The 57,671-nt window shown below is 43.3% G+C and carries 45 protein-coding genes (1 of these 45 only partly in view); 14 read left to right on the top strand and 31 right to left on the bottom strand.

All coding sequences use genetic code 11. The features are described 5' to 3' along the window. On the bottom strand, window positions 1–365 hold the start of the coding sequence (locus FHW89_RS20425; RefSeq protein ID WP_172336890.1) for a glycoside hydrolase family 88 protein. 859 nt of this gene lie to the left of the window's left edge; 365 of the gene's 1,224 nt are visible here — the first part of the coding sequence; its start codon is at window positions 363–365; the stop codon falls past the left edge of the window. A 154-nt stretch (window positions 366–519) separates the two neighbouring features. On the opposite strand from FHW89_RS20425, the gene FHW89_RS20420 reads away from it, so the two are divergent. Both FHW89_RS20420 and FHW89_RS20415 read left to right on the top strand, forming a co-directional pair. Beyond that, window positions 520–1,053 (top strand): GNAT family N-acetyltransferase, encoded by a 534-nt coding sequence (locus FHW89_RS20420; protein ID WP_172336889.1) that lies wholly within the window; start codon window positions 520–522, stop codon window positions 1,051–1,053. Between the two features lie 134 nt (window positions 1,054–1,187). Next, the gene (locus FHW89_RS20415; protein WP_172336888.1) at window positions 1,188–2,081 is read left to right on the top strand and encodes a DUF2806 domain-containing protein; all 894 of its coding nucleotides are present in this window, start codon (window positions 1,188–1,190) and stop codon (window positions 2,079–2,081) included. A 103-nt stretch (window positions 2,082–2,184) separates the two neighbouring features. On the opposite strand, the gene FHW89_RS20410 is transcribed toward FHW89_RS20415, so the two are convergent. The 25 genes from FHW89_RS20410 to FHW89_RS20290 all read right to left on the bottom strand — a co-directional run bounded on the left by FHW89_RS20410 (window position 2,185) and on the right by FHW89_RS20290 (window position 34,552). Further along, window positions 2,185–3,495 (bottom strand): hypothetical protein, encoded by a 1,311-nt coding sequence (locus FHW89_RS20410; protein ID WP_172336887.1) that lies wholly within the window; start codon window positions 3,493–3,495, stop codon window positions 2,185–2,187. Between the two features lie 724 nt (window positions 3,496–4,219). Beyond that, on the bottom strand, window positions 4,220–5,890 hold the full coding sequence (locus FHW89_RS20405) for a hypothetical protein (protein ID WP_172336886.1): 1,671 nt from the start codon (window positions 5,888–5,890) through the stop codon (window positions 4,220–4,222). 471 nt (window positions 5,891–6,361) lie between these two features. Beyond that, on the bottom strand, window positions 6,362–7,663 hold the full coding sequence (locus tag FHW89_RS20400) for a PAS domain-containing sensor histidine kinase (protein ID WP_172336885.1): 1,302 nt from the start codon (window positions 7,661–7,663) through the stop codon (window positions 6,362–6,364). Beyond that, on the bottom strand, window positions 7,647–9,020 hold the full coding sequence (locus FHW89_RS20395) for a sigma-54 dependent transcriptional regulator (RefSeq protein WP_172336884.1): 1,374 nt from the start codon (window positions 9,018–9,020) through the stop codon (window positions 7,647–7,649). Before FHW89_RS20395 ends, FHW89_RS20400 begins: the two co-directional genes overlap by 17 nt. A gap of 21 nt (window positions 9,021–9,041) precedes the next feature. Then, window positions 9,042–10,235, bottom strand: coding sequence for an ABC transporter permease (locus FHW89_RS20390; RefSeq protein ID WP_172336883.1), 1,194 nt, complete (start codon window positions 10,233–10,235; stop codon window positions 9,042–9,044). A gap of 23 nt (window positions 10,236–10,258) precedes the next feature. After that, window positions 10,259–11,503, bottom strand: coding sequence for an ABC transporter permease (locus FHW89_RS20385; protein ID WP_172336882.1), 1,245 nt, complete (start codon window positions 11,501–11,503; stop codon window positions 10,259–10,261). Between the two features lie 23 nt (window positions 11,504–11,526). Next, complete coding sequence (locus FHW89_RS20380; RefSeq protein ID WP_172336881.1) at window positions 11,527–12,192, bottom strand: ABC transporter ATP-binding protein; 666 nt, start codon at window positions 12,190–12,192, stop codon at window positions 11,527–11,529. Window positions 12,193–12,321: 129 nt separating this feature from the next. Next, window positions 12,322–13,779, bottom strand: coding sequence for a TolC family protein (locus FHW89_RS20375; protein ID WP_172336880.1), 1,458 nt, complete (start codon window positions 13,777–13,779; stop codon window positions 12,322–12,324). Window positions 13,780–13,882: 103 nt separating this feature from the next. After that, window positions 13,883–15,127: an efflux RND transporter periplasmic adaptor subunit gene (locus FHW89_RS20370; protein WP_172336879.1), complete on the bottom strand. Its 1,245-nt coding sequence runs from the start codon at window positions 15,125–15,127 to the stop codon at window positions 13,883–13,885. Window positions 15,128–15,562: 435 nt separating this feature from the next. Beyond that, window positions 15,563–16,357: an NIPSNAP family protein gene (locus tag FHW89_RS20365; protein ID WP_172336878.1), complete on the bottom strand. Its 795-nt coding sequence runs from the start codon at window positions 16,355–16,357 to the stop codon at window positions 15,563–15,565. A 312-nt stretch (window positions 16,358–16,669) separates the two neighbouring features. Next, window positions 16,670–17,440, bottom strand: coding sequence for a DUF1080 domain-containing protein (locus FHW89_RS20360; RefSeq protein ID WP_172336877.1), 771 nt, complete (start codon window positions 17,438–17,440; stop codon window positions 16,670–16,672). A gap of 116 nt (window positions 17,441–17,556) precedes the next feature. Next, a complete protein-coding gene (locus FHW89_RS20355; protein ID WP_172336876.1) occupies window positions 17,557–18,432 on the bottom strand; it encodes a sugar phosphate isomerase/epimerase in 876 nt (291 codons plus the stop codon). Between the two features lie 51 nt (window positions 18,433–18,483). After that, entirely contained in the window at window positions 18,484–19,377 is an 894-nt protein-coding gene (locus FHW89_RS20350) for a hydroxypyruvate isomerase family protein (protein ID WP_172336875.1), read from the bottom strand. 3 nt (window positions 19,378–19,380) lie between these two features. After that, window positions 19,381–20,625, bottom strand: a complete 1,245-nt coding sequence (locus FHW89_RS20345) for a nucleoside permease (RefSeq protein WP_172336874.1) — start codon at window positions 20,623–20,625, stop codon at window positions 19,381–19,383. A 28-nt stretch (window positions 20,626–20,653) separates the two neighbouring features. After that, window positions 20,654–21,094, bottom strand: a complete 441-nt coding sequence (locus FHW89_RS20340) for a c-type cytochrome (protein WP_172336873.1) — start codon at window positions 21,092–21,094, stop codon at window positions 20,654–20,656. A 143-nt stretch (window positions 21,095–21,237) separates the two neighbouring features. After that, window positions 21,238–22,545 (bottom strand): sugar MFS transporter, encoded by a 1,308-nt coding sequence (locus FHW89_RS20335; RefSeq protein WP_172336872.1) that lies wholly within the window; start codon window positions 22,543–22,545, stop codon window positions 21,238–21,240. A gap of 188 nt (window positions 22,546–22,733) precedes the next feature. Next, on the bottom strand, window positions 22,734–23,786 hold the full coding sequence (locus FHW89_RS20330) for a sugar phosphate isomerase/epimerase (RefSeq protein WP_172336871.1): 1,053 nt from the start codon (window positions 23,784–23,786) through the stop codon (window positions 22,734–22,736). 7 nt (window positions 23,787–23,793) lie between these two features. Continuing rightward, window positions 23,794–24,945 carry a Gfo/Idh/MocA family protein gene (locus tag FHW89_RS20325; protein WP_253952278.1) on the bottom strand — a complete coding sequence of 384 codons (1,152 nt, stop codon included), beginning with the start codon at window positions 24,943–24,945 and terminating at the stop codon, window positions 23,794–23,796. Between the two features lie 139 nt (window positions 24,946–25,084). Further along, complete coding sequence (locus FHW89_RS20320) at window positions 25,085–25,651, bottom strand: gluconate 2-dehydrogenase subunit 3 family protein (protein ID WP_172336870.1); 567 nt, start codon at window positions 25,649–25,651, stop codon at window positions 25,085–25,087. Window positions 25,652–25,788: 137 nt separating this feature from the next. Next, window positions 25,789–27,219, bottom strand: a complete 1,431-nt coding sequence (locus FHW89_RS20315) for a Gfo/Idh/MocA family protein (protein WP_172336869.1) — start codon at window positions 27,217–27,219, stop codon at window positions 25,789–25,791. Between the two features lie 29 nt (window positions 27,220–27,248). Next, complete coding sequence (locus FHW89_RS20310; RefSeq protein WP_172336868.1) at window positions 27,249–28,928, bottom strand: GMC oxidoreductase; 1,680 nt, start codon at window positions 28,926–28,928, stop codon at window positions 27,249–27,251. Window positions 28,929–29,522: 594 nt separating this feature from the next. Then, entirely contained in the window at window positions 29,523–30,437 is a 915-nt protein-coding gene (locus FHW89_RS20305) for a sugar phosphate isomerase/epimerase (RefSeq protein ID WP_172336867.1), read from the bottom strand. A 198-nt stretch (window positions 30,438–30,635) separates the two neighbouring features. Further along, window positions 30,636–32,144 (bottom strand): PD40 domain-containing protein, encoded by a 1,509-nt coding sequence (locus FHW89_RS20300; protein WP_172336866.1) that lies wholly within the window; start codon window positions 32,142–32,144, stop codon window positions 30,636–30,638. Between the two features lie 196 nt (window positions 32,145–32,340). After that, window positions 32,341–33,417 (bottom strand): fatty acid desaturase, encoded by a 1,077-nt coding sequence (locus FHW89_RS20295; protein WP_172336865.1) that lies wholly within the window; start codon window positions 33,415–33,417, stop codon window positions 32,341–32,343. A 565-nt stretch (window positions 33,418–33,982) separates the two neighbouring features. Next, complete coding sequence (locus FHW89_RS20290) at window positions 33,983–34,552, bottom strand: acyl-CoA thioesterase (RefSeq protein ID WP_172336864.1); 570 nt, start codon at window positions 34,550–34,552, stop codon at window positions 33,983–33,985. A gap of 135 nt (window positions 34,553–34,687) precedes the next feature. Between FHW89_RS20290 and FHW89_RS20285 the strand changes: the two genes are divergently transcribed. Together FHW89_RS20285 and FHW89_RS20280 are read left to right on the top strand one after the other, a co-directional pair. Continuing rightward, window positions 34,688–37,477, top strand: a complete 2,790-nt coding sequence (locus FHW89_RS20285) for a TonB-dependent receptor (RefSeq protein ID WP_172336863.1) — start codon at window positions 34,688–34,690, stop codon at window positions 37,475–37,477. A gap of 64 nt (window positions 37,478–37,541) precedes the next feature. Then, on the top strand, window positions 37,542–38,228 hold the full coding sequence (locus FHW89_RS20280) for a hypothetical protein (protein WP_172336862.1): 687 nt from the start codon (window positions 37,542–37,544) through the stop codon (window positions 38,226–38,228). 610 nt (window positions 38,229–38,838) lie between these two features. Here the strand turns inward: FHW89_RS20280 and FHW89_RS20275 are convergent. Further along, window positions 38,839–39,336, bottom strand: a complete 498-nt coding sequence (locus FHW89_RS20275) for a peptidylprolyl isomerase (protein ID WP_172336861.1) — start codon at window positions 39,334–39,336, stop codon at window positions 38,839–38,841. A 25-nt stretch (window positions 39,337–39,361) separates the two neighbouring features. Further along, window positions 39,362–41,374: a thioredoxin domain-containing protein gene (locus tag FHW89_RS20270; protein ID WP_172336860.1), complete on the bottom strand. Its 2,013-nt coding sequence runs from the start codon at window positions 41,372–41,374 to the stop codon at window positions 39,362–39,364. A 257-nt stretch (window positions 41,375–41,631) separates the two neighbouring features. Here FHW89_RS20270 and FHW89_RS20265 point away from each other — a divergent pair, with 257 nt between their 5' ends. Further along, window positions 41,632–43,257 carry an ATP-binding protein gene (locus FHW89_RS20265; RefSeq protein WP_172336859.1) on the top strand — a complete coding sequence of 542 codons (1,626 nt, stop codon included), beginning with the start codon at window positions 41,632–41,634 and terminating at the stop codon, window positions 43,255–43,257. Between the two features lie 300 nt (window positions 43,258–43,557). After that, window positions 43,558–45,522, top strand: coding sequence for a M1 family metallopeptidase (locus tag FHW89_RS20260; protein ID WP_216650636.1), 1,965 nt, complete (start codon window positions 43,558–43,560; stop codon window positions 45,520–45,522). 71 nt (window positions 45,523–45,593) lie between these two features. On the opposite strand, the gene FHW89_RS20255 is transcribed toward FHW89_RS20260, so the two are convergent. Continuing rightward, complete coding sequence (locus tag FHW89_RS20255) at window positions 45,594–46,703, bottom strand: DUF4097 family beta strand repeat-containing protein (RefSeq protein WP_172336858.1); 1,110 nt, start codon at window positions 46,701–46,703, stop codon at window positions 45,594–45,596. Window positions 46,704–46,833: 130 nt separating this feature from the next. Between FHW89_RS20255 and FHW89_RS20250 the strand changes: the two genes are divergently transcribed. Both FHW89_RS20250 and fabV read left to right on the top strand, forming a co-directional pair. Beyond that, complete coding sequence (locus FHW89_RS20250) at window positions 46,834–48,633, top strand: right-handed parallel beta-helix repeat-containing protein (RefSeq protein WP_172336857.1); 1,800 nt, start codon at window positions 46,834–46,836, stop codon at window positions 48,631–48,633. A gap of 570 nt (window positions 48,634–49,203) precedes the next feature. Continuing rightward, complete coding sequence (gene fabV, locus FHW89_RS20245; protein ID WP_172336856.1) at window positions 49,204–50,397, top strand: enoyl-ACP reductase FabV; 1,194 nt, start codon at window positions 49,204–49,206, stop codon at window positions 50,395–50,397. Window positions 50,398–50,536: 139 nt separating this feature from the next. Here the strand turns inward: fabV and FHW89_RS20240 are convergent, their stop codons facing one another. Next, entirely contained in the window at window positions 50,537–51,298 is a 762-nt protein-coding gene (locus FHW89_RS20240; protein ID WP_172336855.1) for an AAA family ATPase, read from the bottom strand. Window positions 51,299–51,526: 228 nt separating this feature from the next. Here FHW89_RS20240 and FHW89_RS20235 point away from each other — a divergent pair, with 228 nt between their 5' ends. The 3 genes from FHW89_RS20235 (at window position 51,527) to FHW89_RS20225 (ending at window position 54,865) form a co-directional block, all read left to right on the top strand. After that, complete coding sequence (locus FHW89_RS20235; protein WP_172336854.1) at window positions 51,527–53,824, top strand: ATP-dependent helicase; 2,298 nt, start codon at window positions 51,527–51,529, stop codon at window positions 53,822–53,824. A gap of 147 nt (window positions 53,825–53,971) precedes the next feature. Then, entirely contained in the window at window positions 53,972–54,340 is a 369-nt protein-coding gene (locus FHW89_RS20230) for a helix-turn-helix domain-containing protein (RefSeq protein WP_172336853.1), read from the top strand. A 222-nt stretch (window positions 54,341–54,562) separates the two neighbouring features. Next, entirely contained in the window at window positions 54,563–54,865 is a 303-nt protein-coding gene (locus FHW89_RS20225) for a hypothetical protein (RefSeq protein WP_172336852.1), read from the top strand. 22 nt (window positions 54,866–54,887) lie between these two features. Here FHW89_RS20225 and FHW89_RS20220 read toward each other — a convergent pair whose 3' ends face one another. Then, on the bottom strand, window positions 54,888–56,327 hold the full coding sequence (locus FHW89_RS20220; protein WP_172336851.1) for a tetratricopeptide repeat protein: 1,440 nt from the start codon (window positions 56,325–56,327) through the stop codon (window positions 54,888–54,890). Window positions 56,328–56,847: 520 nt separating this feature from the next. On the opposite strand from FHW89_RS20220, the gene FHW89_RS20215 reads away from it, so the two are divergent. The 3 genes from FHW89_RS20215 to FHW89_RS20205 all read left to right on the top strand — a co-directional run. Beyond that, window positions 56,848–56,991, top strand: a complete 144-nt coding sequence (locus tag FHW89_RS20215; protein WP_172336850.1) for a hypothetical protein — start codon at window positions 56,848–56,850, stop codon at window positions 56,989–56,991. 74 nt (window positions 56,992–57,065) lie between these two features. After that, window positions 57,066–57,209, top strand: coding sequence for a hypothetical protein (locus tag FHW89_RS20210; protein WP_172336849.1), 144 nt, complete (start codon window positions 57,066–57,068; stop codon window positions 57,207–57,209). Between the two features lie 135 nt (window positions 57,210–57,344). Further along, on the top strand, window positions 57,345–57,671 hold a 327-nt coding region (locus FHW89_RS20205), incomplete at its 3' end, for a hypothetical protein (RefSeq protein WP_172336848.1).

Below are 57,671 nucleotides of genomic sequence, written 5' to 3'. Positions count from 1 at the left end.
TGGGTATGCGTATTGAACTGCTCTTTAGCCAGTACACCTAATATGCGGTTAGCTTCGGTTAGTAACCACTGATCATGATCCTGCTCATACAGATACAATAAACTACCGGGGTAAAAACCACTGCACCACCAGCCCGAATTGCTGTTCTCTTGCTTTTTGGTATCGGGGTGATATGTTTTTGGGAAATCCTGCGGACCTATCTGTTTCGCCAGAAATTTATATTGCTCATCCGCATCCTTAAAGTTTTTTTTGATGGTGGATGACAATTGTTTCTGCGGCTTAAAATTATCTTGCGCGTGCAGATTTGCGCCGAACGTCGAAAATAAAAATACAAAAGCAATAACAGGTAGAATTCTGAATTTCATAAAAGGTATTTATAAAAATTGGCTGGCAGTAAAAATGCAAATTTTGATCGGATTTGCAAGCAATATATTCCACTTAGGGTAAACCGTTGCTACGCTCCCCATTTTTTGTATAGTAATCATTATCTTGACCCACCATTTGTTAACCCCAATTATCATGGGCATTATTTACAGAGACCTACACTCAGCCGAACTTCACCGTATAGCTGAAATTGACCGCGCCGAGGAAATACTGGAACGTTACTATATGCAGAACGGTGAGTTACAGCTTAGGCCCGACCAGCAAATAGTTACTCATTTTGACAAAGATGAACTCGAGGAGATCATCCGTCGGCAGCACAAACTGATAGACACCGGCGGAAGGGTTATCGGCGCTTTTAACCAAAATACGCTTGTTGGCGTTGCCTCTGTGGAAGGAGTAAAACGAGGTGCCCGGAATAACTATCTTAAAATGGATATCTTATACGTAAGCAAAAACATTCGTGGACAAAAAGCAGGGCAAAATCTGCTGGAGCAATGCAAAATCATTGCAAAAAACCTGGGAGCAGAAAAGCTATACATATCCGCCACTCCAACCAAAAACACCGTTGATTTTTATTTAAAGAACGACGCAGTTATCACCAAAGAGATCAACCCGGAATTATTTGCCCTTGAACCGGAGGATATTCATTTGGAATTGGGGGTGGGCTAAAGCCTTAGTCATAACAAATTGCGGACATAGTATCCATCATATTTAATGAGACATACGTAAAGAAATTCAAATTTGATTAATGTCTAATATGATAATTATATTTACACTTAATTCTAAATAAACCTTATCAAATCATGGCTGACATACAAGTATTCGGAGCCCCAATCACAAAACTTATAGAAGTCGTTAGCGCAGCAATTGGGGTAAAATATAAGCCCAAAGCGATGCGCAATGAAGCTGACGCAAAAGCTTATGAAATTGAAAAAATAGCGGAAGCTGAAGCAAAAGCTTCTATAATTAGATCCGATGCCGAATATGAAGTGACAGAGAGAGCCAAACAACGATTGTACCATCAAGAAATAAATCGTCAAATAAACATTGACAATATAGTAGAGGAGGCCTCTAATCTCCTTAATGAAACGGTATCAGAACAACCAATTGATCCTAATTGGCGAACCAGGTTCTTTACTAAAGCTCAGGATATTACTTCAGACGAAATGCAATTACTTTGGGCTAAAATATTAGCAAATGAAATTAATCAACCTGGAAATTTCTCATTAAGGACCATAGATATTTTCAGCAATTTATCCCAATATGAAGCTGAAACGTTTTTGAAACTTGCGTCGATTTCTACAACAAGTGGTCAAATATTTAAGATCAATGGAGATATCACTAATTTCGATATTAGTTATGAAGATTTACTATTATTAAGTGCTGCTGGGCTAGTGTATCATAACCACGAATTATCTAGTACCGCACCACCGGTACATGTATTAAAACATTATACTAATAATAATGAATTAACAAAAGAAGAATATGGTCATAACTTCAGCTATCGAGAATCATTTATATGGATTTGCAAGGACAATCAAAAACTAAATCTCAATTGTTATGCGTTAACAAAACCCGGTGTGGAGTTATTAAAAATTTTAGACATAAAGGATAATAATGATTATATAAATTCACTTCAAAGTTTCTATTTAAATCAAGGCTATTCAGTAAATATTGTACCCTTACAAAAGTCTTAAATTTTGACTTCTTAGGGTCTGCTAAATAGCCATTGAAGTATAAACGATTTTTTTATAAAAACTTATGTCCTTCCGAGGGATCAGCTGAGGACAAAACCCGCCCCTACTTTTTCACCAAACTCGCCGGCGCTACCTCATGGCTTAGCAGTTGTCCAAATAATTCCCAGCGTTTTTGAGGATCTTTGGCCGTGCCGCCGTTACCTTCAACATAATTTTTCACCAGGTCCAATCCGTAATTATAGTTGATCACATAGCTGCGGTATTTTTTGATAAAGCTGAGCGATTTATCAGCTGTTTCATCATTCATAAGGCAGTATTTGGTTAAGTATGTTCTGGCTTTGTCACGTGACATCGTATTGTTTACCAGCCCCCTGGCGGCCTCGTTACGGGCATAGTTCAGGTTACCCTTAATGGCTAAAGCCTTAAAATACAGTTCAACACCAGCCGTATCTAAACCAGCCAGCGGCAGTAGCACGCTCTTGGCAAATTTCACCTTTTCATCTCCCGGGAAGGCCATCTCGATACCATAATTAGCGCTCCCTTCTGCAATCAACGACTGCGGGCTAAACAACGGATACAGTGAGATCTCTACCCACCCTTTGTCATGATACAAATTCTTTTCCAGCAGCATATTGTACACGTGGTGACCGGGATAACTTTCATGGCTGCCCACGTCAATTGCCCTATCGATAAATATTTTTAAATCCGTATTGATCTGTACGGTGCTTTTATAGCCGCCCTTGTACCAGTTGTAACCGCTCCAGGGTTTGTTGGTTACATACTCCAGAGTAAAGGTTTCGTTAGCAGGCAGTTTATAATGTGCCAGCGTGCGTTTGCGAGCCTCGGCAATGGCTGCTTTAATTACCGGGTCGAGTTTATCTTTGGGGATGATGAACTTATTAGCCAGCTTCTGGAATCGATCGTTCACGCGGCCTTTACCGGGTAAAATACTGTCCAGCTGGGCTATCTGGGCCTTAAAGTAGTCTTCGGTATACACCGGGGCCGTTACACCAAACAGTTCACGTGATTCCTCATCAAAAGGGCGTTCCTCGCCAGAAAAAATGCGTATCCGGCGACTAAAAGCCAGCAACTGATCAGACATCCAGTCGGCACGTAACTTATTGGAATCTACTACAGATGATGACGATACCGCCCTCAGCTCATTCATCAAAATATTGGCATCGGCCAGCAGGCTGTCCTTCGGGAACTCCTTGACTGGCTCTGTTTTGGTTTTCAGCGAATCGGGCCCATAGTATGCATCCACAAAATCGGAATCATACTGACCTATGGTGAGCCCCAGTTTTACATATTTGGCAGCCAGGCTGTTGAGTTTTTGATTTTCACGGTCGCGGGCTGGATCCATTTTACACGAGAATATAAACAATATAGGTGCAAAAAGCAGTAATTTCTTCATGGCAGATTTTCGGGGTGATGTAAAAGTGGAACAAGATAATAATTCCATTGTTTATAAAATAAAAAACACCGGATTGGCTCCACCGGAACTTTTTAAACCTTCAATTTTAACACTTTTTTAGTAGAAAACAGGGTAAAAAAGGCTCAAAAACAGCTCATTTTTCATTTAAAATACCCCATTTTAACACTTTTTAACAAATTTTTGAGGGGTTTTGAAAGGTTTAAAAAGTAGCAAAAAATTGGCCTTCAAATAACTACCTGTCAAACGATTGATTTTTTACCTTGTTTTTTCTTTAACCAAACAGCCCGGTGCTCTTGGGTGTAGAGTACCGGGCTGTAGTTTGTATAAATATACGAAAAAATTTGTGAAGTATCAAAGAGTAAGCATCTTGTGGCAACGCAGAAACTATCCTGGCGTATACCCGCTCTTGGCCGCGGGAGGGCCAGTTACTTTGTAGCCACAAAGTAACCAAAGGGCTTTCAGCAGAGAGGCTTCTTTGCGCACAGGCCATTGCCCTGCAAAACGATCAGAACCACGGACTGCTAAACCTTACCTCTACTTCGTTCGCTCATCACCCATACTTCAGGTAAGGTTCGCTATGTCCTTGCAACCGCACCGCCCATCATTGTTCTGCCCGTTTTTCGCCCGAAGCTTATCTGCTGACGGAGGAAGACCTAAATAATTTCAATCACTAATTCACTAACTCAATAATTCAATAATTAAATTACTTCCAGTCAAACTCCACCGTTTTACCGTTTAGTTTCCATTTTTGGGGTTGCGTATTGGTCATCCAGTCCAGGGGTTCGCCGATGGGTTGGGGTTTGGCGGCCTGGGCAAAGGCTTGTTTGATGGCCGCTTTTTGCTCCGTGCCGAGGGCTTCGGGTTGGGCCGATATAAAGAGCGGCGCACCGCTTCCGGCCAGCAGCTCCAGCCATTGCTTGTTGCGTTCCCAGGAAATATCTTTGGTAAGCCCCACACAATCGCCATCTACAGCGTAAAATTTATCATGTTGCGGCAAACGGAAAGCCAATGTATTCACCCCCATTTTACGGGTACGTTCCCATTCATGGCCGCTGGTATCATCGCCAATGCGGCACATTTCAAATACCCTTGCGGATAGATGGCTCATGGTATTGCAGCCTATAATGTAGATGCCATCGCCGGCAGCCTGGCGTATGGCGGCGTAAAGGTCGTTAATGATTTCGGCGGTGGTTCGGCTGCGGTCGTTAAAATTCCAGCCAGGCGCGGTGATGCTGTCCTTCATACCGGCACCCCATCTGCCGGTAATATCGTAGGTGCTGAAATCATGCTTAACCATATCATAGCCCCATTGCTTGTACACATCAAAATTATGCTTAATGCGAGCTATATTTTCGGGGATGGTAGGATCAAGTACCGGGTTTTTCGGATCGTCGCGGCCTGGTATTTTAGGTGCCAGCAAACTGGCTTTTTCATCATGACGGGCACAAAGCGGGCGCATCCACAAGCCGGGGCGCATGCCCAACTGCTTAATCTCGTTGGCCAGCAGGTGCATATCTTTAAACTTATCGTTAGGCTTCGAGAAATCATCGTTCCAGCCGCCATCGCCCGGCAATAAGGGCGAATAGGTTGCCCAGCCCGCGTCCACTACCGAAAACGGGCGGTTATGGGTATCGGTCACCAGGTCGGCCATCATGGCCGTTGTTTTCTTGATCAGATCAAACGAGTTATTGCCGTAGGCGAAATACCAGTCGTTAATACCATAAGCCGGCTGCTTGGGTAAGCGCGGATTGGGGCACATCATACCGCAAAACCTGCGGGTGGTATAAAAAGCGTTCTCACCAGGACGACCGTCGGTAGTAATAATATCGGCAGCATGCAACTGGCGCGAACCTAATAATACCCCGTTACCGCCGGAGTGCGTATCTAAAGTAAGTTCCAGGCTATCGTTGGTCAATCCCCACCAGCAAATAGCTTTGCAACCGGTTTTTACGCCGAAACAGGCCGTTTGTTTATCATCATGGATAATTACATACCATGGATTTTTAACCTTATCCGGATTAGTTTTCCATTGCAGGTCTCCATAAGAGCGTTCCCAATGGTCGCCCAGGAATTTGGAATTGGGACTCAGGTGATGCTTCCATTTCAGCCGAACCGCGTTGAGTTGCTGTGTTGGCGAGTTTACAAACACACCTCTGGCATTACCCGTAGTTTTAAAACTAACGCTGATATCTTTATAAGTAAACGATGAGCCATTGCTGCCTTTCAACTGAAACCATTCCTCGCCAGATTGCGCCCACACCTCGTCGGGAGCGTTGATGGCAGTGGTTTGGGTTGATGTAGCATGCGTGATCCTGCTAAAGAGTACAGCCGCGGTGGCCGCTGAAGAAAGTTTTAAAAAGTGTCGCCTTTGCATAGTTGTGAATTGGTATTACAACGTTACTAAAAGGATTCAGCTAATAAAAATATTTGGGGTGGAAAAAGAGAAAAAGCTGTCATGCTGAGCATCGTCGAAGCATGGTGGGTTGGCCTCTTTTCGACCATAAAACTATCCGTCATTGCGAGGAGGAACGACGTGGCAATCCCCTACTTACAGAACGGCCCTGCTAATTGGGGATTGCCACGCTACGCTCGCAATGACGTGGAGGTAATTACCCCCTATGCAGTCGCTCGGCTCAAGCCGAGTGACCATTATTACCCGGCCTCTGGCCGCCGTAAAAAGCAAGGTTATGTTTGAATCGCAGGCCGGCGACCTGTTGATAATCGTCACTCGGCTGGAGCCGGACGACTGTGGAGAGTGAATTAACAAAAAGATGCATGTAATGCGTCTCTACAATTTTCTTTTTCGTAGAGGCACATCACATGTGTCTCCCTTTAAACAGATGCCTTAACTATAATGTATCCTAAACTCCGTTTGTTTATCAGCCACAGTTTTGAGGCTGAATTCGAAGCCGTGGTTGAGCAATATCTCCCGCACCAGGGTAAGACCTATCCCCTGCCCGTCTTTTTTGGTGCTGAAAAATGGGGAGAAGAGGCCGGTATGCTCGCTGGCGCTAATGCCTTTGCCTGTATCGGTGATGAGCAGTAAGCGTTTGGCGGGGATGATGGTAAATTTCACGGTACCCCCATCCTCTATAGCTTCCACCGCGTTTTTTACAATATTGATGAATGCCTGCTCTAATTGCTGTTCGTCGGCTTTGAGGTGGATATCATCTGCGGGTAGCTCCAACTCAAATACCACGTCGTTTTCGCGGGCTTTGGCGCTCATGAGAGCCGCTACCGAATTGATTATTTTTTGCAGTACAACGGGTTGCTTGTTGGCCGGGGGCAGTTTTACCAGATCGGCAAAATTGCGCATAAAATGGTTCAGGTTCTGGTTTCGGTCCATAGCTACCTGCAGGGCATCTTTCAGCACATCAAATTCATGACCCTCCCAAAGCTGATCGGTATGCATAGCCGACTGCATAATGGAATTCACCGGACCAATAGTATTATTAACTTCGTGTGCCATCATCCTGATCACCTTGCCGTACACCTGTTTCTCGGCGGCCAGGATCTCGGCGGTCAGGTCTTCGATCATGATAAAATGGCGCGAGAATCCCCTATCCACAAAGTGTGATTTTTGCAGTTTAAAGGAACTTACACCATCAACCCGGGCCACAACCGTGTCGCCCGACTGTAAGTTCCGGATCTGTTGTATCAGTGGATGCTCTAATTCATAAATGGAGTGTCCCTTTAGGGCTTCCTCATTAACCGACAGCAGTTGCAGCGCCTTGGGATTTACCTGTTGTATACGGTTATCATAATCCAGAATGATGATGCCCGTTGGGGATGTATATATCAGTTTTTCTAAAAAAAAATGCTGCTGTTCCTGCATGGTACGCTCCTTTCTTAACTCATCCATCATCCGGTTATATACCCCAATCAGTTCATCAACCTCATGTTTACCGGTGGAGATTAGTTTTACGTTAAAATCCTTATCCTTAATGGCATCTACGCCCTGCATTAACAGTTTTAGCGGTTGTATCAACTGGCGGTAAAGCTGCCAGGCTATGATGGCCGAAATGATGACAACAACCTCTGAGGCAATGAAGAATAGCTTATTATCGTTAAAAATAAAGTAAGTGAGCACCAGTGTTAACAGGTGCAGGGTAACCACAAATAAAATATATTTAGTCCTCAGCTTCATCGTAAGGGATCTGGTATTTATCCAGGCGGCGGTAAAGGGCGCTGCGTGTGAGGCCCAGCGCGGCGGCGGCCCGGCTTATTTTATTTTTATGGTGATCCATAGCGCGTTTGATCATCTCTACCTCTACCTCTTCCAGTGTGAGGGTCCCTACACCGGGCAGCTGCATATTACCTTTTTTTACCGGCGATAGCTCCAGCTGTGAGCGGAAATCATCAATACCAAGTTCATCTTTTTTACTCACCAGGATAGAGCGCTCCACCAGGTTTTTCAATTGCCTGATATTGCCGGGCAGCGGTAATTGCTGCAACCATTTCATAGCGGCCGGCGCTACGGATAGCTTTGGCCGATTATAAATATCTTTTAAGTTATTGATAAAAAACTCCACCAGTAAAGGGATGTCCTTTGGCCTGTCGCGCAGGGCGGGCAGGTAAACCGTGATGAGGTTGATGCGGTAAAGCAGATCTTCGCGGAAAGTACCCTTGCTCACCATGTCGTTCAGGTTTTTGTTGGTAGCGCAGACAATACGTACATCAACTGTTTTAGTGCGGCTGCTGCCCAGCACCTCGTAGGTACGGTCCTGCAATACGCGCAGCAGTTTTACCTGGCTGCTGGCATCCAGATCACCAATCTCATCCAAAAATATGGTGCCTTTGTTGGCCATTTCAAAACGACCGATCCTGTCAAACCGGGCATCGGTAAACGCCCCGCGGATATGGCCGAACATCTCGCTTTCAAACAACGAGGTGCTGATGCCGCCCAGATTAACCTTGATAAATGGCTTGTTACGGCGCAGGCTGTTTTGATGGATAGCTTCGGCAATCAGTTCCTTACCCGTTCCGCTTTCACCCATGATGAGTACCGAAGCATCGGTTTGAGCTACGCGGCCAATGGTTTCCAGTATATCCAGCATTTTAGGGTCATGCCCTATAATGTGCTGAAAGTTGTAGCTTTTGTCGAGCTGTGAGCGGGTGCGGTGACCGGCTTTATTATCCTGCAGATCGAGCAGGGTTTTTACCGATTGCACCAGGTGTTCGTTGCTCCAGGGTTTATTGATAAAGTCGCTGGCGCCTATTTTCATACCGGCTACCGCCAGTTCAATACTGCCCCAGCCGGTTATCAGTATCACGGGTATACTGCTGTTGATTTGTTTTATTTTAGCCAGCAGATCAAGCCCTTCCCGACCGGATGTATCTATAGAAAAATTAAGATCGAGTATAATGAGCTCCGGATTTTGCTTCCGGATAGCTTTCAATGCTTCGGCCGGACCTTCGGTACACTGCACATCATAGCCTTCGCCTTTGAGCAACAATACCAGCGAGGTGCGTACCGCTAAATCATCATCAATAACCAATATCATAACAGCAGGTTAATATCGTAATTATTCTTCATGTAAAGCCACCGCCGGGTAAATTGCCGCGGCCTGCCTGCCCGGGTATAACGAGCACAGTAATACCAGCGTGTAAATGAACAGGATAGCCAGGAATATGGCGGTTACATAAATGCCCGCCTCCATATTAAACACATTAAGTAAAGGGAACTGCACGGCAAAAAACACACCGATAATTAAAGATAGAGTGGTCAATATCAACGATTCGGTGATCAACTGTGATGAAACCGCGCCGCCTGACGCTCCTACTGCCCTGCGCAGCCCAATCTCGCCCCGGCGACGGTTGATATTATACCATAACACGCCAAAAATACCCAATGATACATTGATAATAAGAAAAGCGGCTACAATAGAGAATATGATGATGGGGATTAAAGTACTCCTGTTGGTGCTTTCCCGTTTCTTTGAAAAATGCTCTATCTCTACCGATGCTTCCTTCATATAGCTGGCCACGGTTTTATACAATTTGCTCTCAAAAGCCGCATCTGCATCGGGCGATACTTTGATGACCAACTTACTTATATAGCGCATGTCGCCGGTATCTACACGATTGTACATAGCCATACCCGATGGTAAATAGTCGCCCTTGTCTTTAACATCCTGCACAACACCTATTACTTTTATCTTTCTAACATGTTTATCGTCCTGGCTATCGTCTATTAATTGCCCTAAGGCCCGGCCATTTCCAAATAAACTTTCCCTAAGCGAAGCATTGATAACTACCGACCTATTGATGCTTACCACGTCATCCTGGTTAAACCAACGGCCCTCCAATAAATTCATATTGAAAGCTTCACGATAGTTATCGCCAGTACGGTAAAAGTTAATGGGCCTTATTTCCCGTCCCTTATAAATAAGCCTGGTTGTATTTGTACTACTGGTAAACGGAATATTGCTTGATGCATAACTGAGCGTTTTTATCTGCGGCATATTTTTGAGCATAGCAGTCAGAGTGGCGTAATACTGCGTTACGGAGTCGGTAGTGTGAAACTGCTTGTTGTTTTGAAAATTAATAACCCAAACGTTATTATAAGTAAGGCCCATTGGTTTTTTGTAGTTGCGGTAATAATAGACCAGGGAGGTAAACACCCCAAAGATGACCAGGAACGAAATAAATATTTCGGTGATCAATAAAAAGTTTTGCTTCTTTTTATTCCAGATGAGTTTGAATAAATGCTTTATCATAAAAGTTTTGATTAAAGGTTTAATTATTGCGCCTTTAAGGCGGTTACCACATTAAGTCTTGACATTCGCCAGGCTGGATACACGCCGGATAACAGGCCAAAAAACAAGCAAGCCAGTAAACTATACAGTAATACCACGGGATTGATAGTGAGATCAAGATCAGGTATAAATCCGCTGCTGTTAATAACCTGTAAAATAATTATGGTCAGTATAACACCAATAATACCGCCCAATATGGTGAGTATGATATTTTCTGTAATAAACTGGTAAACCAATGTTTTTGATGAAGCCCCGAAAGCCTTGCGCACACCAATTTCAGACGAGCGCTCCATGATGCGGGTGATGTTTACATTAACCAGGTTTACGGTGGGCAGCAACATAAACAACAAAACAAACAGGCTCATAAAAAGCAAAAAGCGTGCATAACCTGCATTATCGGCATTGCCAAAAAAACCGCGGGTAAAGGTTTCAAAGTATGTGTCGGCATCGGAATGCAGGGTATCAAAATCCTTTTTCATGTTATCGGGTATGGGTATCCGGGTAACCATTTGCTCGTACTCGGTGTGCATCTTCGTTACCAGTTGTTCAGATGGCGCAAGTAATATCGCGGAGTAATCGCCCCAAAAGTCCTTATTCCGGTAATCACTCTTAGCTACAGTATAAGGCAAAAACATATTGGCATAAAAAACTTCCTCAATCTCTGGCACGTTTTTAATTACACCTGTTATCCGATAGCTTATATTATCAGCTTCAATGTATTTACCAACTACGGTAACAGCATCGCCAAAATATTCGTTCCGGGTACGCTCGGAGATTACGGCTACACGGTCGGCTTTGTTAATTTGGTCGGGGGTAAATGGCTTTCCTTCTATAAACTGATAATTAGCAATATTCCACAAATCGGCATTGGTGTACTTCATGTCGATCACTATTTTTTTGTTATTCACATACGCATTTGATGAAGTATTGCTGGAAACAATAGCCATTTTAACCCGCGTTTTTAAACTGCCAGCATAATGGGTTAAAAAATAAAAGGAGGAGCCACCACTATTTATCCATCCTTTTTTTGAGGTGTAGGTTAACCGTTTGATATACAGCGACCGGCTATTTTTATCGCCCGGATAAACCGGGTTGGTAACCTTTTCAATAAAAGCGGCAAGCACCATCAATACCGTAAGTGTTAAACTAATGCCAAACAGACTGATAAAGGTGAAGAACTTTCTGCGCCTTAATACCGCTATGGCTATTTTGAAATAATTTTTAAGCATGATATTAATTTTTAGCTGATGTATTACTGAACCTGCGAACCGTCAAATAAGCGCACAAGTCTGTGCGTTTTGTGGGCCATATTTTCATCGTGTGTTACCATCACAATGGTGGTACCCTCGTTACGATTAAGGTTGATAAGGATATCCATGATCTCGTTGCCCATGGCGCTGTCCAGGTTGCCGGTAGGCTCATCGGCCAGGATAATTTCCGGCCTGCCAACAATGGCCCTAGCTATAGCCACACGCTGCCGCTGACCACCCGATAACTGCGTTGGGAAGTGTTTGATACGGTTAGACAATCCTACTTTAGCCAGCGCTTCCGTAGCCAATTCTTTACGCTCTTTGGCGGTAGTGTTACGGTATAATAGCGGCAGCTCTACGTTATCCAACACCTGCAGATCATTGATCAAATGATAGCTCTGAAAAATAAAACCCAGTTTCTGGTTCCTGAACTGCGCCAGTTGCTTATCGGATAAATGATCGGTCTTTTGATCGCTTATCCTGATGTCGCCTTTGGACGGTGTATCCAGCAATCCCATGATATTAAGCAGCGTACTTTTGCCGCAGCCCGATGGCCCCATAATGGATAAAAATTCGCCTTTGGCCACATCAAGACTAATGCTGTTAAGGGCCAGTGTTTCGATAGTATCTGTACGGTATACTTTCTCAATATTTTGTAAACGGATCATATTTTTTAATTAGTGAATTATTGATTTAGTGAATTAGTGATAAGGCTTAGGTAATTATTTAGTGAATTAGTGATTTAGTGAATTAGTGATTTGTTTATTTTTTTGACTTTTTACTTTTGACTTATTCCCCTACTGGTACGTTATCTTATGGTTGGTTTCAAAATCATATAACGACAGCTGGCGCAGTTGGTAATAGGCTCCCCAGAAATCGCGGAGCGAGGTGATATAATCGCGCTTGGCCTGATCGTTTTCACGGAAGGCAATGCCCAGATCGGTGATGCCCAGATCGCCCAGCACGTAGCGTTCGCGGGCTATTTTATATTTTTCTGAGGCTATGCTGTCGGCCTCGGCGGTATATACCAGTTGCTCTTTCATCATATTAAAAAGGGATACCTGCGTTACAATTTGTTGTTTAAAAGTTTGCTTATCCTGCTCCACCGTATACTCCGTAAGTTGCTGGTTAGCCAGCGCCGTTTTGGTGCGCGATTTTGACCTGCCCCAATCCAATATAGGTACCGACAGCGTTAACTGTACTATCTGCTGGTTTTGCGGGTTATTGTAAACCCCGGTAATACTGGTGGCCGTATTTGAAAAACCCAGGTTAGCATTAAGCGTTGCTTTCAAACCCGTTTCGCCTTTGGCTTTAGCTACATCCCTTTTAGCTTCTGCTACTTTCCGTAAAAACCCTATAGCATCTGCCCGGTTGGCATAGGCCTCGGCCAAAACCTTATCTGATGTAACCGTCATCTGGCTGATATTTTGGGGTATTGCCAATACAATTTTGCTGTCATCTTCCAGTCCGGTGTAGCTACGAAGATTGAGGGTAGCCACTTCAATATCGCGTTTGGCGGTACCTACTGCTTTTTTAGCGTTGATCAGTTCCAACTGTAATTGCAATATTTCGTTTTTTGATACTTTCCCTAAATCGAGCTTGATATTGGCTATAGCCATTATTTTTTGCGTATTGGTATAATTTGTTTCGGCAATGTGCAAGTTAACCTGCGCCAGCAACAGATCAAAAAAATACCCTTCAACAGTAACCGCTATATTTTCCTGGTCTTCGATATACTTCTGTTTGCTCTCGTTATATTTTAGCGGTTCAATTTTTTTATCCCATTTGAGTTGGTTAAACTGAAAAAGCGGCTGTGTATAAGCAATACTATACGGAACACCGTTATACAAGGCGTTATGCCTGTCGAAATCGGTAAAACGCTGTAGTTGGGTTCTGCCGTAAATAGTACCGCCGGTAGCGGTAATACTCTGGCTAAAATCCAATTGTAGGGATGAGTTATCATTATGCACAGGCTGAAACAATATGGTACCATCGGGCTGCTGTACCTGGGTAAAGTTTTTATTATAATCTGGCAGGGTACCGCTCAGGGCCAGCTGCGGCTGATAGTTTGATTTATAGGTACGGTATTCCCAGTACTTGGTTTCGCGTACGGTAGCCGCCTGTTTAGCCGCTATGGAGTTTGCCTTGGCCATTTCAACCACCTGCTGCAGGGTTAGCCGCAGTGTATCGCTGTTACTGCGGCCAAATGCCCCTGCGCTCATGGTTAACAAACTTATGATGTATAGAATCCTCATTTTTCTTTAATATATTGATCTGCTATCCACTCAATCCTCCCGCCCTCTGGCAGGAGGATTAATGTTATGAAGAACTCCCTTCCCACAGGAGCTGAGTGGTTTATCAGTTAATAGTTACCTCTTTTGAGTTTTTATATTCGCTCATATCCGAGGTGATCACCACATCGCCAGGTTTTACACCGCCTTTAATCTCCACAAAATCAAAATTGCTGAGGCCGATATGAACCGTCCGGCGCTCGGCTTTTGAGCCATTAATCACAAAAATATCCTGGAGCGATGATCCCTTAAATGCCGGGCCATTGGCCACTTGCATTACCTTGCTATGTGCTGCAGTTACCAAAAAAACATCTACTTTCATATTGGGTCGCAGCAGCTTGCTGGAGCGATCGTCCAGCTGGATATCAAAAGAAATAATGCTGTTTTGAATGGATGGCGATACATTGGTCACGTGACCGCGCAGCTGGTTATCATTCACCCTCACAATAACCGGAATTCCGGCATGTAACTGATCAACCGAATTATCAGATATGCTGCCTTGCACCTTAAAACTGCCCAGATCGGCTATGCGGGCCAGCGTTTCACCTTCATGTATATTGGCACCTATGTTTTTGTTTACGTAGGTAATCACCCCTTTGCGGGTAGCCACTATGTTAGCCAGGTTAAGCTTGCGTTGCAGGGCGCTCAGGTCGCTTTGCTGAATGGCGGCGGCAATCTCGGCCTCCTTGATCTCTATCCGCATGGTTTGCTGCTTATTTTTGATCTCGTTTTCCAGCTGCTTTTTTTCCAGCTGGGCCACCTTCAGGTTAAGCTCTGCCTGTTCAATATTTTCGCGGGTACCGCCGCCTGCCTTATACAGGCGTTTGGCGTTTTCAACCGCATCGGCCAGGTTGCTGATGTGTAGTTGTTTGATATCGTTGTTCGACTTGATATCATAAAAACTTTTGCCGAGGTCGAGTTTTAGTTTGCTGATCTCGTTGCGTTTTGATTCCAGTTGAAAGTTGAGCTTATCATACTCGGTTTGAGTAGCGGTTTTATCAAGTGTGATGACGGATTGCCCCACATTTACTTTATTACCGGCATCCATCAGGGCGTTTTTGATGGAGGCATTGATGGGGCTGGTGATGATCTCTTCAAACTCGGGTAAAACCTCACCGGTAGCATTGATAGTGTTTTCGATATTACCCACCTGAACAGCCGAAGCAGTAATTTGTGATCTGTTTATTGATGACTTGATGAATCCCCTCAGTATCCATACAGCCAGCACCAAACCGCTGATTACGATCATCACGATCAATACGGCTTTCCGGCGTTTTTGCGTAGTTACTTCAAGGGCTATTTCCTTATCCATTTTGATACTTTTTGGATAGGGATTTGCAAGAGCTATACCAATATTAAAATATTGACTATCAAATAATTACTGATTTTATATTTTCAAAAAATGATCGATTCCGGACATTTTTGATGATAATGGACAGGTGGGATTGGGTGTGGGGAGTGGGAATCCAGACTTACGAAGTTTTGAAAACTTCGTAAGTCTTTAAATATTCTGTCATCCTGAGGAACGAAGGATCTATTAATCCACATGCTTGTTGGTGAATAGCTGCTTCATTCCGTTCAGCATTACAAATCTGTTTTTGTGTGAAGAATTAAATAACAAAATGTCATTTCGAACGAGGTACGAGGAGAAACTATCTCTTGAGCGGAGCGAAAAATCTTTTGCGCGGGATGAACTAATCGTATAAGGTTTCTCCCTACGGTCGAAATGACATGATGGAAAATAAATTTAAAAATCCGAATAGGCTGCCGGATACAAAAATATAATATCCGCATGCGATACATTGTTCTGGTATTCCGGTTTGGCTACGAGGCTTTTCCAGTAGGCGTCATTATTAAAAGCTTCCCAGTGCTTGTCGCGGTCGGCCTTGTTGTTAAAAGTGGTCATGTACATAAGGTTGGGCATACGGCTGCCGGCAATCACTTCGGAGTAAAACACAGCATTAAAACCAAGGCGTTTAAACAAGCCTACTTCGTCGCCTACATTAAACATACGCACTTTGTTAAAATTATACTTTTCGGTTGCACTTTCATAGCTGCGCAGTTCATATACCCTGTCGGCTTTGGCGCCTGTTAAATTGGGTACAGCCGGGGAGGGCATACCCGGGAAAGCCTGCAATACAATGGTTTCTATACGGGTATAAGGTGCATCTTTATAATCGGCATTGATATAGTCGTCGCCATTGGTTAAATATTCGGTATCGCCTTGCAGTTTTTTACCCATATTCACCAGTTTATCAAAAGTGGCGAAAGGGATAAAAACATAAATACGCATATCGGCAGTATCCTGCTTAACCGGTTTAAATACACCCACGTTTTTTATACCTGCCCGGTGCAGAGCCGGCACATAGGCTTGCTCCAGGTAACGCTCAATCCTTCCCTCCTGCGCTGCGGTTTTGTAATGATATATTTTAAGCTGATAATAAAACCTTTTAGCTGCCATAGCCGAGGAAGCCGACAGCCCCAGCATAAAAAATAATATCAACGCGAACAGTGAATAACGGGTTTGGTAAAGTGATTTCATGAGTTTATTAAATGCGGTAAAGATAGGTTCAAATCTGGTGATTTTTTGTTTTTTTAATAAGTAGAAAATAGGAATAAACAATATTAAAAGGGTGTCGCCCTTTGACGCTACTACTCATGGCATATTCCCTTTATGTCATTGCGAGAAGGAACGACGAAGCAATCTCATCGCGTTCAATATGCATGCGAGGAGATTGCCACGCTGCGCTTGCAATGACATGTTTTTATAAGTAATGAATCATGGCTATTATTCAAAAAAGCCCATAAGCTATCGCTTACGGGCCCTGGATTTTTTTTAAACGAATATGAGATATTACAACTCGCGCACCCAGATATTCCGGAAGCTAAGCGGTTCGCTTTTATCGCCGTGTGCCTGTAATTTGATTGGAGCGGCACCATGTTTTTTACCTTCGTATGATGCCTTACCAATGTATTGGGTTGGGCCCCATAGTTCAAAGTTATTTTCAACCAGTACACCGTTAAAGAATACGGTAGCTTTGGCTGCCGATTTTAATGAACCATCCTCGTTAAATACTGGTGCGGTCCAGATTACATCATACACGTTCCATTCGCCTGGTTTACGGCAAGGGTTTGCCAATGGGATAGCTTGTTTGTACAAACTGCCAGCCATACCGTTAACATAAGTTTTGTTTTGGTATGAATCTAAAACCTGTAGCTCATAACCGGCATCGCCTTTGCCTAATGAGGCCAGGAAAATACCGCTATTACCGCGGGCCTGTCCTTCGCCGGCAATGTTGGCAGGTACGCGCCATTCAATATGCAGCTGATAATTGGTAAATTTTCTTTTGGTTTCGATATTGCCTTTGGTTTTATCAACGGTTAAAATACCGCCTTTAACCACCCATGTTGCCGGTGTTTGATCAGCCACAGAAACCCATTCGTCCTGATTTTTGCCATCAAATAAAACAATAGCGTCAGACGGGGCCTCGCCCAATACTTTTCCCGGAACAACTACTTTTGGTATTGGTTCCCAGGTTTCGGTATCTTCTGGTTTTGCCTGTTGCGCGCTGGCTGCAAAAAAGCTTCCTGCTAAAAGCGCTGTTAATACAATTGGATATTTCATATCAGTATTATAGTTGGTTTTAAATTAGTGAGTGGTGAGTAGTGAGCGGAGAGTGGTTTGATAGAGTAAGCAAATTCCTAACTATTTACAACTCACCGCTCACTATTCACCACCTCTTAAACATGTAATGTATTTTTTAAGTACGATGCACTTTTGGCAATGCTCACATACGGATCGATATTGGTATAGTTTTCCTGCTCAACAATAAAATGTTTAATGCCGGCCAGTTTGGCTTTGCCTAAAATGGTTTTAAAATCAATATCGCCATTGCCAATTTCGGTGTTCAGTTCGGCATTGGTTTTATCACGGTCCTTAATGTGTACAAAGGTAAAACGACCCGGATGTTTCTGGAATATAGCCAACGGATCCTGACCGGCGCGAACTACCCAGTACAAGTCCATTTCCATATTCACCAGTTTAGGATCGGTATTGTTCAGTACTACATCATAAAAAGTAGTATCTCCTACCGGGTGCCATTCAAAATTATGGTTATGGTAGCCCAGTTTTAAGCCAGATGCCTTGCAGATCTCGGCAATCTTATTCATCTTTTCGGCAACACCTTTGCAGTCGTCAACCGTTTTGATAAAGTTGTGGTTAAGCGAAGGGATAATAATATAAGTTTGACCGATGGTATTGGCCACTTCGATATATGCTTTCAGATCGTCGGTTTTACCACTGCCAAAATACTGGTCAAGGCCATAGTGCCCGCTTGGTGTGCTCAAGCCGTTATCTTTTAACAGCTGACCAAAATCTTTACCCTGTAAACCCCAATAACCGGTTTGCTGATTAAAACCAAAGGTTTCTACTTCTTTGTAACCGGCTTTGGCAACCTGTGCTATCACCCCTTTTACGTCTTTTGGCAGTTGATCACGCAAGCTATATAATTGCAGCCCTACACCATTGGTACTTTTGGCCGATAGTAAATTAGGTTTTATCATCACACCTGCCGCAACTAATCCGGCTTGTGCTAAGAACGTTCTTCTGGTTGTCATGTATAATTATTTGGTTAATGTATTGGTTAGAGCAGTTGTAAACCATAAGGTTTAAACATCGCAAATATGTACCGCTTTACGTAAAGAAGCGATATGATCTGGTTGCTTCGGAATAAATTCCTGTGCTACAAAGCCTTTATGCCCTACGCCTACTATAGCTTTCATAATGGCCGGGTAATATAACTCCTGCGTATCGTCAATTTCGTTACGGCCGGGTACACCACCGGTATGATAGTGCGCGATGTATTGGTGATTGTCTCGGATATTACGGATCACATCGCCTTCATCTATCTGCATGTGGTATATATCATACAGCAGCTTAAAGTTTTCGGAGCCGAGTCTTCTGCAAAGCTCAGCCCCCCATGATACACGGTCGCATTGGTAATCTTTATGGTCTATCTTACTGTTCAGCAGTTCCATTACCAATACTACATTATGCTTTTCGGCAAGAGCTACCAAGGGTTTCAGACCTTCCACACAGTTGTTCCAGCCGGTTTCGTTATCCTTACCACGGCGGCTACCACTAAAGCAGATAAGGTTTTTATACCCTGCAGCTGCCACCTTAGGGATCATTTCCGTATAGTTCTTCTGCAATTGGGCATGAAACTGCTTATCACCAAAACCATCGGTGAGGTTTATCTCGGCACCATTACACATAGATGAGTACAGGCCATACTTTTTAAGCGTAGGCCAGTCGGCAGGGCCAACCAGGTCGATCCCTTTGATGCCGATATCTTTGGCAGCTATGCAAAGTTGCTCCACACTTATATCGCCATAACACCAGCGGCAAACCGCATGGTTAATATTTCCTTTAAGCGTATCAGGTAACATCTGTTTATCTTGTTCGGTTGATGTAAATGAGGTAAGCACGCCCGACGCTGTGATTGCCGCCGTGCCCGCAAGCATGTTTTTGATAGCCGATCTCCGGTTTTGGTTTGATCCCATTGTTTAGTTATTTGCAGGTTGATTAATAGCTTCACTATCTTTTTTGTCCTTAAAGAACAGCACAAACAGGATAAACACTACAGCCGCTATACCGGCAGGTATCAGCCATATCATTTTCCAATTATGCCCGGCAGGACTGTTATAACTGTCGGAAATTAACCCGGCAATATAAAAGCCGATCAACATACCTACACCATAAGTAGCCAGGGTTATCATACCCTGCGCGGCGCTTTTATATTGAATACCCGCCTTTGAATCAGTATAGATCTGTCCGGAAACAAAGAAGAAATCATAACAAACACCATGAAGCGCGATACCTATGAGCAACAGGAAGCTTAATTCGCCGGCGTTACCGTAAGCAAACATCGCGTACCTAACCGCCCATGCCAGCATACCTACCAGGATTGTTTTTTTAAACCCGAATTTCTTAAAGAAGATAGGCAGGCAAAGCAGGAACAACACCTCCGAACCCTGACCAATAGCCATTTTCCCGGTTGGGTTATCAACCTTAATATCGGCTAAAAAGGCGCCTGCATTTTGGTAGTAGAACGCCAATGGAATACAGATCAGGATAGAAGCCACAAAGAACACCGCAAAGTTCTTGTCTTTCAGCAGTTTCAATGCATCAAGACCAAGTACCTGCGAAACGCTAACTTTTTCGCCTTTGGCAACCTTAGGCGGAGTGTTTGGCAGTGTGAAACTGAATAAACCTAAAACCAGGGAAGCAATTCCTGCCATGAGGAAGGTGTTTTTTAAAAAGCCCCGAGCAATGCCATTGGGTGAATCCCAGTGAAACAAATAGCTTATCGATACCCCCGCCAATATCCAACCTACAGTTCCCCAAACACGGATAGAAGAAAACTCCTTCTCCGGATCGGTCATCTGGTTAAATGAAACGGAATTTACCAGCGCAAGCGTTGGCATATACAATATCATGTAACCCAATACATACGGGTAAAACGCGCCTACATCTGATGCTTTGTACATCTGATACATGAGTACAGCGCCTGCTATATGCAGTATACCTAATATTTTTTCGGCGTTAAAATACCTGTCGGCAATTAAGCCAATAATAAAAGGCGCTATGATAGCACCCCATGATTGGGTAGAAAATACAGATCCGGCCTGAACGCCTGTGGCATGTAGTGTTTTATCTAAGAATGCTCCTAATGTTACAAACCATGCTCCCCAAATAAAAAATTCGAGGAACATCATGGCAGAAAGTTTTACCCTGATTCCAGTGGTCATAGTTGTTTTTTAAGTAGATGAAATCAGGTTATTTTTTCAGGGATAAAACGTATTTAACCATTTCTTTAGCATCATCTAAAGATACAGTTGGGTGTGGTGTCATTGGGATATCGCCCCAGTTACCTTTACCACCGTCAATAACTTTTTTAGCCAGGGTTTCAATGTTGGTTTCTGTAGCTGGATATTTAGCCGCTACATCCTGAAACGCAGGACCTATTATTTTTACATCAACCTTATGGCAGGTATTGCAATCTGCTGCAGCAATTAAACTTTCGCCTTTGGCTGAACCTGCTGATCCGCCAGCCGCTTCTGTACCTGTTTTTGCTACAACGGTATCAGCATTAGCATCAGCCGCTTTTGCGGTTTGGTTTGCCGCGCTGGTGCTGTCGCTACCGCCTTTGTTTGATGAATTGCTACCGCAAGCTGTAACTACCGCGCTGATACAAAGAATAAAAAAAGCCTTTTTCATGAGTTTTTTGTTTTTTTAATAATAACCTGGCAGGGTCATATCTGTTTTATTTTTACTAAGCTGCCCGGTTTACTTCTGTTTTTTTGGGATTGGTGAATAATACGGCCGAAAAATACAATTTTTTATCATAATCAGTGTACTTTTTACACGGTAACTGTATTTAATGGCGTTGTTTTTTTTCTGCCGCGCATATATAATACCAAACCGCCGAAAGCAACTATCAATGCTACAGGAATAATGAGCGTGGTATTCAGTACTTCGGGACCAGCCGCTGACCTGGCCGCATCAAAAGCCTTAGCCATGTCTGTACCTGCCGCTGCCGACCGGTAAGCATCCAGACTGGCTCCTGCCGGAAGTTTCTGAGCCATGATAGCATCATAACGTCCTCCCATAAACATCATATAAATAGATACGCCGAACATGCCTGCACCGCCCATCAGGTTTAAGCCAACAGCTCCGGTACGAGGCAGGTTTTCGGCTACAAAGCCTATCATACAAGGCCAGAAAAAGGCTACACCTAATCCAAAAACAACAGCAGCCAGATAAATGGCGTCGCCGTGCAGGTGAACCATCAGGAAAATACCCAGGGCCGATAAAACCGCAGAAATAAGCAATACGCCCTGAGGAGCCAACCTGTGTACGATGGGACCGGCGAATGCCCTGCCCAATACCTGTACGGATGCTACGAAAGTGAGAATTAGGATAGCATTGTCGGTAACCGTTTTGAACAATACATCCGTCCATTGATTAGTAAATAATTCTGTGATAGCAGTACCAAACATACAGATGATCATGAACAGAAATAAAGGGTTCATCAAAGAAACATACATATCGCTTGTGCTTACACCTGCTGATACCCTTTCGGTAACCGGGAACTCCAGTTTGGAGAACAGGAAGCCATAAATCAATGTTGGAATAAGCATAATGGCTACTTCTAACTGCGATATCCAGTAAGGCTTTGGAGATACACCATGCGCCAGCGCTGTATCCAGCCCAAACACAACCAATGTACCGATCACGATACCCGCCGGGAACCACAAGTGAAAGTGATTAAGCTTGGTGGTTTTATTGTCGGTATATAAAGAAGCCACCAACGGATTACAGGAAGCCTCGACCGTTCCGTTGGCGATACCGATCATCAGTGTCGACAGAAACAGGGTCCAGTATCCATTAGCGAAAATGGTAAGCAGGATACCTATCAAATGAAAAACAAAAGCCGATACCAGCAATTTTTTCATGCCGATGATATCTACAATAAAGCCCCCCACAATGATAGCTAAGGGGAAGCCCCAAAAAGCTGTTGCAGCAATAGTGCCCAGTTCTGAGCCATTAAGGTGAAATCTGACGCCCTGATCGTTCAATATACCTGCACGGATACCAAAGGATAGTGATGTTACTAACAGAGATAAACAACTGGCCCTGAAAAGCTGTGTACGGTTAATGGTTTGCATTTAAAGATAATTAGGTTTTAATTTAATTGGTTAATTGGTTACCAAATATAATGCTTTTACCTTCTCACTTATCACCTTTATGTTTTGTCATGCTGAGTGTAGCGAAGTATCTATTCGTGAACATGTATGCAGACGAGCAGATACTTCGCTACGCTCAGGATGACAAAGTATTTTAGGACAAGGGGTGATTATATCCCCAGCATTTTCCTGTTAAAAGCTTCATCAGAACCTGATGCCGCGAAATCGTCGAAAGCACGCTCGGTAACCCTGATGATATGATCCTTGATAAATGTGGCACCTTCTCTTGCCCCATCTTCGGGATGTTTAAGCGCGCATTCCCATTCTAATACGGCCCACCCTTTATAATCATATTGAGTTAACTTGCTAAATATACCCTTGAAATCAACCTGGCCATCACCCAACGAACGGAAACGGCCCGCGCGATCTACCCAGTTCTGGTAACCACCATAAACACCTTGGCGACCAGTAGGGTTAAATTCGGCATCTTTTACGTGGAACATTTTGATGCGCTCGTGATAGATATCGATATATTCAAGATAATCCAGACATTGTAGTACAAAGTGCGATGGATCATACAACAGGTTGGCGCGTTTATGATTGTTCACTTTTTCCAGGAACATTTCATAAGTGATACCGTCATGCAGGTCTTCGCCGGGGTGAATTTCGTAGCAAAGGTCGATGCCATTGTCTTCATACACATCCAGGATCGGTTTCCAGCGCTTAGCCAGCTCATCAAATCCGGTATCTACTATACCTGCAGGCCGTTGCGGCCATGGATAAACCATTGGCCAAAGCAAAGCTCCGCTGAAAGTTACAGAGGCGTTTAGTCCTAAATTTTTGGAAGCCTGCGCGGCATATTTTACTTGCTGCACAGCCCATTTTTGTCTTTCAACCGGGTTATTACGAACAGCCTCCGGTGCGAAAGCATCAAATAGCGAATCATAAGCTGGGTTTACGGCTACCAGCTGACCTTGCAAGTGGGTTGATAGTTCTGTGATCTCCAAACCGGCAGCGTTCACAATGCCTTTGATCTCATCAGCATAAGTTTTGCTTTCGGCAGCTTTTTGCAGATCGATAAAGCGGGCATCATTGGTTGGCAACTGAACGCCTTTGTAACCCAGGCCTGCGGCCCATTTACAAATAGACTCCAAACTGTTAAATGGCGCTGTATCGCCTATAAACTGCGCTAAAAATATGGCAGGTCCTTTTATAGTTGTCATAGTTTTTTTAAATAGAAAATTCAGTCCACTTTTTATCTGATTTGCCCGAGGCTATTACATTTTCAATAAATGCCATGCCTCGTACCCCCTCTTTTACTCCCGGAAAATCCAGTTCTTCGGGTGTTGCAGTTCTGCCCTCAATACCAGCTTTAACGGTTAACGCAAAGTTGCAGTAAAGGTTGGCAAAGGCTTCCAGGTAACCTTCGGGGTGACCAGCGGGTGTACGGGTATTATGCTGCGCGAACGAACTGGTGTAACCACCGCCTGTGCGCCATACCTCCATCGGTTTGTCGGTGTACATCACGGTTAATGAGTTAGCATCGCTTTGGTGCCATTCCAGTCCGCCATTTTCGCCGTAAACGCGTATTTTAACGTTATTTTCTTCGCCAGCGGCAATCTGGGTAGCGGTTAGTACGCCGCTCGCACCATTGTTGAATTTAAGCAGCGCGGCACCGTCATCATCCAATTTGCGACCTTCAACTACGATATTTATATCGGCACAAATTTTAGTAACCTCTAAACCAGTCACATATTCGGCCAAGTTAAAGGCGTGGGTACCGATATCGCCCATGGCACCTGCTATGCCACTTTTACCCGGATCGGTGCGCCATGAAGCCTGTTTATTATCATCGCCTTCCAAAAAGCTGCTGAGCCATCCCTGCGGATATTCTACATACACTTTACGGATGGCCCCTAATTTTCCTGCTTTTATTAATTGTTTGGCTTCTTTTACCATCGGGTAGCCGGTATAGGTATGGGTAAGGCAAAATAATTTACCTGTAGCCTTAACTATTTTATCCAGCTCTTTGGCTTCGGCTAAAGAAAAAGTCATGGGTTTATCTAAAACAACATGAAAGCCATTTTCCAGCGCCATTTTTGTTGGGGCGAAGTGTACGTGGTTGGGTGTTACAATACTGATCACCTGTACGCGCTGGTCCTCTGGCAGTTGTTTTTCTTTTTCGATGAGTTCGGTGTATGAGTTGTAGATGCGATTGGCGGGTAATCCCAATAACAAACCGCTGGCTTGTGATTTTTCGGCATTGCTGCTAAAAGCGCCGCAAACCAGTTCATATTCACCATCTATACGTGCGGCTATGCGGTGCACGGCGCCAATAAACGCGCCCTGACCACCACCGATCATTCCTAATCTTAGTTTCATTTGTAGTTTAATGTGTTAGTATCAAGTAGTTAGTACCAAGTATCAGGATCTGCTATAAATGTCAAATATCAAGACGTTGTTTTCCTCGTCTTGATACTTGATACTAGCTACTTGATACCTGAAACTAAAAACTAATTTATCAGGTAGCCCAGGCTTTATCACCTTTTTTGTAGGGCACGTTGCCGTCATAACGTCCGGGTACAGCAATGTAGCGCAGGGCTTTAGTTGCACCAACTTCCGAGGTAAAGTAACCCAGCAGGGTTAACTCTTTCATCATACGGAAGTAATGGTTCGGATCTTCGGGCTTTTTGTTTTTGGTGTAGTTCTTTTGTTCGGCATCCAGTTCGGTAAGCAATTCGGTGCGTTGTTTAGCATCGGCTTCCATAAACGATTTACTGAATTTTTTCTTGCTGGCCTCATCCAGATCAGAGATACCTTTTACAAATATCTTCTGATCCTCTGGTTTATAGCAATCCTGAACCATCAGGGCCATAAATTTGCCTATAGCGGCGGCTTTGGCTCCTGGGGTGCTGGTAGCAGGTAAAATGGTTTCGCCAATTTCATCAAATAAAGCAACGTTGTTTTCATCAAACAATTCGTTCACTTTTTTGGAGCTTGGTTTACAGCCCGAGATAAAAAACTCAGCGCCGATAATGGTACCTCCCAGTATCAATCCAACCCTGCCTAAAGCTTCTCTTCTATTCATGATTAATTATTGATTTAGTGAATTAGTGAGTTAGTGAATTTAAATATTGAATTAGTGAGCTTAAATATAAAATTAGTGATCGATAAAATTTACTTTTTCCAATCACTAATTCACTAAATCGCTAATTCAAAATTAATTTATGCTTTCAGTTTAAATCCATCAGGATAATCCCTTTGGATGTATTGGTTCACGGCGTCAAAGTTGGTCACTTTCATGGCTTTGTTATCCCATAACAGTTTTACCTGACCGCCCTGGAGATCATGACCACGAACAGCCAAATTAGCCATCAACAAGGCCTCGGTAAGCGGACCAGCCTTATCAAATGATGAGCTCAGTTCGGTTTTACCATATCCGGCTAAACAACCTTCAACCCATTGCGCATAGTGGCCTTCGGCACCGCCCGGTACACGTTTCCATTTCTGAGGTGCGTTGGCGCTTGCAGTTAATGATTTCGGTAACAGTGTAGCCGCATCTGAATAAGTGCTGGCATACATTTTACCTTTTGTACCGATAAATAATGTACCATTACCTTCTTCACCGCCAAATTTTTCATTGGCTTCTAATTCAATAGGTCTTTCTGGTGTAATACCGCCATCCATCCAGTGCATGGTAACATCACCTTTTGTTTTCTCGGTTTTAGGGAAAGTTAAGGTAATGTGGCTTGATGGAGGACAGCTTTCAGGGAAGTGGCCTTGTTTAAACTCATCCACATACACACTGCCTACGCTGGCTTGTACATCTTTTACATATTGTAAACCCAACACGCGGAACGGAGCTTCAACCAAGTGGCAGCCCATATCGCCCAGGGCGCCGGTTCCGTAATCCCACCATCCGCGCCAGTTAAACGGCACCAGTTTATCTACGTAATCTTTTTTAGGCGCTGTACCCAACCACAGGTTCCAATCCAGTTCTTTTGGAATTTCTTTTGCCGGCTGAGGCCAGGCAATACCCTGAGGCCATACCGGACGGTTTGTCCAGCAGTAAATGGTATGCACATCACCAATCAAATCGGCATCATACCATTCCGACATTAAACGGGTACCATCATTTGATGATCCCTGGTTACCCATTTGGGTTACTACTTTATATTTCTTGGCAGCCTCGGTTAATAAACGAGCTTCCCAGATATCATGCGTTAATGGTTTTTGAACATACACGTGTTTGCCCAGTTGCATAGCATGGTAGGCAATTAAAGCGTGGTTATGATCTGGTGTAGACACTGATACCGCGTCGAAATGCTTCGACTCTTTATCATACATCTCGCGCCAATCTTTGTAATACTTGGCTTTAGGGAATTTAGCACGTGAATTTGCTGATCTTCTGTCGTCTACATCGCACAGAAAAGCGATCTCGGCTTTTCCGCTTTTGTAAAAGTTGGCAATATCGCTCTGGCCCTTACCGCCTGCGCCTACACCGGCAATAAGCAGTTTGTCGCTGGGTGCTGTAAAGCCTTTGCCGCCCAACACAAAACGTGGAACGATCATAAAACTTGCCGCGGCTAATGTGCCTTTTTTAAGGAAATCCCGTCTGGAGGCGTCGGGAGTACTTTTGTCCTGTTCTTCAGTCATTGGTTTGTATATTTTGGATATCCGGTTAATTAGATCTCGTTTTTCTTTAAGGCCTCAACCGCGTAGTTGGCTGCACGGGCGGTCATGGCCATATAAGTAAGTGATGGGTTCTGGCATGCGGCCGAGGTCATGAATGAACCATCGGTAACAAATACGTTTTTGGCATCCCAAACCTGGTTCCACTGGTTCAGTACCGATGTTTTTGGATCGCGGCCCATACGTGCGGTTCCCATTTCATGAATACCACGGCCCAGGTATGGGTTTTTGCTGCTTGTTTGTACATTTTTAACACCTGCGGCCTCCAGCATGGCTTTACCTTCGCTTTCCATAGCGATACGCATTTTTTTCTCGTTGTCTTTCAGTTCCGCGTCAATAGCGATAACCGGAAGGCCCCATTTATCTTTTTTGGTTTTATCGATGAAAACCTTATTGTCATGGTAAGGCAGGGTTTCGCCAAAACCACCCATACCAACAGACCATGAGCCTGGTTCGGTTAAGGCATCTTTAAAGGCTCCGCCAATGCTCAGTTCGGCAATGTCACGGCTCCATCCTTCGCGGCTTGCACCACCCTGGTAACCAAAACCACGTATAAAATCGCGTTTATCGTTACCCAGATTGGCAAAACGGGGAATATAAAATCCGTTTGCACGGCGCCCGAAGTAGTACTTATCCTCATAGCCCTCTACATGGCCCCAGGCATTAACATTTAAGTGGTGATCCATCAGGTTATGACCCAGTTCGCCGCTGCTGCTGCCTAAACCACCTTCCCAAACATCATTTGCCGAGTTCATCAGGATCCAGGCAGAGTTAATGGTAGATGCATTCAGGAACACAACTTTGGCAAAATACTCATAGGTTTTGTTGGTTTCGGCATCCAGTACCTCTACACCTTTGGCTTTTTTGGTATCCTTATCATACAAGATTTTGGTTACGATTGACCACGGCCGAACGGTTAAATTACCCGTAGCCATAGCCGCTGGCAAAGTAGCCGATTGTGTACTGAAATAAGCGCCAAACGGACAACCCAACCAACATTTGTTACGGTACTGGCAATTAGTACGGTTATTATGTGGCACGGTGATATTGGCTGTACGACCAATGATCATGGCCCGCTCTTCTTTATAATATTCTTTTAAACGTTTGGCTACATCTTTTTCAACCACGTTCATTTCCATGGGCGGCATAAAATCGCCATCCGGTAAAATGGCCAGGCCATCTTTATTGCCAGATATACCTGCAAACTTTTCGGCATAGCTGTACCACGGGGCGATATCTTTATAACGGATAGGCCAATCCACAGCGATACCATCTTTCAGGTTGGCTTCAAAATCAACATCGGCCCAACGGTATGATTGCCTGCCCCACATGAGTGAACGGCCGCCCACGTGATAACCACGGAACCAGTCAAATCTTTTAACCTCGGTATATGGACTGTCTTTATCACTTGCCCAATAATCAAGGTTGGTTTCATTAAGCGGATAATCCCGCTGTAATACCGGGTAATCTTCGATCATTTTTTGCGTACGCCCACCACGATGCGGGAATTCCCACGGCGCTTTGTTAGCGTTCACATAATCCTTAATGTGCTCGATATTACGACCACGCTCCAGCATAATGGTTTTTAAACCTTTTTCTGTTAGTTCCTTGGCAGCCCACCCGCCTGAGATTCCTGAGCCAATGACTATAGCGTCATAAGTGTTTGCAGACATATTTATTCGGTTAAAATGAAATTGTTTAATACTTGGTTATCCGGCTAAATGTATGAATAAAAATTATTTTACAATATGTCATTGTGTTTTTTTTACACATTGAAATAATTTAATTCGGTTTATCAATTTAAGTTTTTTGGCCTGGCATTTAGGAACTCATATTCCCACAAGCCTAAAGTAAAATCACTCTATTATATTACCTATTTGTATACCGAAAATTTAAAATAAAAACACATTTAAAAAACACAAAGTATTATATATCAATAAGTTTTAAAAAAACAGGATCAAAAAAATATAAATACAATTTAAGCTGTATCTTCACCTGTATATCCTCTTTTTTTACTTCATTAACAGCATTTTGGTTGCATAAACTGTAAAAGCTACATTTTTTGGCAGCCATACGCCTGTACATATTTTGGTAAATTGTTTTAGCAAAACCTTGTTAAATATGTCAGTGACCATTTGATGCAAACATTTTTTATTATTTAACTGGGGTGTCGGGCCTATAAAAGATTTCCAAACTTAATAATTTTCACTACTAAAAAAAGAGTAGGTCTGGAAATTTATTGCCTTGGTGAAATTACCTTAATAATATCAATAACCCCATTTTTTCATGGTTTGTAAATCAATTTTTACACAATCAACCGGGTCTTTTCCCTGGTAAGCTTCCTGCTCAATGATAAACAGAACCGTGCCCCCTTTTTTGCTAGCCGCCTTTACAATTTCTTTAACCGGCAATACCCCTTGACCCAGTATCGTGCTTTCGGTATCATCACCATCGGCTCTTGGTGCTACTTTGATCTCGTCCTTAACATGCAGCGATTCAAAACGACCCGGATATTTATTAATAAAATCAAGCGCTACACCACCGGTGCTAAACATATTGCCAACATCCATTTGCTGAGCTACCAGTTTTGGATCGGTATTCTGGATGATAAAATCATACAGGGTAATATCCCCTACCTTGGTGCTGATCTCAAAGTTATGGTTATGATAGCCAAACTTCATCCCCGACTTTTGGCACAGTTCGCCGCTTTTGTTAAACTGCTCCATAAAGCGTTTTAATTTATCGGTATCATGGCGCAGACTTTCATCCAGCCATGGACTGATTACATAACGCTGACCAACAGTGGCGGCATCCTCTACCGTATATTTCCAGGCGTCGGTAAAATCGTTTTTGGCTTCGTCCCAGTGCTGGGCAGTCATTACCGTATGGCCGCTTGGCATTTTAAGTTCCAGATCGGTAAGTATCTTTTTAAATTCCTTGGGTGTAAAACCATAAAATTTACGATCAACATAGTTGGCATGCTCTACATGATGATAACCGGCGTCGGCCAGCTTTTTTAGCGTTCCTTTTGGGTCTACCTTCATGGCATCGCGTACGCTGTACAACTGTACACCCACACGTTGCAGGCGTTTTTGTGATGCCAGTAAACTATCGGGTAATAAAGCTGCGCCAGCTAAGGCTACTGCACTTGTTTTTAAAAATGATCTGCGGGAGGTTTGCATGGAAATGATATATTTAAGGTTATAATTGGGATATTTGATTAGAGTCAAGAAAACAATAATCAAGAGACAAGATAACTACATATTTTTCTTTTTAATTGCATTTAATTCAATTTATCATTCTGTCATCATAAAGGTGATTTTCGCATATTTTTCAATCTTCAATTTTTTCCTGGTTCTTGATTCTTATCTCTTGCCTCTTTATTGAGAGTTACTCACAAACGCAATGTGTTTACTATCTGGCGACCACGAAGGTGTGTTGATAGTACCCTGTCCGCCATACAAATAAGCCACCACTTTGGAAGGCCCACCACCTGCAGGCATCACCCTGATGAATACATGTTTATAAAAAGGGTGATCGCCGGGTTCTACCTCGTTTTTGAGGAAGGTGATGTAGCAGATCCACTTACCATCGGGCGATACATGCGGAAACCAGTTGTTATAATCATCGCTGGTGATCTGCGTTTGTTCGCTGCCATCGGCTTTCATACGCCAAACCTGCATCAGTCCGCTGCGTACCGAATTAAAATAAATGTATTTACCATCGGGTGTATACTCCGGACCATCATCCAAACCCGGACTATTGGTCAACCTTACTTCTTTGCCACCAACCGAAGGAATTCGGTATACATCAAATTCCCTATTACGTTCGCCGCAGAAAACGATGTACTTTCCATCAGGCGACCAGCCGTGCATATAGCTCGCGCCAACGCCTACAGCAGATATCCTCTTGGCCCTGCCTCCCGTAGCCGGCACAGTATACCCTATGGACGGCCCGCCATCTCCACTACTGATGGCCAGCATTTTTCCATCGAAAGATAAAACGTGATCGTTATTGTTATTTTTTGCCGGATCGGTGTTCAGCACAACAGGCTGCCTTGTTTTAAGGTTGAATTTATACAAAGAGCCTTCGCTATTATAAATAATTGATTGCCCGTCATGCATCCAGTTTGGCGCCTGTAATGATTTGGGAGATTGATAAACGACAGTACTGTTTTGCGTAGCCAGATCGAGCAATTCGATACTGCTGCCCAGGTATTGTTTGTATGGCACAAGCGTTGCCGGGGCAGGCACTACAATACGTACATTATTAAAGATGGCCTTTTCGGTAACATTGGCATTGTGCGAGCAGATGAATATGCCTACGTATACTTCGTCGCCCAGGTCAAGATCGCTTACTTCTTCGGTTACAAACATATCGCCTTTGCGCGCTACCGACATGGTATAGGTATTACCCTTCCGCTCCAGTTGTATCACATTGGCAGCGGTTATTGTTGATTTTTTCTCTTCGGTGATACCCCCTACCGTTTTGCGGTATTGTAAGGATGTTAAACCATCGCCATGAACAACCGCGTTGATATGTTTGGAGTTAGAATCGAGCGTACTGCGTATCATCAGTCCAATTTTGCGATGATCCTCAACACCTTTGCCTATAAAAGCGGCATTGGTGCGTAATATAAAATCGCCTTTTATGCGTTTCCACACAAAATGAAAAGCATCGCTTGTGGCCCAGATATTTGCGCCTGATCCTTCGAGGTGATACTGCTGCAATTTAGGATCGTATTGCACATTGCCCTGGTGTTTTACCAGACCTACATCGGTATGCCCGTCAAATATCCCGATTGCGGAAGCCTGAGCAATTGCCTTTTGGTTAACAAGAACAATAAAACAAAGCAGGCTAAAAAACAAAAACTGTATTTTATTACGCATGGATTAGGTGTTTATATTACACTATATAATTGGGTTCACTAAGTTATAAAATCCAATTGTAAATGGTATAGCATTATTTTATTCATATCATATATTTTACTTATCTGCCTTTATTTTATATGTGTGCTTTTAACAAAAAAAGGGAATGACAGCTAAGCTATCATTCCCTTTTAATTTTTTTCGTATTGGTTAATTATTACTCGGCTATAAATACAGATTTAACCGTTTGCGGATATTCGGCAATTGGCCCAGCAACTGGTTTCACGGTGCAGTACTCCAGCAGGAATTGTTTTTTGGAATCGCGGTACGAACTTACTGCCCCTATCATACTTAAAAATTTAATATAACACCAGGCCAGATCAAGCTGGTGCGGTTTAAAACCAGAGCGGGCGCTTTTGGGGAACAGGTGGTGGTTATTATGCCATTCGCCGGCCACATAACCCGGCCATAGCTGATTGATAGACATGTCTTCGCGGTTATGATCGATACCTTCGCGGCGTTTATCCTCGCCTTTGCCGTGGCCTTCGTAATTAAAAGTACGTACTCCAACAGCCCAGATACCTGCCGAACCAAAAACCGCGCAAGCCAGCGGCATACCACCCAAAAGGTAAAATGCCACAAACCAAAAGCCCCAGTTTAATATGATACCCAAGATAGTGCGGTATGGATTAGCAATGGTTCCCCATTTTTGATATTGTTTGTAGGTGTTAGGAATAACGCCCACATGCTTCATGAGATTAACGCATTTTTTATAACAGGCCTCGCCCATGTTGCGGGCAATGGGCTGGTGGTTTACATCGGCCAGGAAACAGTACATAAAACCGCCCTGGGCATTGTACGGATCGCCGGGCTGATCTGAAAGCGCGTGATGTACATGGTGCGATACCGCGTAGATCTCTTCGGGGATGATCTTTAATGTTAAATTTTGGGTAAAAAACCGCCAGAATTTATTTTTGAATGTATAGGCACTATGCGTACAATACCGGTGATGCCAAATGGTGCCATGCGTACCCATGATGATCATGCTGTAAACAAAAGCCACAATTAAACCGGTAAAGCTGAAATATTTAAATATAAACAGACCTAAAAAAGGCACCAAAGCCAATACCAGGAACCAGCTTAAAAACGAGAGCCAGTTTTTTTTGTCCTTAAATACGTTGAGTCTTGAAAAAAATTCTTTTACAATTTTGCCGTTAGAGGGTTTGGAGAGGTCACCATTTTCATCCGTCCAGCCGTATGAAGGCGGTTCAAGTACCGTGTTTAAAAAAGCCATTAAGTTTTGTGGGGATTAATAGTAAATAGTTTAAAGGGGATAGTTAGCGCTCACAATGTAGTGATATAATATCACCGAATTGTCATTTTCTAAAGATATATTATGTTGTGCCAAATCCCTGCTAAAACTTAAACCCTTTTCGGAGTATTCCTTCGAGTTGTAAGTAGGATTGACAATAGGTAGGGGTAACGAATGTGTGTGTTGATTAGTGACGGTGAAGTCCTTCCATTTAATGCAGGTTAATTGTTGCAGAGCACAGGTATTAAACTTAACACCTATAGTTTAAACTCCGAACCTGATACTTTATTTCATCTAATGTCAAATAAATGTCACCGTTGATGTTTTTGATTACGTTGATTTTGTCTGAACCTTGATTGACATGATTTAGGGATTCCCAGGATTTCCTGCTTAACATAATGTCCTTTTGCCTTTTGCCTTTTGCCTTTTGCCTTTTGCCTTTTGCCTTTTGCCTTTTGCCTTTTGCCTTTTGACTTTTGCCTTTTGACTTTTGACTTTTGCCTTTTGACTTTTGACTTTTGACTTTTGACTTTTGACTTTAAAAACCCTATTCCCCTGCTACCAGGCAGCGTTCGCCCATGAGCATGGCGATGCAATGTTCGTAATTATCGGGCATCTGGATCTGTTCTACTTCCTGCATATAGCTTTGTTTGATCTCCTTGCGCCGGCGCGATTCGATAAAACGCCTCACCTGCTCGCGGTTTTCCAATATCAGGCCGGGTACCTTTACAGGTTTGTTGTTCTCGTCCTTAGCAACCATGGTAAAGTAGCTGGTATTGGTGTGCATTACCGAATTATTCTTGATGTTTTCCGATACCACGCGGATACCCACCACCAGGGAAGTTTTACCCACATAATTAACCGATGCCATGAGGGATACCAGTTCGCCGACTTCTACCGGCTGCAAAAAATCCACCGTATCAATAGAGGCGGTTACGCAGTAATTCCCGGCATGTTTAGCGGCACATACATAAGCCACCTTATCCATCAGCGACAGCAAAATGCCCCCATGTATCTTGCCCCCAAAATTGGAGTAGGAAGGTATCATCAGTTCGGTGATGGTAGTTTGAGAAAAACTTACCGTTTTGTAATCAGATTGATCGGTGAGCGCTGTCATGCGTAGTTTTTGTTATAAGTTCGTTACAAGTTTAAGCATCAAAATGGTAATTTCTGCAACAATAGTATTACACACATTTAATATATTAAACTTAATTAAATCTTTATGGTCTTTTGTATTCATTAAACCTGCACTATGACCAAACACCTACTACTTATTCTCCTTTGTTCTTTATGCATAACGCAGACCCTGGCGCAGCAAAGCCGCAAGGTGAGCGGCACCGTTGTAGACAGTGTTGGCGCGGTGCCCGGTGTTAACATCAAGCTAATATCTGATAAAGATAGCCTTACCGCGGCTACCGGCGTGGGCGGTGCGTTTAGCTTCCCGGCAGTTAACTCAAAAAATTTTAAAATAACGGTAAGCGGCATTGGCTATCAAACCCTGATACGCCGTTATGTAATGGATAATGACACCAAACCTATTAAGCTCGATCCGATAAAAATTCAGGTTCAAACCAACTTTTTAAAGACGGTGCATGTGGTTGCCGAGGCCAATCCCATTACTATTAAGGAGGACACGGTTGAATATAAAGCCAGTGCCTACAAAGTACGTGAGGGGTCGCCGGTGGAAGACCTGCTAAAAAAACTACCCGGTGTAACTGTGGATAAGGACGGTAACGTAACGGCACATGGCAAGCAGGTAACCAAAGTACGGGTTAACGGTAAGGATTATTTTACCGGCGATGTGCAAACCGCCACCCAAAATCTGCCCGCTGACATTGTTGATGCAATACAGGTAATTGATGATTACGGCGATCAGGCCAACCTTACCGGTATTAAAACCGGCGACCCCGACAAGATCCTGAATATTACCATACAGAAGAGCAAAAACCGGGGCAACTTTGGGCAGGGAAGCATAGGTGTAGGTAATGACGATAAATACCAGGCGCGCCTATCGGCCAATACGTTCATGGATACCCGGCAGATAGCCCTTATCGGCACACTCAACAACACCAATACCAACTCCTTTAACCTGGGTGGTGGCGGCGGTGGTGGTGGCAGAGGCGGCGGCGGTGGCTCGCAGATCAGTACGGCCAATGGTATTACCACCAACAGGTCTGTCGGTACCAATTACCGTGACGACTGGGGTAAAAAAATCACCGTTTACGGCAGTTACAGCTTTGCCGATAAAGACCGCGATCAGACCAGCACTACGGTGCAGCAAAACGTATTTCAATCGGGTACACTCATCAACAACGATAACAGCGACAACAGGAATCACGGTGTAAACCACCGCTTTGATTTTAATATGGAGTACAAGATCGATACCTCCAATTACCTCAAGGTAAATCCCAGTTTTTCATACGGCATATCCAACACCATCAGCACCGATACCTTTAGCAATAGCCGCAATGGCACACTGGTAACTGGTAACGAACTGGCTTTAACCAACTCTACCCCCAAAAGCGGGGGCATCAATATATTGTACAATCATAAGTTTCATAAAAAAGGGCGCAACTTCAGCGTGAGCGCCGGGCTGAGCTTGTCAGAAAGCGATCAGGGATTAAATGATCAGTACACTACCCGGCAGGATACCATCGTGACCCCGCTTTTCCAGCAAATCAACAGCAATAATAACTCGCGGCGGGCAAACGTACATTTATCTTATATCGAACCCATCGGCAAAACCACTTACCTGGAGGCCAACTATGGTTACAGCTATTCCAATACCGATAATAACCGCTACAATTACCGGGTTGATCCGGCAACGGGTAGCCAAACTTTTGTCGATTCACTCAGTACTATTTACAATTACCAGTTTATCACCAATCGCTTTGGTTTAAACATCCGGGGCATAGGCGCCAAATATAATTACACCATAGGTATGGCGGTGCAGCCATCAACGCTGGAAGGTGAATCGCACAACTTTCGCACCACCACCAATACCTTTAATGTGATACCAACGGCCAGGTTCATTTATAATTTTTCGCGCAACCATTCTTTCACCATCAATTACAGTGGTTCCAATAGTCAGCCTTCGTTTACGCAGTTACAGATTCAGCCCGATTATTCAAACCCGCAGAACCGGGTGTATGGCAACCCCGATCTGAAACCTTCATTTACCAATAACATCAACCTGCGCTATAATCAGTTTGATCTTACCAGCGGTAATTCGCTGTTCACCAACCTGTCGTTCTCCGAAACGCAGAACGCTATTGTCACCAACACTTCCCCGGTATCTATTGCAAGCGGCACCGGGACCGATCCAAACCAGCGCAACAACACCATACAGGAAACCCGGTACCTGAACACTAATGGTTTGTATAATATCAACGGTAACTATTCGTTTTCGAAACCATTTGCTCAACGCAAGTTCACCGTATCCTTAAACGGCGGCGCGGGTTATAACAACAACGTATCCTTTATCGAAAATCAGCGCAACATGGGTAAAAACTGGGTTTGGAACCAGGGACTGAAACTGAGGGTAGATATCGATAGCATTATGGATACCGAGGTAAGTGGCAATTACAGCGTCAATACCACCCGCTACAGCCTGCCATCATCCTTAAATACCGATGCCAGCACGTGGACGCTGGGGCTTGATGGCCGCAACTATTTCTTTTACAGCTGGGTGCTGGGTTATAACCTTACCCAAACCATTAACCATGGCTTTAGCAGTACGATAAAGGCCAACCCTACCCTGCTGAGCAGTTATGTTGAATACCAGTTCCTGGCCAAACACATCGCCTCCATACGTTTCCAGTCCTTTGATATTTTCGACGAAAACAAAGGCGTAAGCCGCACGGTATCCGGCAACCAGATCATTGATACGCGCACCAACCGGCTGGGCAGGTATTTTATGCTTTCATTTACCCTGCGTTTGCAAAAATTTAAAGGTAGTCGTCCTTCTGGTGGCGGTGGTGGTGGACGCCGGAATGGTGGTGGAGGCGGCGGTGGGCGCAGAGGTGGAGGTGGACGAGGCTAATTTATACGGCAGCGCTTTTGACATTACGTGAAACCTGTTTTATATTTACCAAAATTGAACTGCGTTGAAAATTATAACCTTATTTACCATCCTGTTTTTTTATTTTACTACCGGTTTTACACAGGAAACCGTGGTACGCAAACACCGTCTTACCGATCAGATAACCGAACGGATATCGGTACTTAAAAGCGATAAAAGCACACGACAGGGTTTATACCAGGCCCTTACCGAAAAAGATATTGCCGTGGCCAGCGGTAATTTTGATAAAGACAAAAAGGTTGGTGTATGGCATTTTTATGATCCACAGGGCCACCTGCTTCAAAATTACGACTACACTAAAAAGTCATTACAATTTGAGGCCGTTGAAGACACCACCTCAAACCTTAGGTATTTTGTAGATAAGGTACTAACCGACTCCGACCGTACAACCAAACCTATTAAAGCAGGGGGGCGTTATTTTGGCTATTTGCCCTATCTTAAAGTATTTAAACTCCCAAACGAACTCATGGGCATCAGTCGTAATGCATCTTATGCGGTTATTGAATTGCTCGTAAGCCCGGGCGGTCGACTGGCCGATTTTAAGGTACACTTATTCAGCGGGCTTAATTACCATAGAGTATTTAACCTGCGTACCGATATGCCCAACGAAGAAGACAAGATATTTATTCCCGCCACCCTAAACGGCGAACCCATAGGCTGCCGCATCATGATGAGGTGTTATATTGATAATGACGGAGGACTGGAAATTTAAGGCAATTAGTGAATTATTGATTAAGTGAATTGGTGATTAAGCTTCGAAAGTTGTCTGAACCATGATTAACTCCGTTGAGGGCTACGCCGTTTTTAGGATTTTTTACGAGTTAATTTTACTTAAAAAATTTGTCATCCCGAGGAACGAAGGATCTACTCGTAAGCAGGCATATCGCATAATAGATGCTTCACTCCGTTCAGCATGACAAAGGAGTTGTACAAAATACAGTTTTCTTTCTTTCCGTTCGGTCAGCAGAACAGCTTCGGGCGAAAGCGGGCAGAACAATGGTGGCCTGTGCGGCTGCAGGGGCATAGCAAGTTTTTGCTGAAGCCTAGGGTTGTGGGAACAAAGTTGGGCAAAATAATTGCAGCCCGTGGTTCTGACTGATTTGCAGGACAAAGGCATTGTGCGTAAAGAAGCATTTCTCCTGAAAGCCCTTTGGTTACTTTGTGGCTACAAAGTAACTGGCCCTCCCGCGCGGCCAAGAGCGGGTATACGCCTGGCTCAGCAGCTCTGTAAAGTATGCGATTGCCACGCTTCGCAATGACATATTTAAAAAAAATGCCGGGCATAAACCCGGCGTTTTCTTATCTATTTTATATCAATAAAATTAGTGAGCGTGATGACCATCCGGACCATGTGCATGGCCGTGTGATAATTCTTCCGGAGTAGCCGGACGTACATTCAGGATGTTACCTTTAAAATGCAGTTCCTGGCCAGCCATCGGATGGTTAAGGTCAACAATAACAGCATCTTCTGCTACCGATACTACCTGCGCCTGGAAACGGTTTCCCTGGTTATCCTGTAAAGGCAAAATGCTGCCGATCTCAGGAATTTCCTGACCCTGGAACATTTCTTTAGGCAGGTTAGCTACAGCTTCCTGATCATATTCGCCATAAGCATCAGCTGCAGACAGACGAAACTCATAAGCATCACCGGTTGACAGCGTGCTCAGGTTTTCTTCAAATTTAGGCAGCATCTGGCCAGCGCCGAATAAAAAGGTTAATGGTTGTTCTTGCGTGGCGCTTTCAGCTAAAACTTCGGCTCCGTCGCGGTCAACATACAAATCGTAAGTTAATGATACTACGTGTTGTGGTTCAATCTTCATTGTAAAGTATTTTTTAAATAAGCAATCAGGCCTCAATTTGTTTTAAAGCATCGGCCGTATTATTGGCAGGTAATCCGCAGGTTTTATCTTTACAAACAAAAATTTGTGTTGATTGACCAAACTTATCCTGCAACAAAGGTAAACTTCCTTTTTTACCTCCCAAGATTATTTTGTTCGGGATGTAATTATTTTCGATTTCCTTTCGCACAGTTTCGGCTTCGTTGCCTGTTATCGCCACCTCATAAATACCAAACACTTCATCCAGCAATAATAGGGTCCAGTTTGAATAGGCTGTACCATATTTAGCCAGTTGCGGCATAATGTTGCGTAACAGCTGCGCCGAAACCGCTGCATAGCTTTCGTTATCAAAAAGCAAGCCTAACTTTTTCAGGTTGATGGCCATGGCCGAATTACTGGCCGGCGTTACCCCGTCCATGATCTCCGATTTACGGGCTATCAACTGCTCGTCATCATCGGCAGTATAAAAAAAGATGCCGTTTATTTCATCATAATAATGCTCTATAGCGGCGTCGGTCAGTTTTTTTGCCTGCTGTAACCACTGTTCATCAAAAGTAACTTCGTATAAGGCGATGAACCCATCGATGATATTGGCATAATCATCCAAAAACGCTACTGAAGCCTCGCCTGTCGTATTGACATTATAAACTCTTGATATCCTGCTATTTTGACTTATCAAATTAGCGGAGATAAACCCGGCATTCTGTAAAGCCAGCTCCAGGTATCTGGGATTATTAAACGCACGGTAAGCCTGGCATAAGCCCTTTAGCATTAGTCCGTTCCATGAGGCTAGTATTTTATTATCCAGCCCCGGCCTTACCCGGTGCCGGCGAAATTCAAATACTTTTTTGCGCGAAGCTTTGATTCGCAGCAGCAGGTCATCCACCCCTAAGCCTAATTTTTCGGCCAGGTCTTCATCACTTTCCCGGCGGAACAATACGTTGGAATGTTCCTCTTCCCAATTGCCATCATCGGTAATATGGTAGTAAATACAGAACAGTTCGGCATCATCTTCACCGAGGATCTCTTCAATTTCCTTTTGGGTAAAAATGTAAAACTTACCCTCTACACCCTCGCTATCAGCATCCAGGGCCGAGTAAAAACCCGACTCCGGCGATGCCAGTTCGCGGGTAGAAAAGGCAATGATCTCGTCTACTACCTGTTCATAAAGCGCATCCGGACTCCAGGTATATGCTTCGGCATACAGGCTGATGAGCTGGGCATTATCATACAGCATTTTTTCGAAATGGGGTACGTGCCAGCGACCATCAACCGAGTAGCGGGCAAAACCGCCGCCTATATGATCATAAATACCGCCGAAGGCCATTTTATGTAGCGTAAGCTTTACCTGGGCGGCTACCTCCTCGTCCTTCATCAGGTGGGCATAACGCATCAGCAGCAGCCAGTTATTCGGCATGGGGAATTTGGGTGCGTTGCCGGTGCCTCCTTCGTACTGGTCAAAATAACGTTTCCAGTTATCGCCGATCAATTCAAGATCAGCCTTAGTATATTCAGGTTGCTCCGCTACAAATTGTACCGATTCATAGTTTTGGATGCCTTCGGTGAGGCGCACAGCGTATTCCTCGGCCTCTTCGGGCTTTTGTTTATAAAAATCGGCCAGGTTAAATAATAAGGATGTCCAATCGTTTTTGCGGAAGTAAGTACCGCCGTAAATAGGGCGTTGATCGGGCAGGCAGATACAGTTCAGCGGCCAGCCTCCCCGGCCGCTCATGAGCTGTACGGCACTCATATAGATCTGGTCGACATCGGGGCGCTCTTCCCTGTCCACCTTAATACAAACAAAATATTCGTTCATCACGGCAGCCACAGCTTCGTCCTCAAAACTTTCGTGCTCCATTACATGGCACCAGTGGCAGGCCGAGTAGCCGATACTCACCAGGATGAGCTTATTTTCGGCTTTAGCCTTATCCAGGGCCTCTTTACCCCAAGGATACCAGTTTACCGGGTTGTTGGCATGTTGTAATAAATATGGTGACGAAGAGTTAGCCAGGCGATTCATAACAGATGTATTATTTGATAGCAAAGATGCGGATATTAAATGTACCTATAAAACCATCCGTAGTAACTTCAAAGGGTATATCCCGTATAAAAGGTGAATAATTATTCTTTTTATTGCAAAAAGTAGTTATTTCAAAAACTATTGACACATTTTAATTACGGCACATATTTTTTCACAAGTCACTATCCCGTAATAATTTATATTTGTTGACCTCTTTTATAACTATTGACATAAATCGACAAAACAACACATTTGTAATGGCTCCTAATACCCCTAACTCAAGTAACCATGCGGTTTGCAATTCAACAGCCTGCCCATCTGCTATAGAAAAACCCGATCATTTAAATACCGGAACTTTTCATCAAATCAAAGATTTTTTCGGCAAAATACTCAATACCGATGATTGGCCCCCACGCTGGCATTGCGGAAACTGGACTGATTTTCATGGCTGGTTGTACATTTTATCTGATGCGAGTATCTGGGCGGCTTATTTTGCCATACCTTTTCTATTGATCCGTCTTATTGTCAAAAGGAAAGACCTCCCTTTTAATAAGGTGTTCTGGCTGTTTATAGCATTTATACTTTTATGTGGTTTAACGCACCTGATGGATGTTATTATATTCTGGTGGCCAGCCTATCGTTTAAGTGCTTTAGTTCGGTTTATAACTGCTATCGTATCCATTTTTACAGTATATGCCCTTTATAAGATCCTTCCCTTAATGTTTACATTAAGAAGTGTTACAGAACTTGAGGCCGAGATCGAAAAAAGGCGCGTTATAGAAGAAAAACTGGCAGCAAGCGAATTTTTATTATCAGAAGCAGGCAGAATAGGCCGGGTAGGCGGCTGGGAACTGGATGTTATTCTGAATAAAACTACCTGGTCAAAAATGGTATTTGACATTTATGACCTCCCCTATGACTTTGCCATAGATGAAAATGACATGATGAGTTACTTTCCGGAGCCTTATCGGCAAACATTAAAAGACGCTTTAAACAGGGCCTATGCCGAAGGTTTAAAATGGGATGTAGAGCTATTGATGATCAATGCTAAAAAAAACACCATATGGGTACGGTCAATAGGCGAACCCTTGTATGACGAAAAAGGTGCATTAGTAAAACTGAGAGGTGTCTTTATCGATATTGATCAGTATAAATCTACCGAAATGGCACTTCATAAATCAATCGGCTTAATTACCCAAAGCAATCAGCAACTTAAAAACTTCACACATATTTTATCGCATAACATCAGAAACCATGCAAATAATATCTCCTTAGTAACATCCCTGGTTGACACCGAAAGCCTGGATGCTGAAAATGCGGAACTTTTTGAAAAATTAGATAATGTATCCAAAGGATTAAACGCAACGCTTGATGATTTATCTGAAGCTATCAAAATAAAAGAAAACACAATCCAATCAGAAATTATCAATTTTGATGCACTCATCAAAAAAGTATTAGGCGTTATTGCTTTAGAATTAACAACAAGTAATACCGAGGTTGAATTGTATCTTCAAGCTAGTTATGTCAATTTTCCACCGATCTATCTGGAAAGCATTCTTTTAAATCTGATCTCCAATGCCATTAAATACAAAATGGCCAATAAAAATCCGCACATTATATTAAAAACATATAAGAATGAGCAAAATGAAACGGTTTTAGAGTGCCGGGATAACGGCCAGGGAATAGATCTTGATTTATACGGGGGGAAAATATTTGGCCTTTATAAAACCTTTCACCAACAAAAGGATGCTCATGGGGTTGGTTTATTTTTAGTAAAAACTCAAATAGAGTCGCAGGGAGGAAGGATAGAAGTGATGAGTTCTCCCGGTAATGGCACTGTTTTTAAATTAATCTTCAGTGAAAGTTCAATAAACATGAATTAATACAGAGGCTTTAATGTAAAGTTTTCTCCACACGTCATTGCGAGGCACGAAGACAACCGACTGGAGGGAGCTCATTAATACCAATTAAAAATAAACAAAATATTAATAATCCCCGATTAGTAGATCACTCTGTATAGCATAGAGGTTGCTTCGTGCCTCGCAATGACGCGTTTCTTATTTAAACCGTAACAATACCATTACCCACTCACAAAATTCACTTATACGCAATCGGTTAAGCAATCAAATTACCAAGTTCACAAATTATTTCACTTTATTTGCGCCTTTATTATTAAATTTCAAATGCGCTATTTTAAACTGATCGACTTTTTATGCGCCATGGGCTTATTAGCCGGTGCAATACCCGTGGCAGCGCAAACTGCCGATACTCCAAAATATAATCACCAGGATGTATTTGGCCCCATTACCTGGCCCGTTACCAGCGGCGGCACCCGCTCGGCCAGCGGACAACCGGCTGCCAATTACTGGCAAAACCGTGCCGATTACCAGATAAAAGCTACATTAAACGAAGGTCGCGATACCACCATTACCGGCGAAGTAGTCATTACCTATACCAACAACAGTACCGATAAATTGGATTACCTGTGGCTGCAACTGGACCAGAATCTTTTCCGCCCTGACTCACGCGGCGCGGCAACCACCCCTGTTTCTGGCGATCGCTTTGATGTTCGTGGATTTAGCCGCGGCGGTTATCATATCGGTTCGGTAAGCGTAACCTACAAAGGCGAAACTTATACCGTAACCCCTATCATCACCGACGCCCGCATGCAATTGCGTTTAAATACCCCGCTTGACGGCAAAGGCGAAAAGATACAGGTGAAGATCAATTATGATTTTGCCATCCCCTTTTATGGCGCCGACCGCATGGGTCGCAAAAAGTTCAAGCAGGGTTATGTATACGAAATTGCCCAATGGTACCCGCGCATGTGCGTGTATGACGATGTAGAAGGCTGGAACACCCTACCCTACATGGGCCTGGGCGAGTTTTACTGCGAGTATGGCGATTTTGATTACTACATCACCGCTCCTGCCAACATGATCGTAGTAGGTTCAGGCGATCTGCAAAATCCGGAAGAAGTACTTAGTCCCGCCCAGCTCAGCCGATTGGCCAAAGCCAAAACCAGCGATAAAACAGAAATGATCATTAAAGCCAGTGAAGTGGGCAAAGCCGCTACCCGTCCGTTCAAAGGTAGCCTAACCTGGCACTATAAAACGGAAAACACCCGCGATATAGCCTGGGGCGCTTCCAATGCCTTTATATGGGATGCCGCACAGGTTAACTTCCCTTCGGGTCGTAAAGGTATTGCCATGTCGGCCTATCCGGTTGAAAGCGCGGGTAATGATGCCTGGGGGCGATCAACCGAATATCTGAAAAACAGCATGGAGATCTATTCCAAAGCTTATTTTGAATATCCATGGAACTCAGCCGTTAACGTATCCGGTGTAGCTTTGGGCATGGAGTACCCGGGCGCTATATTTTGCCTGAGCAACTTTAAAAAAGGACAACTTTGGGGCGATGTTACGCACGAGATAGGTCATAACTGGTTCCCGATGATCGTGGGTTCCAACGAACGCAAATACATGTGGATGGACGAAGGTTTCAACACTTTTATCAATGAGTACGCGAGCCAGCAGTTTAACAATGGCGAATATGCAGATCCATCAAAACAAGCCCAAAATATACTGGCCTCCTACCGCAACAGCAAAGATCCTTTGATGACCGCTCCGGAAGCCATTGGCTTAAATGATTACGGTCAGTACTATAATAAAACCGCTTTAGGTTTGGATATATTACGCAATGTGGTATTAGGTCCCCAGCGTTTTGATTATGCTTTCCGCGAGTATGTGAAACATTGGGCCTTTAAGCACCCGCTGCCGTATGATCTTTTCCGCGCCATGAATGATGCCAGCGGCGAAGACCTGAACTGGTTCTGGAAACCGTGGTTCTTTACTACCTGGAAGCTTGACCAGGCCGTTACTTCGGTTAAATATGTAAATGACGATGCGGCTAACGGTGCCATGATCACCCTCACCAATAAAGAAAAAATGGCCATGCCTGTTGACCTCAAGATCGTACAGGCAAACGGTAAAACCGAAACGCTTCATCTGCCGGTAAACATCTGGCAGCGTGGCGGTGAGTGGACATTCAAATATCCATCCACATCAGTCATCAAATCTATCGTGATCGACCCGGAACATGAGCTACCCGATGTTGACTTAAGAAATAACAAATACGAAGGAAATTAGTGCGTTTGAGTTTGAAAATATAAAAAAGGGGACGAGTAAAACACTCATCCCCTTTTTTATATCTGTTACCCTCAATTAAAATCCACATGTCCATAATTCGAGCGGATGGTGATGGTTTTATCTGGGTTGCCTTTACCTAACTGGCCGGTATAGTTTTTTTGAGGCTCGGTACCCGGTACTTTGCCCAACAAGCTGGCACGGACCTTGTCGTAAGTAAATGAACCATAATAAGTATTGATATCAAAGTTGGCGTTCTCGCTTTTATTGATACCTAATTTCACATTGGAATATGAGGAGTTGATATCCAGCACTTTCAGGTTTTTATCTAAACCGGCAATCTGCAGTTTACTGCAATATTTAACCTTGATATTTCCCGAAGTACGCAACGTTCCAATTTTTGCCGGACCATAGCTGATATCGGCATTCAGTTTATCGCTTTCTGATAAATTAAGACTGCCATATGCTATTTGCAAACTACCACCCGTTAAGCTGCTGATCGTAGCATCGCCGAAACGTACTTTAATTTCATTCAGTGGGTTCAACAAGTTCTTTGCTTTCAAGCTACCATAAAAACTATGCAGGGTAACCTTTCCCGGCAGGTCGGGCAGTATGGTGTTACCATATTTATTATTGATGCTCAGTGTATTTTTTGTGGGCATGTAAACCACATAATTGATCTCTATTTTTTTGATATGGTTTTCCCCCTCGCCTTTCCATAACTCAGGGCTCAGGTTGCCGTTATTGCCAATTACTGTTTTAAACCAGACCAGTCCTGCCGTTTTGCTGTCGCTTATTTGTATAACATCCAAAAACCTGTCGGCATCGGCGTCAAAATCAGCATAAACTTTTATCTGTACATCTACCTTAAATTCGTTACGGTCCCAGGTATTTACAGATATTTCACCAAAGCTGTTCTCTATTTTTAACTCGTCACTGCCGGCTGCAGAGTAAACCTTACTGTAAGTTTTTATCTTTTCTTTCACCTCGCCATTATCTACCTTATTTTTCAGATTGGTGTCGGAGTATTCCACTTCAAACGGGCTCGGTAAAGGTTTGGTGATCAACGGAACAAAGGCCGTATCGGAACGAACACTGTCGTTATCAGAAGGGGCCTGCGCTTTTGCCGCCTTTATTCCGAATATCAAGGCGATGAGGTATACTAAAATGAGCTTAGGTTTCATGTTGTAGGTCATTTAATTTTAAAGGATAGTGATACTTTTCTGTCCTACATGACAAACAATTTTCAGGCGCGTTGCACAACAAAAAATAATCATGAACGCTGCCGCTATTTTTTATATTTTTCTGCCCGATATGAAAAAACACCTCCCTCTCCTGATACTATCCGTTTTTCTGTTGCTATTTTGTTATTCCGCTTCAGCGCAAGCAGGTAAAACTACCTGGTACATTAACCCCCAAACCGGTAACGACCAAAGTACAGGAAAGGACAGCCGCCGTGCCTGGAAAACATTTGCCCCGCTCAACCGGCTTACTCTTTCAGCGGGTGACCGGGTAAACATCCTTGCTCCTGGTGATTTTCATCAGTCGTTAATACCCAAAGCCAAAGGCACCAGCAAAGCGCACATTACTATCAATTTCGCACCAGGGGTTTATAATTTTTATCCGGATGGCGCTTTAAAAAAACAGTTTCATATCTCCAATACCAATGATGTACCCGACGGCATGAAAGACATCGCCCTATATATAAACAATTGCCGTTTTGTAGATATTAAAGGCCCTGGCGCTAAACTGCTGATGCGGGGCAAAATGATCGAAACCTGTCTTGACCACAGCGAAAACATCAGTATCAATGGCCTTACTTATGATTACTATCGCCCTACCGTATCAGAATTAACGGTTGTAAACACAGGCGATCATTTTGCCGATCTCCGGATTCATCCCGAATCCAAATACAGCATTCGGGATAGCCTGCTTACCTTCCTGGGCGAAGGCTGGCAACACAAACCTTTCTGGCTCTGGCAGGTACTGGATACCCAAACCGGCGACCTGCAGCGCACCGATATCGCAGTTGACAGCATCCGCTATGCCGAAACCGGTACCAATCTGGTGCGGGCCTGGTTTAAAAAGAACCCGGGCTTTAAAACCGGATTGATATACCAAAACCGCGATGTAACCCGCGATTGCTCGGGCATATTTATGCAGCGTAGTAAAAACATCAGTCTTAAAAACATACATATCAATTTTATGCATGGCATGGGCGTGGTGAGTCAGTTTTGTCAAAACATACGCATGGACCACATCAGCGTACGGCCCGATCCAGCCTCCGGTCGTACCTGTGCCGCCTGGGCCGATATCCTGCATTTTTCGGGCTGTCGCGGCAATATCGAGATCAACAATTCTTACCTATCAGGTGCTAATGATGATGCTATCAACATACACGGCACGTATTTACGGGTGATCAACATGCCAAAGCCTCAACAGGTGCTGGTGCGTTTTATGCATAACCAAACCTATGGTTTTGATGCTTTTACGCCAGGAGATAGCATCGCCTTTATCCATGCCGAAACCCTGCGCGAGTACAGCAGTAATGTGATAACACAGGTACAAAAGGTAAATGATAAAGATTTTCTGCTGACGCTTAAAAAGCCTGTACCCGCATCCATCAACCCAACAGACGTAATTGAAAACACCACCTGGACACCGCGGGTATGGATCCACCAGGATACCGTGGCCCGCATCCCTACACGGGGCATCCTGGTTACCTCGCGCCGCAAAACCCTGATCGAAAACACCGTTTTTCTGCATACCCACATGAGTGGTATCTCTATTGCCGACGATGCCGCCAGCTGGTACGAATCGGGTATGGTGAAGGATTTTACCATCCGCCGCAACCAGTTTATCCAATGCGGCGAACCGGCTATTATCATCTGCCCCGAAAATACACGGTCGGACGGCCCAGTGCATCGGAACATTGTTATTACGGATAATCAGTTTGATCTGCAAGGTACAAAGGCATTATCTGCAAAAAGTACTTCTGGAATTAAGTTTAATAACAATACCATCAAGGGCGATAAGGTCATTAGCATTAAAGAGACTATGGAATTGAAGGATTGTGCTGATGTGAAGGTTGCGGGGAATAGGATTGGGCAGTAGGTTTAGGAACAGACGCATATAGACTCACCCCGACATCGCTGCGCTTGTCACCCCTCTCTCCGCTTCGCGCATAGAGGGGGTTTTATTACTTTTTTCTCCACCCTCTTTGCGGCAAAGCCGGAGAGAGGGTGGTCCAGCGAAGCGCAGACCGGGTGAGTAAACTCTGCGGCATCCCATCGCAGTCGCTTGGCTCCTGCCGAGTAACGACTATTTCAGGCCTCTGACCTGCGATTCAAATATCATGTAAGCTTCATATCTACTTGCGCTCGTTTGTAACGAGTGCTTAACATGGGTTTGCGTTTAAAACGCAAGAGCGATGCAATCGCTTAACCACAATAAGCACTCGTTGCAAACGAGCGCAAGGTTGTTGGATACAAAGCCTAATTTCATGGCGAAAAAGATTTCTCCTCGTACCTCGTTCGAAATGACAACTTCTTATTTCAGCCCGTGGTCGGTGTTATCACCGCAGCACTTCTAAGCCCCTCTACCCTCTCCTTGAAAATTTTAAAACCATTTTAGAAAAAGTTTGCTTATATATGCCCCCGATATTGTTAAAATCAATTTTACATTATGATCATTGAACCCAGAATTCGTGGCTTTATTTGTTTAACTACACATCCAAAAGGCTGCGAGCAAAACGTAATTAACCAGATCAATTACGTTAAATCAAAAAACAACCCCGCAGGCACCAAAAAAGCGCTCATTATTGGCGCGTCAACCGGTTTCGGCCTGTCTTCCAGAATCACCAGCGCGTTTGGGTCTGGTGCGGCCACCGTGGGCGTTTATTTTGAAAAACCACCGGCACCGGGCAAACCGGCATCTGCGGGCTGGTATAATACCGCCGCTTTTGAAAAACAAGCCCATATTGCCGGCTTATACGCCAAAAGCATCAACGGCGACGCTTTTTCTGACGAGATCAAACAAAAAACTATCGACCTGATTAAAGCCGACCTGGGACAGGTTGACCTGGTTATCTACAGCCTGGCCTCACCCCGTCGTACCAATCCAAAAACAGGTATAACCCATACTTCTGTATTAAAACCTATCGGCGAATCTTTTACCAATAAAACTGTCGATTTTCATACCGGTGTAGTATCCGAAATTTCTATCAACTCTGCTACCGACGAAGAGATAGCCAATACCGTGGCCGTAATGGGTGGCGAAGACTGGCAGTTCTGGATCAACGACCTGAAAGCTGCCGGTGTACTGGCCGATGGCGCTATCACTGTTGCTTACTCTTACATTGGCCCGGCAGTTACCGAAAAGGTTTACCGTAAAGGAACTATCGGCAGGGCCAAAGATCACCTGGAGGCTACTGCTAAGCAGATCAGCGAACAATTGAAGGATATTAACGGTAAAGCCCTGGTATCGGTAAACAAGGCGCTGGTAACCCAGGCAAGTTCGGCCATACCGGTTATTCCGCTGTATATTTCGCTGTTGTACAAGATCATGAAAGCCGAAGGCACCCAGGAAGGTTGTATTGAACAGATCCAACGTTTGTTTGAGCAACGCCTGTACACCGGTGGTGCCATACCTACCGATGCCGAAGGCCGTATCCGTGTAGACGACTGGGAAATGAACCCCGAAGTACAAGCGCAGATAGCCAAACTATGGCTGGAAGCTACCACCGAAACCCTACCACAAATAGGCGACCTGGCAGGCTACAGAACCGATTTCCTGAACCTGTTTGGTTTTGATGTTCCCGGTGTAAACTACCAGGAAGATGTTGACGAAATGGTAGAGATACCGGGATTGGTAGGGTAAAAACTCATAAAAATCTCCCACGCGTCATTGCGAGGTACGAAGCAATCTCTACATAAGCAGGTCAGCCATAAAAGCTCGCTCTGTATAGCTTAGAGATTGCTTCGTACCTCGCAATGACGCTTTTTTTTGAAGCCATCCTTCAGGACAAATTCAAGGGATTCCCCATCAGCGTCCGTGTCATTTCCTGATGATTATTCAAAAAATATTGGGTGAGCCTGAAATGTTCGGTTTCTTCATAGCTTACTTTGTGTATGCCTTCTTCATCCAACTGATAAATAAGCGCATTAGGATAAGCCAGCAAAATAGGCGAATGCGTGGCTATAATAAACTGCGAATTGGCCTGTACCAGCTCATGAATAGCCGAAAGGGCCGCCAATTGCCTTGCTGGCGATAAAGCCGCCTCGGGCTCATCAAAAATATAAAGCCCGTTGCCCGAAAGCCGGTGGGTTAACGTAGCCATAAACGATTCTCCGTGTGAGCATTCGTGCAACGATTTAACACCATAGTTACCCTTCACATAATTCTTATCCTCCTCTTTATCCAATTCTTCCAGGTAAGTGGCTACATTATAGAAACTCTCGGCGCGCAAAAAGAAATAATCAGAAGGCTTGCGATAGCTTTTACTGCTATTCAAATATTCAAACAAAGGTGAAGCGTTTTGATGTGTTTTGGTTTGCACGCTTTTACTGCCGCCTTCAATACCAAAACCCATGTGCAGGGCAATGGCTTCTATCAATGTTGATTTACCCGAGCCATTTTCGCCAACAATAAAAGTAACATCCCGGTGAAACTTCATTACCGGCAAATTCTTCACCGCAGGTACATGAAAAGGGTACGCCTCGAACGACGGTACCGCCTCGCGCTTAAGGGATATTTGCTGCAGATAGGGCTTTGCTTCCATGGGTTGGTAAATTTAAGGAAGAAAAGAAATAATATCGAATAATGAATTTTGAAACATCGATTTTCCACTCACTTCATTATTCAATATTCGACATCCGTGTTCGATATTAACACTCATTTTTCTCGCTTTTACTATTGTTGATATTTTTATCCGGTTCAGGGCTAATCTTACTTTCCCCTTTCGGCTCAAAACCTTAATTTCGCTGATTCAAGAAAAGAGGACAAGATTTTGGATTATCTACAGGGTTTAAACCCCGAACAAAGAGCTGCGGTTGAGCAAACCGAAGGGCCGGTAATGATTATTGCCGGTGCCGGATCTGGCAAAACAAGGGTTATTACATACAGGGTGGCACACCTGGTACGCAAGGGTGTCGACTCCTTTAACATACTGGTACTTACATTTACCAACAAGGCTGCCCGCGAAATGCGCGAGCGTATTACCCATGTGGTAGGTACCGAAGCCAAAAACATATGGATGGGCACTTTCCACTCAGTTTTTGCCAAGATACTGCGCGTGGAGGCCGACAAAATTGGCTACCCGAGCAACTTTACCATCTACGATACCGACGACAGCAAAAGCGTGCTGCGGGCTATTTTAAAGGAGATGAACCTGGATGATAAGCTGTATAATGTAAACTTTGTACTTAACCGTATATCAGCATCCAAAAACAACCTGATCTCGTGGCAGGAGTACCAGAAAAACGAACAGATACAAGCTGATGATTTTTCGAGCGGACGCGGGCAATTGGGGCTTATCTACCAAACTTACGCCACGCGTTGCTTCAGGGCAGGCGCTATGGATTTTGACGATTTGCTGTACAAAACCAATGAGCTGCTTAAACTGCACCCTGATACGTTAAACAAGTATCAGCATAAGTTCAAATACCTCATGGTGGATGAGTATCAGGATACTAACTTTTCTCAGTACCTGATCGTTAAAAAACTGGCTGCGGTAAATGAAAACCTGTGTGTGGTGGGCGACGACGCGCAAAGTATCTACGCCTTCCGCGGGGCCAATATCCAGAACATCCTCAACTTTGAAAAGGATTACCCGGACCTGAAAGTGTTTAAGCTGGAGCAAAACTACCGCTCAACCCAAAATATTGTGAATGTTGCCAACAGCATCATTAGCAATAATAAGGATCAGCTTAAAAAGAACGTTTTCTCTGAAAAAGAAAGCGGTGATAAAATAAAGGTAATGCGTGCCTTCAGCGATAACGAGGAAGGTAAAATGGTAGCCGAAACCATTATGCAGGATCGCAGCCTGAAGGGGCGTAAATGGCATGATTTTGCGATTCTGTACCGCACCAACGCGCAGTCACGCTCCATGGAGGAGGCCTTACGCAAATTGAGTATTCCCTATAAAATATATGGTGGCTTGTCTTTTTATCAGCGTAAGGAGATTAAAGACCTTATAGCTTATTTCCGGCTTACCTTTAATCCTAACGATGAAGAGGCGCTGAAACGGGTGATCAATTACCCTAAACGGGGTATTGGTGATACTTCGGTTGATAAGATCATTGTAAGTGCCGATCAGCATGGTATTACCCCTTGGGAAGTGATAGCGGAGCCAGGCAAATACCTGGAAGGAAAGATTTCGGGAGCGGTGGCTACATTCGCTACCATGATACAGAGTTTCCAGGTGTTGGCGAAGTCAAAATCGGCTTATGAATCGGCACTTTATATCGCGCAGCACTCCGGCTTACTGAAAGACTTGTATGAAGACAAATCGGTAGAAGGCCTTAACCGTTATGAGAACATCCAGGAGTTACTGAACGGTATCAAGGAATTCTCTGAACGGGAAGATATCGAAGAAAAAGGCCTCGATGTTTTTATGCAGGATGTAGCCCTGCTCACTAATGACGATAAAGACAAGGATAAAGACGCTGATACGGTATCATTAATGACCATCCACTCCAGCAAAGGTCTTGAGTTTCCGCAGGTATATGTGGTGGGATTGGAGGAGAACCTGTTCCCTTCACAAATGTCGCTCAACTCGCGCAGCGATCTGGAAGAGGAACGCCGCCTGTTTTATGTAGCCGTTACACGTGCTGAAACCAAACTGACCATCAGTTATGCTACCTCAAGGTTCAAATTTGGTACACTTATCAGTTGCGAGCCAAGCCGCTTCCTGGATGAGATAGATGCCAAATACCTGGAGCTCGACTACAGTGCGAAGCCCGCAAGCAGCGGTAGCAGCGCCTTTTTTGACGATGACCGCAAAGCCTGGAGCAGCGGCAAACAAGCCGACGCGTTCTCTAAGCCCAAACCAGCAACATCTGCCCCGGTTAAAACAACATCAATACTGGCCAAAGCACACGTGCCATCGCCAGATTTTAAACCGTCTGATACTTCAAACCTGCAGGTTGGCATGGAAGTGGAACATGAACGTTTTGGTTTTGGAAAGGTATTGAGTCTGGAAGGCAATAAGCCCGACATTAAAGCTACTATATTTTTTAAGGAAATAGGCCAGAAACAATTGCTGCTCAAGTTTGCCAAATTGCATATCATAAATAATATCAACTGAGGGTTAAGCATTTTTTTTGTGTAAATAATTCCCCACTTTTTTAAGCATCCCGTTTAACAATAAGTTATTCCGGATAGTTTTAAGGGAAATTAATGATGGCATACCGTTTGGATATGTTTACTCAGTTAATTATGAGGAAACATTGATATGAACGACAGCACCAAAAAGAAAACAAACAAATCCGTTGGAAAAAACATCAGAACCTTACGCCACCAACGCGGGTGGAGCCAGGAAGATATAGCAAACCGTTTAGGTATTTCTATCCCGGCTTTTTCCAAGATCGAAACCGGTGTAACTGATATCAATCTTTCGCGTCTGGAACAGATCGCTAATATATTTGAAATAACGGTTGCACAAATATTAAGTGTTGAAGAAGGTGAAGTTGACCTTGCTCCATCAAACCTGAGCATAGCCCAGAAAAAACTGGTAGACCGGGAATCGGAGATCGCAAGCCTGCAACGCAAAGTAATTTTACTTTACGAAGAATTACGAAACAAAAGTATTTTAGTCCTATAATTTAATAATGTGTTCTGTAAACCTTACAGTTACATCTTTTGCACAACACATTCTGATATAAATTACCATTAAATTGGTTAAATACTGGTTAACAATATTTAATCTTAGTAAATTTTTCAAGAAAAAGGAATATAAATGAACATAATTTCATTTAATATGCCTTATAATTTAAAATTGGAGTAAAAATTGTGACATAAACATTTTTTATCGTAAAAAGTGTTTATGTCAAATTATCTGATATCTATTTCAAAAAACCAGGCTTTGAAAGATGGGACCATCCACGACCCCAAAAGCAAACTTAAAGTTAAGGTATTCGATCTTTTACAATCAAGATTTAAACCGAGGCAGGGCGAAGTGAGATTTTTTGTTACCGCAGGAGATGAAACACTTGCCTTTGAAACTGAGGGTTATAATAAACACCGGCAATTGCTTATACTGCAAATGATATCCAGGTATTGTATTTATCTTGGGCTTATTGAGGCACAGATACATTCTTCATGGCCAGCTGCATTTAACCTGGGTTAAGCATCATAAAAAAAATACTGTTTCAGGAATTACTATTATGAGAAGGGCCATGCAGCATGTCGCTCATTTCAATTATTTTTTCGTCAATTTCCGAAACGCATTTATCCATCATGGTAATACACTCTTCCTGGTTAACCAATCCCTCCCGCTCCAGGTTTATCAGACCGCGCAGCGTAGCGATTGGCCCCCTGATCTGGTGAGATAGATAAGAAGAGTGTTCAGAAAGCTTCTTGTTCTTAATCTGCAGATCTTTTGTTCTTTCATCGATGATTTCCTCCAGATGATGATTTATCCTGTCGAGGTTATCTTTTTGTCTTAAAACTTCTTCGTTAAGCATGGTAAGTTGCGCGTTGGTCTTTGCCTTCCGTTTCACATTACCTACCAATAATCCAATAACAACCAATAATAAACCGGCCACTGTGCTCACCGCCCAAAAACGCGAACGTTCAAAAGCCTGCTTGTCGGCTACACGTTCATTTTCTTTTACCTGCTCTTCTTGTTTGCGCTTAGCCTCCATGAGCCTTATTTGCACCGAGGTATTTTGTTTAAAGGTTACACTATCTTCTTTGTATATCTCCCGCAAATAAAAAATAGCACGTTCATAGTTTTTCCGGCTATATTCCAATTCGTACGAGGTATGCTTGTAATCATAATTAAGTTTAGGATCTTTAACGAGTGTAGCATAAGCCAAACCCTCCCTTACAACCTGTTCGGCTTCCGTATATTTTTTTTGAGCCATATACAATGAAGCAAGTGTAAGGTTAATGCTGGCAACGGTTTCATTCAAATCCTGTTGTTTGGCCGAGTCCCGGGCTTCCAGCAGAAGTTTCAATGCTATATCATACTGATTAAGTTTGTAATAAACAAAACCTTTGTTAAGCACACATTGAGCAACATTTACATTATCTTTTAGTTCTTCAAAAACAACCATACTTTGATCATAGTATTTTAATGCTTGCTGAAAACTATTTTTACGTGTATAAACATTACCTAAATTTAAGCCTAAAGCCGCTATCAGGTGCTGATCCTTTATTTTAGTGGCTATCGCGAGCGATTTATTCAGGTAATCCAGGCAGCGGTTATAGTCCTGATCACGGAATAAATTACCCATATTATTATATATCTTTGCCTCACCTGCCAAATTATTAGCTTTAATGAAATAGGCAACCCCATTAAGGTAACTATCAAAGGCCTTTTCAGATTGGTTAAGATAGGATCTCCCGATGCCGACAATCCGGTATGCCTCGCCAATGCCATTATAATAATTCAGCTTTTTGGCCATTGCTAAAGCCTGCGTTGCATCAATAATTGTTTGTTCAGGACTTGTTAAACGATTGGCAAAAGCCTGTTTATTTAATTTTATTACCGCGTTGGTATCTGTTGCAGTCGCTTCATTAAAATCATTTGCGTGTACAGCAAATGATACAAAAAATACCAATAGGAGAATATAGGTTTTTCTCATTAAAGCACTCTTACGTTCAATTTAGCGTGAAAGTTATGAAATAAGCGTTAATATATCTAATAACGGCTCAAAAAAACCGTGTGGAAAAATATTTTTATTTTTTTTGTTCAAAAACCAAAAACATATTTATATTTGCATTGTTAATTAATTGATATACAATTAGTTGAATGAATATTATTTGCTTTTTTATTATAATTATTAAACAAAAAAATACCATTAAGCTATAATTTAATAGCATAAAAATATTTAGACATCATATGTATAATTATCTTATTGTCTGTTCATTTAAAAATGAATAAAAAAATTTAAAAAATTATTTTATATAAAAAGTTATAATCATTAAAACTACCATTTTTTTTCAAGAAACAAGATGAATTCGATCAAATTAAGAGCTCCCTTATTTTTCAAAGACTTTATAATGGAGCACAAAAATTTGCAAGCTTTTAGTATTTAAACAGGAGTTAAAATACTATTAAATAATAATTAATCAAACAGAGTAACAATATAAATATTAACCGCCATGAAAAAAACCATCCTATTAGCACTATTCATTACAAGTGCAGGAGTTTTGTCTTCATCAACAAAAAAAGCTGAAGAGCCTCAGACAGTAAGCTTCACTAAAACTATTACCCCTTTTAAAAGGGATTTAGGAACCGCAGACTAATCTGACAATTTAAAATTTTGAGGTATTGTGTACACCTCAACAATAATCAAACAGCACATTAACAATAATATATCATGAAAAAACTGATCATCATAGCCTTTGCCATCGTTTTTACCGGCATCTTTTCATCTTGCAAAAAAGAACATCAACATACCGATTTTACCGAGGTACAATCATTTGCAAGCAAATTTAAAAGAGATCTGGGCAATGCTGATTGAGATCTGCCAATTTCTGATATATAATAAAATAACTATTAATACTAGTGGGCACTTAAACGTACGCTCAGTATTAAATTAATAAGCAATTCATAAATAAAAAATATTTACTTCTCCCCCCTCAAAATTTAAAAAATCATGAAAAAATCAATGACCGCAGCTGCTTTAGCGCTAAGCCTTTTTTTAACTTCAGTAGCTCACATTTCAAATGCCTCTACACCGGATGGCGATAAAAAAACGAACACTGCTACAGGTACTAAGAAAGATTTGGGTCAGGCTGATTTTGCTGCCGGTACCAAGAAAGATTTAGGTCAGGCTGATTTCGCTGCCGGTACCAAGAAAGATTTAGGTCAGGCTGATTTCGCTGCTGGTACTAAGAAAGATTTGGGTCAGGCTGATTTTGCTGCCGGTACCAAGAAAGATTTAGGTCAGGCTGATTTCGCTGCCGGTACCAAGAAAGATTTA

The sequence above is a fragment of the Mucilaginibacter sp. SG564 genome, assembly GCF_013149275.1.
Lineage (GTDB): Bacteria > Bacteroidota > Bacteroidia > Sphingobacteriales > Sphingobacteriaceae > Mucilaginibacter.
Note: the sequence above shows the minus strand (reverse complement) of the source record. Positions and strands in the feature narration are given on the sequence as shown.

What these genes read in the sequence shown, in the direction of transcription:
- FHW89_RS20420 (WP_172336889.1), top strand. Translation starts at nt 520, where the DNA reads ATGGGCATTATTTACAGAGACCTACACTCAGCCGAACTTCACCGTATA.
- FHW89_RS20415 (WP_172336888.1), top strand. Translation starts at nt 1,188, where the DNA reads ATGGCTGACATACAAGTATTCGGAGCCCCAATCACAAAACTTATAGAA.
- FHW89_RS20410 (WP_172336887.1), bottom strand. Translation starts at nt 3,495, where the DNA reads ATGAAGAAATTACTGCTTTTTGCACCTATATTGTTTATATTCTCGTGT.
- FHW89_RS20405 (WP_172336886.1), bottom strand. Translation starts at nt 5,890, where the DNA reads ATGCAAAGGCGACACTTTTTAAAACTTTCTTCAGCGGCCACCGCGGCT.
- FHW89_RS20400 (WP_172336885.1), bottom strand. Translation starts at nt 7,663, where the DNA reads ATGAAGCTGAGGACTAAATATATTTTATTTGTGGTTACCCTGCACCTG.
- FHW89_RS20395 (WP_172336884.1), bottom strand. Translation starts at nt 9,020, where the DNA reads ATGATATTGGTTATTGATGATGATTTAGCGGTACGCACCTCGCTGGTA.
- FHW89_RS20390 (WP_172336883.1), bottom strand. Translation starts at nt 10,235, where the DNA reads ATGATAAAGCATTTATTCAAACTCATCTGGAATAAAAAGAAGCAAAAC.
- FHW89_RS20385 (WP_172336882.1), bottom strand. Translation starts at nt 11,503, where the DNA reads ATGCTTAAAAATTATTTCAAAATAGCCATAGCGGTATTAAGGCGCAGA.
- FHW89_RS20380 (WP_172336881.1), bottom strand. Translation starts at nt 12,192, where the DNA reads ATGATCCGTTTACAAAATATTGAGAAAGTATACCGTACAGATACTATC.
- FHW89_RS20375 (WP_172336880.1), bottom strand. Translation starts at nt 13,779, where the DNA reads ATGAGGATTCTATACATCATAAGTTTGTTAACCATGAGCGCAGGGGCA.
- FHW89_RS20370 (WP_172336879.1), bottom strand. Translation starts at nt 15,127, where the DNA reads ATGGATAAGGAAATAGCCCTTGAAGTAACTACGCAAAAACGCCGGAAA.
- FHW89_RS20365 (WP_172336878.1), bottom strand. Translation starts at nt 16,357, where the DNA reads ATGAAATCACTTTACCAAACCCGTTATTCACTGTTCGCGTTGATATTA.
- FHW89_RS20360 (WP_172336877.1), bottom strand. Translation starts at nt 17,440, where the DNA reads ATGAAATATCCAATTGTATTAACAGCGCTTTTAGCAGGAAGCTTTTTT.
- FHW89_RS20355 (WP_172336876.1), bottom strand. Translation starts at nt 18,432, where the DNA reads ATGACAACCAGAAGAACGTTCTTAGCACAAGCCGGATTAGTTGCGGCA.
- FHW89_RS20350 (WP_172336875.1), bottom strand. Translation starts at nt 19,377, where the DNA reads ATGGGATCAAACCAAAACCGGAGATCGGCTATCAAAAACATGCTTGCG.
- FHW89_RS20345 (WP_172336874.1), bottom strand. Translation starts at nt 20,625, where the DNA reads ATGACCACTGGAATCAGGGTAAAACTTTCTGCCATGATGTTCCTCGAA.
- FHW89_RS20340 (WP_172336873.1), bottom strand. Translation starts at nt 21,094, where the DNA reads ATGAAAAAGGCTTTTTTTATTCTTTGTATCAGCGCGGTAGTTACAGCT.
- FHW89_RS20335 (WP_172336872.1), bottom strand. Translation starts at nt 22,545, where the DNA reads ATGCAAACCATTAACCGTACACAGCTTTTCAGGGCCAGTTGTTTATCT.
- FHW89_RS20330 (WP_172336871.1), bottom strand. Translation starts at nt 23,786, where the DNA reads ATGACAACTATAAAAGGACCTGCCATATTTTTAGCGCAGTTTATAGGC.
- FHW89_RS20325 (WP_253952278.1), bottom strand. Translation starts at nt 24,945, where the DNA reads ATGAAACTAAGATTAGGAATGATCGGTGGTGGTCAGGGCGCGTTTATT.
- FHW89_RS20320 (WP_172336870.1), bottom strand. Translation starts at nt 25,651, where the DNA reads ATGAATAGAAGAGAAGCTTTAGGCAGGGTTGGATTGATACTGGGAGGT.
- FHW89_RS20315 (WP_172336869.1), bottom strand. Translation starts at nt 27,219, where the DNA reads ATGACTGAAGAACAGGACAAAAGTACTCCCGACGCCTCCAGACGGGAT.
- FHW89_RS20310 (WP_172336868.1), bottom strand. Translation starts at nt 28,928, where the DNA reads ATGTCTGCAAACACTTATGACGCTATAGTCATTGGCTCAGGAATCTCA.
- FHW89_RS20305 (WP_172336867.1), bottom strand. Translation starts at nt 30,437, where the DNA reads ATGCAAACCTCCCGCAGATCATTTTTAAAAACAAGTGCAGTAGCCTTA.
- FHW89_RS20300 (WP_172336866.1), bottom strand. Translation starts at nt 32,144, where the DNA reads ATGCGTAATAAAATACAGTTTTTGTTTTTTAGCCTGCTTTGTTTTATT.
- FHW89_RS20295 (WP_172336865.1), bottom strand. Translation starts at nt 33,417, where the DNA reads ATGGCTTTTTTAAACACGGTACTTGAACCGCCTTCATACGGCTGGACG.
- FHW89_RS20290 (WP_172336864.1), bottom strand. Translation starts at nt 34,552, where the DNA reads ATGACAGCGCTCACCGATCAATCTGATTACAAAACGGTAAGTTTTTCT.
- FHW89_RS20285 (WP_172336863.1), top strand. Translation starts at nt 34,688, where the DNA reads ATGACCAAACACCTACTACTTATTCTCCTTTGTTCTTTATGCATAACG.
- FHW89_RS20275 (WP_172336861.1), bottom strand. Translation starts at nt 39,336, where the DNA reads ATGAAGATTGAACCACAACACGTAGTATCATTAACTTACGATTTGTAT.
- FHW89_RS20270 (WP_172336860.1), bottom strand. Translation starts at nt 41,374, where the DNA reads ATGAATCGCCTGGCTAACTCTTCGTCACCATATTTATTACAACATGCC.
- FHW89_RS20265 (WP_172336859.1), top strand. Translation starts at nt 41,632, where the DNA reads ATGGCTCCTAATACCCCTAACTCAAGTAACCATGCGGTTTGCAATTCA.
- FHW89_RS20260 (WP_216650636.1), top strand. Translation starts at nt 43,558, where the DNA reads ATGCGCTATTTTAAACTGATCGACTTTTTATGCGCCATGGGCTTATTA.
- FHW89_RS20255 (WP_172336858.1), bottom strand. Translation starts at nt 46,703, where the DNA reads ATGAAACCTAAGCTCATTTTAGTATACCTCATCGCCTTGATATTCGGA.
- FHW89_RS20250 (WP_172336857.1), top strand. Translation starts at nt 46,834, where the DNA reads ATGAAAAAACACCTCCCTCTCCTGATACTATCCGTTTTTCTGTTGCTA.
- fabV (WP_172336856.1), top strand. Translation starts at nt 49,204, where the DNA reads ATGATCATTGAACCCAGAATTCGTGGCTTTATTTGTTTAACTACACAT.
- FHW89_RS20240 (WP_172336855.1), bottom strand. Translation starts at nt 51,298, where the DNA reads ATGGAAGCAAAGCCCTATCTGCAGCAAATATCCCTTAAGCGCGAGGCG.
- FHW89_RS20230 (WP_172336853.1), top strand. Translation starts at nt 53,972, where the DNA reads ATGAACGACAGCACCAAAAAGAAAACAAACAAATCCGTTGGAAAAAAC.
- FHW89_RS20225 (WP_172336852.1), top strand. Translation starts at nt 54,563, where the DNA reads ATGTCAAATTATCTGATATCTATTTCAAAAAACCAGGCTTTGAAAGAT.
- FHW89_RS20220 (WP_172336851.1), bottom strand. Translation starts at nt 56,327, where the DNA reads ATGAGAAAAACCTATATTCTCCTATTGGTATTTTTTGTATCATTTGCT.
- FHW89_RS20215 (WP_172336850.1), top strand. Translation starts at nt 56,848, where the DNA reads ATGAAAAAAACCATCCTATTAGCACTATTCATTACAAGTGCAGGAGTT.
- FHW89_RS20210 (WP_172336849.1), top strand. Translation starts at nt 57,066, where the DNA reads ATGAAAAAACTGATCATCATAGCCTTTGCCATCGTTTTTACCGGCATC.